Raw genomic sequence first — 57,671 nt, 5'->3', positions numbered from 1 at the left:
TTCTCCTTGTACATTGCGGGTATGTTTTCTAAAGGGCCACGTGAACTGCGGGAGCTCCTGCCCCGCTATGACGCTGATAATCTTTTTGACTCCTCAAAATTTAGGATGCGCTTCCCGGATTTTCGTATCACCGGTTACGGGCAGGGGCTGGAAAGTATATATGCTGAATGGAAAGCCACTTCCACGTTGAAGAAAGATAATTAACCATAATGGCTGATTGTAAATAACAGGCTCAGAGAAACAACAGAAGGTTTAGCATGACTCGGACTATATTACATGTTGTTACCAATATTTCTCATTATGACGACCCGAAACATAAAACCGGACTCTGGCTGTCCGAACTGACTCATGCGTATGATATTTTTGCAGATCACGGCTTCAGACAAAAAATTGTGAGTCCAGCAGGTGGCCAGTCTCCAATAGAACCTCGATCCCTGCGGTGGCCATTTTTAGATACTTCAGCCCGGAACTGGCTGAGTGATCCCTCCAGAATGAGACTTCTTGAGAATACCCTCAGTCCTGAGCAAATCGATTCCGCAGAGTATGACGCCATTTATTTCACTGGTGGTCATGCCGTTATGTGGGATTTTCCTGAAAACATCAAGCTGCAGCAAATAACGCGGGATATCCATGAACAGAGAGGCATTGTGTCCTCGGTCTGCCACGGCTACTGCGGTCTGCTGAATATCCGCTTATCTGATGGTGAATTCCTCGTGAAAGGCCGCAGGGTCACTGGCTTTTCATGGACAGAAGAAATCCTGGCGGGTGTATCCCGCGAGATGCCATACAACGCGCAGCAGGAAATGAAGCAAAGAGGAGCCCGATATGAGAAGTCTTTTCTACCATTTACGCCCAACGTTGTGGTTGACGGGTGCCTGGTTACAGGACAGAACCCATTTTCAGCGAAGCTGACAGCCATGCGAGTGGTGTCGCTTCTTAATCGCTGATACCGGAGCTGAGATGGCCGGACAGGGATTCAGGGTTCTCAATCTCTGGTTAATATGAGCAGTATCAAATCGATTATGAACAATCCTGAGTGCTGTCTGTCGCGGGGTGTTTGTGCCGGGCACAATGTTTCGAAAATATCGGTATGAGCCAGATCCCGGGTTTTTAGACCCGTTTTCGGATGTACTGCTTTTGCAGCGAACTGAATCAAGGTCGTAGAAGTAAAACAGTACCGCTGACAGCTGGAGCAGCTTCTCGCATCAGCGGAGGTCACCACTTTGCTTAGATTCAGCTTGTAATATCAGCCGATAGTGCGACTGTACCAGACCCGAAGGGAAACTGCGGCTGGATAATAGCGTCAAATCGATATCATGGGGCAGTACTCCGAACAGCGGTTTTCCTGAACCGAGCAGCACAGGAACGGTAGAGATAACGATATCGGCGACCAGACCTTCGCGCACGAACGGCTGTATTAACTGCCCACCATCGATATAGACCTGGTGCACGTTCTTCTCCATCAGGTCAGCAAGAGCCTCACCTGGCGTGCGGCATGAAAACTGCACTTTACCCTTCAGCGCCTCGGACACGGGGGTATCGGTTAGCTGCCGGGAAAGCATCAGCACGGGTCGATCGTATGGCCATTCGTCAAAAGTCAGCACCTCTCATAGCTGCCTCGCCCCATAATGATCCAATCTTTGTCCGCGATGAATGCGGCATAGCCATGATCTTCTGTCGGGTCATCGCACTTCAACAGCCAGTCGATATCACCATCCTGTCGGGCGGTATAAGCATCAAGACTGACCGCGATGAAAACATGTGTGGTGACCATCAAGTGCTTCGTATCCCGGTCGCATATATCTCGTTGAGTTTAGCAATGTGAGCGATATTGATATGCGCCGATAAAACCACATCAGATGGTTAGCAACGTCCGTTCCAGGCACGAAGCGAGCAAGTTACCTGAGTTGAAGATCGGCTGTGCGCGAGAAACGGACGTTAGTAAGCCCACAGAGGTCGTTTTAATGATCTTTGATGGGAAAAGAAGCCTTCCACTAAATGTAATATTTTGGCTATGCGGATTGCTCAGGGCCCAGAGTTGCTCTGCGTAGCAACGCCCAATCGATTAAAGCTGTCATAGAGGGGCCGAGCGCTTTTCCAAGTTCAGTCAGCGCATACTCCACCCGGGGAGGGACTTCAGGGTAAAGCGTACGTGAGAGAATTCCGTCAGCTTCAAGCTGCTTAAGCTGCTGTATCAACATTTTCTGGTTGACTCCCTCAACTCTTCGTTCCAGTTCTGAAAAGCGTAGCGGGGCTTTAGCTGCAAAAAGCTGGCATATAATTATTATTTTCCATTTACCTTCAATCGTCCTGAGCGCTTCACTGGTAGCCTGCGCCCAGATTAATCGCTGTTCAGGAACATCACAACGCCAGTCTCTTTCCATACTTACCTCAGGTTAGCAACACACTATTTTGTGTGTTCTTGTTATTTTATCAGGGAGAATATAGTTTACCTCATCCAATAACAGAATGAGGAGGAGATATGAAAATTGGCGTAATCGGTACAGGTAATATTGGGGGCACCTTAGCCCGTAAGCTCCGTGACGCAGGGCATCAGGTAAAAATGGCAAATTCACGAGGAGTGGAGGCCGTACGTACTTTTGCTAAAGAGATACAGGCAGAACCTACAGATATTTATGGTGCAGTCGCTGACGTAGATGCGGTTATTCTGTCAATACCACTTCCGGCACTCAGAAACCTGCCGAAAGAGCTTTTCAAAGACCTTCCATCGAATGTGCCGGTGATTGATACAAGTAATTATTATCCCGATTTGCGCGACCCTCATATCGCTGCTCTGGATCAGGGACAGACAGAGAGCGAATGGGTACAGGAACAAATCGGTCACCCTGTAGTTAAAGCCTTTAACAACATTCTTGCCGGCTCGCTTGCAGAAATGGGTCTGCCACCGGGAAGCCGTGGGCGTCTGGGCGTTGCAGTAGCGGGAGATCATCCTGAAGCAGTAAAGACCGCAATGGCACTGGTGAATGACACGGGTTTTGACCCGGTCTTCTCAGGAACTATTGCTGAATCATGGCGCCAACAGCCTTGCACACCGTCTTATTGTTGTGACTGGGATGCCGCCACCATGCTTCGCGCTCTTAATTTAGCGAAAAGAGGAGACGGCCTCACCCGCCTGCCTTCTCTTTATGCCAGCATTGCAAAACTCGGCGAGAACCCTTCTCATGCAGATGTTATTGAGAATAACCGCTCAATAAACTGGCCTGTTTGAATCTGTTCTTTGTGCTTAACAGCCTGTATTTCTGCTCCTCGTGATACAGTCAGATATTTCACCGGTTTTGATATCAACTTAGATCCGCTTCTGGCACGAAGCGGCAAGCTCACTGAACTGAAGATCGGCGATGAGCGAGGAACAAACAATATAATTCGACATGTTAATACCTGCCTGCGTAAAACTTGGAAATTCAATGTAAATGGTTAAGCTTCTTATAAACATGCTTAAGGGATAGTCATAAAATGATTGTTAACTGTATGGTCTACCGTTCAGACCACCCCGCCGAAGCCGTAGATATTGAAGAAATAAGTGAAGTTATTCAGGACACCGATGCGTTTATATGGCTGGGGCTCTGGCAGCCTGAACCTGCGTTTATGTATAAAGTCCAGGAGGAGTTCGGGCTGCATGATCTGGCAGTAGAGGATGCGCTTAACGCACATCAGCGACCTAAGATAGAGCGTTATGGCAGCTCGGCATTTATCGTTGCGAAGACTGTCAATGGACAGGGCGATAATATTGAGTTTGGCGAAACGCATTTGTTTGTGGGCCGAAACTTCCTTATTACGGTGCGTCATGGTGCTTCAGAGAGCTATGCGCCTATACGCGCCCGTGCTGCAGAGGCCCCTGATATGCTTTCGTATGGTCCGGCTTATCCTCTTTACTGTATTCTGGATTTCATTGTTGACAGTTATGCAGAGCTGACTGCGCGCCTCAATACAAAAATTGGTGATATAGAAGCGACACTCTTTCACAGTGAATTTGACCGTGACGCTATCCAGACCGTGTATTCCCTCCGCCGTAATCTGCTCGGGCTTCGAAACGCCGCTCAGCCAGTAGAAGAAATCTGTACCGAGCTTATCCGCATTCATGAAGAACTTATCCCCAAACCCCTCAGGGCGTATTTCAGGGATATTCAGGATCACGCACGCCATGTAGTAACGGATGTAAATGACATGCGTGAGCTGCTCAGTAGCGCGATGCACGTAAATCTGGCTCTGGTTTCAGTGCAGCAAAACGAAGTCGTCAAGAAACTGGCAGGCTGGGGGGCCATACTCGTGATCCCGACGGTAGTCTTCAGCATGTATGGTATGAACTTCGACAATATGCCGGAACTGAACACGCTCTATGGCTATCCGGCTACAGTCGCTGTTACGCTGGGAGCCTGTGTATTACTGTGGCTGCGACTCAAACGTTCTCGCTGGCTTTGATTGGTAAACGGTAAAAGACAGAATTTTTATCTGCAAGTTTTCAGTGCGGTGGACTACAGAAGTTAGCATGTTCTTCTGTTGCCTTTCCCTGGTATTAACTAGAAGCAAACCTCCACTTGCAGGTTTAGTCATACCGGCAGGCCTGACGGGCTAAGCAAGAGCCAGTATGAACGAGCTGTTCCCCAGTAAAAAATGCTTCAGGGCATTATCGTTACCCTGCTGATCACCTTTGCGACCGGCACGGGGAGGAATGTCTGACCTGCTTTCTTTATGCTGAATGTGAAGAAACAGGAAGTGGAGTAGAAGCAGATTGCGAAAGCCAGACCCCGGGCGAAGGAGCTGCATTGTCTCAAGCTTCAGGAAACCACCTTCCTGCTGCAGAGATTGTAATTCGGGCAGATCGAGGCAACGCCCGTATTGCTGATGGCACTGGTGCCGTGCTGGCGTTCCTGCCTGCGATGTATGCGAACGCTGGTGCCGGATCCGTTTCGTGGAACAACACGTGCAGCGTCCCGTAGAAACCGTGTAAACTACCAAGAGTAGATAATAAATCCGGGGAAAGCATGGTTGTTAAGCGCTTAAGAAAAGAAGATCGTCGCGCGCAGTTGCTGGAGGTGGCACGCGGAATCGTTCGTCAGCAAGGCACGGAGGCGCTGACGCTGGGCTACCTGGCCGAACGCGCCAGTGTGACAAAGCCTATCCCTTACGACCACTTTGGCGACCGTGAAGGGCTGCTGATGGCGCTGTATCAGGACTACAGCGATCGCCAACTGGCGAAATTCCGTGAGACGCTGGCGGTGGACAGCAAAACCCTGGACAGGACAATCCGCTTTTTCAGCGCTGCCTATATCGACTGTGCGATAGCCGCCGGGCCGGAAACCGGGCCAATCGCCGCGGCGCTGTCCGGCTCACGCGCGTTGCAGACGTTTCGCGAGGCGTGCGTGGCCGAATGTGCCGACTGCCTGCGCACCGCACTTTCCCCTTTTATCGTGCTGAAAGGCGTTCAGGGGGAAGCAGCACTGACTGCCATCATTGGCGCAGCGGACGCGCTCAGTACCGCCGCGGGCGACGGCGTCCTCGCACGAAATGTCGCGGAAGATACACTCAGCGGTGCTATGACCGGGGTACTGGAGAGCTACGTGAACAGCACAAAATGATCGTGGTGGGCGGATTGACACTTAAGTTACCAATAGTAATATAGGTATCCATTCTCCCCCATTACGAGGTCGCTATGTCTGCTACACATGCCATAAATAATGTGCTGATCGTGACGGCTCATCCTGTCGACACGTCGTTATCCCATTCGCTGGCTGCCCGCATTGCAGGGAGATTACGCGAGAAAGGTACGCAGGTTGAGATCGCCGATCTTCATGCTGAAGGTTTTAATCCTGCCATGTCTCGCGCCGATCTCGATTTGTATCACGGGGATCCGGGCACGCTGCCCGCGGATATTCTGCGCGAGCAGCAGCGCGTCGAGCGAGCGGATATGCTGGTATTTGTCTTCCCCATCTACTGGTGGTCAGTCCCCGCGCTGTTGAAAGGCTGGTTCGATCGTGTATTAACCCTGAACTGGGCATATAAAGTGGCCGACGACGGTAGGATTGTGGGCAACATGCGTGATATTCCTGTCCGCCTGATTGCCACCGGCGGCAGCGATCACACCGGATTCGATAAACACGGCTATTCGACGGCAATTCAGGCACAGATAATCGAAGGTGTATTTGGTTTCTGCGGGTTGAGAAACGTTAAGTTCGATATCCTTTACCAGGCAGACACGGCTACGCCTGAGCAGGTTGAGAATTTCCTGCAAAGACTCGGCAACTAGCAGTAAAGCATCCGGTGCCGGCGCGCATTTCAGCAGGTGACCATGGGGCGGTATCGTGCGCAGGAACAGGCTGATATTCCCCCGTGATTTACCTCAAAAATGACGCCGCCTTTATCCAGCGACAGCACGGCATGTCAGGTGCTGGCATCCATCTCCAGCACGTTACATTCTTCGTCAGGCACCTCACGCCGGAGCACCTTACCGCTGTTGTCAAAATTCAGCACCAGAAAGCGACCGCTCAGAGCAAAAGCGGGCTAAAGGCGTTCCTGATCCAGGGGAATGATTAATGTCCCAACAGCGCTCAATAACATGATCAAACAGCACCGTAGGAAAAGGTGATTTTTCATACAATCGTTTAGCCTGACAATTCTTAAATACTCATACTGGGATTAACAGGCTATGACAGTTCAAACACCACAGGCAGTAGCAGACACTTTTTTTCATCGTATAGCCACAGCTGAAGATGTGAATGAGATAGCTGCACTGGTAAGTGAAATCGTCAACAGTTTGGTCGCCGGATACCATTTTCCATCTGGGCCGATTAACCCAGGGCGTTCGCTGGCTGCAACCGAACCGCTGACATCCTCCTCAATCATCCTCAGAGGTCTGCGAGCAAAACCGGTCACTGCAGTGTTTCGATGCTGGTTTTTTGTGGTCTGTTCAAGAGAGCAAGACCCGGCAGTAAGCAAAAACTCGCGATAGAGTGCAAATTCCATTCGAACTGGATGCACGAATGATAACGCATAATCGCCATGAGTCCCCTTTCCTGAAACCTATCTACGATTTTTCGTAAAACCGTTTCCCCGGGCATGATGTGCTTGATTCTAGTTGCAATCACCAAATGATATTGGTAATTATTATCATTAGCATTTGCATTGGTGATTTATCTGGCAAGGTATACAAAGGTATCAGGAAACAAACCTCTCGAGGCTTGTTGACAGGCCTCACACTCAGCAAATGCGTCAGAACACCGCAGCGTGGCAGTACGACGCGATGCTGGCTGTTCAACAGGACAACGACGCGCAAGCGTTAATGGAAGTCGGGACACGGAATTCCCGATTCACCAGTGTACGTCACGGAATAGTCTCCGACAGGACCGTCCGTAACGCGGGTGAAATTCAAAATGGCGCAGCGTCTGGCAAAGCAGGCTTAACGAAAATTCACGTCCTGCTGCTGGCATGTTATTGCGTCGACTTCCTGATTGAGATCGTTAAGCGGAGAGGGATTTTCTCATGCGCATTTTGTTTGTAGGCCCGCCTCTCTATGGGCTGCTGTATCCTGTGCTGTCTCTGGCACAGGCGTTTCGCGTTAACGGCCATGAAGTGCTGATCGCCAGCGGAGGAAAATTTGCCCATAAAGCGGCAGAGGCAGGACTGGTGGCGTTTGACGCCGCACCCGGCTTTGATTCCGAAGCCGACTATCGCCGCCGCGAGGCACAGCGAAAAGAAAGTAACATTGGCACCAGAATGGGCAACTTCTCATTCTTCAGCGAAGAAATGGCCGACCACCTGGTGGAGTTTACCGGGAACTGGAATCCCGATCTCATCATCTACCCTCCGCTCGGAGTCATCGGACCGCTGATTGCCGCCAAATACGAGATACCGGTCGTGATGCAAACCGTCGGCTTCGGCCATACGCCCTGGCATATCAAAGGCGTAACGCGTTCGCTCGCGAATGCCTATCGTCGCCACGGGGTCGATGCCGCACCGCGCGATATGGCCTGGATCGACGTAACACCGCCGAGCATGAGCATTCTTGAAAACGACGGCGAACCCATTATTCCTATGCAGTACGTGCCGTACAACGGTGGCGCGGTGTGGGAACCGTGGTGGGAGAGGCAGCCCGAACGTAAACGTCTGCTGGTAAGTCTCGGCACCGTCAAACCGATGGTCGATGGCCTAGATCTGATCTCCTGGGTGATGGATTCCGCCAGTGAAGTCGATGCCGAGATCATCCTGCATCTTTCGGCCAATGCGCGGTCCGATCTGCGCGCGTTGCCGTCAAACGTTCGCCTGGTCGACTGGATACCCATGGGGGTCTTCCTGAACGGCGCAGATGGCTTCATTCATCATGGCGGTGCCGGCAATACCCTGACGGCGCTACACGCCGGTATTCCACAGATCGTCTTCGGCCAGGGTGCCGATCGCCCGGTCAATGCCCGCGTTGTTGTCGAACGTGGCTGCGGGATCATCCCCGGCGACGGCGGCCTGTCGAGCAACATGATCAATGCTTTCCTCGACAATCGCGCGCTTCGAGACGCCTCTGCAGAGGTAGCGGCGGAAATGGCGGCACAACCCTGCCCGGGCGAAGTGGCGAAAAGCCTGATCGCGATGGTACAGAAAGGGTAGCCACCACGCCGCTATGACAATCATACGCCAGCCCACATCCTGGAGTCATACGCACATAACAATGCGTGACGGGATCGCGCTGGCGCTTTTTTTTGCAGATCGATCCGGTTTGGATCGTATTTTTTACAGACTGAGGAGGCTTAATGCCTGCGACTCACTCTCCCACACCTGCGCGGTCCTGGATAGTGCGCCTGGCGCGCGTGTGCTGGGAACGTAAGAAACTTAGTATCATCGTGGTGGTAGCGTCGGTTTCGACCATTCTGCTGGCCGCGCTGACGCCGCTGCTGACAAGGCAAGCAGTGAACGACGCGCTGGTGGGCAATCCGGCCCGCCTGCCGTGGCTGGCCTGTGGGCTGCTCCTGATCGCCTTTTTGGATTTCATCGGTAACTATGTGCGCCGCGGTTATGCCGGCGAGCTCTCGCTCTGGGTACAGCACACCCTGCGAGGTCGGGCATTCGACAGTATTCAAAAACTTGACGGCGCAGGCCAGGACGCGCTGCGCACCGGGCAGGTGATTTCACGGACCAACAGCGATCTGCAGCAGGTGCATACCCTGCTGCAGATGTGTCCGGTACCGCTGGCGGTGTTCACTTATTACATCGCCGGCATTGCCGTGATGTTGTGGATGTCACCCGCCATGACGCTCATCGTCGTGTGCGTCCTGGTGTGCCTGGCGCTCACTGCGCTGCGCGCGCGTCGTCGGGTCTTCGCGCAGACCGGGCTCGCCTCGGACCGACTGGCGAACCTCACCGAACATATGCGCGAAGTGCTGGCCCAGATCTCAGTGGTGAAATCCTGCGTGGCGGAGCGGCGTGAAACGCGCTGGCTGGATCGCCAGTCGCGGCAGATGGTACGTATCCGCATCGGCGCGGCCATCTCGCAGGCAATGCCAGGAGCCACCATGCTGGCGCTACCGGTGCTCGGGCAAATCGTCCTGCTGTGCTACGGCGGCTGGTCGGTCATGCACGGGCGGATAGATCTCGGCACCTTCGTGGCGTTTGCCAGCTTCCTCGCGATGCTGACCGGGCCAACCCGCGTACTGGCATCGTTTCTGGTTATTGCCCAGCGCACCCAGGCGTCCGTGGAGCGTGTGTTTGCTCTGATCGACACCCGTCCACAGATGGAGGACGGGACGGAGGCAGTTAACGGTCAGATTGTCGGGCTGGAACTGGAGAATATGAGCTTCGGCTACCGTGACGGCAGACACATCCTCACCGATGTCTCGTTTTCCCTGCGCCCAGGTGAAACCGTGGCGGTAGTGGGCGCATCGGGTTCCGGGAAATCGACGCTGCTGATGCTGCTGGCGCGTTTTTACGATCCCAGCGCCGGAGAGATATGGCTCAACACCAGCGCAGGCCGACAGAACCTTCGCGATATCAGGCTGGAGGCGCTTCGCCGTCGGGTAGGCGTTGTGTTTGAAGATGCTTTTCTGTTTGCCGGTACGGTGGCGGAAAATATCGCCTACGGGCACCCTCAGGCTACGGCGGACGACATTCGCCGCGCGGCGACAGCAGCAGGAGCCAGCGATTTTATCAATGCCCTGCCGAAAGGCTTTGATACCCGGTTAACCGAACGCGGTACAAATCTTTCCGGTGGACAGAGGCAGCGAATCGCGCTGGCACGGGCGCTCATTACCGCGCCGGAAGTGTTGATCCTCGATGACACCACCTCGGCGGTCGATGCCGGTACTGAAGCGGAGATCAATACCGCACTGGGTCGCTATGCTGACGAAGAGCATATGCTGCTGGTGATTGCCCGACGCCGTTCAACGCTGCAGTTAGCCAGCCGAATTGTGGTGCTGGAGAAGGGCCGGGTGGTGGATACCGGAACCCAGGCGGAACTTGAAGCGCGCTGCCCGGCGTTCCGCGCGCTGATGACCGGCGACAGCGATTTCCTCGCGCCTTCCCACGGTGGGCATAACACATTGTGGCCAGCCGTACCCACGGCACAAGACGATGCGCCGGATACAGGGGATAAAGGCTTTGTCGCCCGTATGACCCGTGTGCCGGAAAATGCGGTACAGCAGGCGCTGGCCGGTAACGGCCGAAAAGTCACATCGCTGCTGAAGCTTGTGGCATGGATGTTCGTCATCGCCGCCCTGTTGATCGCACTCGATTCTGCGGCAGGTGTCGGGGTTCTGATACTGCTGCAGCGCGGCATTGATTCCGGCGTCGCCGCAGGCGATATGTCGACTATCGGCCTCTGTGCCCTTCTCGCCCTGTGCCTGGTGGCCGTGAGCTGGTGCTGTTATTCACTGCAGACAGTCTTCGCCGCCAGAGCGGCGGAATCAGTCCAGCATACAGTGCGCTTGCGCAGCTTCGGCCATATGCTGCGTCTTGGCCTCCCCTGGCATGAAAAGCATGTCGATTCACGTCTGACCCGCATGACCGTTGATGTGGACTCCCTCGCCCGCTTTCTGCAAAACGGCCTTGCCGGTGCGGCCACCAGCCTGGTGACGATGCTCGCCATCGCTGCCGCCATGTTCTGGCTCGACCCGCTCCTGGCGCTGACGGCATTAAGCGCGGTGCCAGTGGTCGCACTGGCGACCTGGATTTATCGCCGCCTCAGCTCCCCGGCATATGCGCAGGCGCGGCTGGAAATAGGCAACGTCAACAGCACCCTGCAGGAGAAAGTTTCCGGCTTGCGCGTCGTGCAAACGCACGGCCAGCAGGAACAGGAGGCTGCCCGGCTACGCGCGTTATCAGATCGCTTTCGCGCGACCCGCGTTCGTGCGCAAAAATACCTTGCCGTCTATTTCCCGTTCCTGACCTTCTGCACCGAGGCCTCCTATGCCGCCGTTCTGCTGGCAGGCGCATCGCGGGTCGCCGAAGGCGAAATGACCGCCGGGGTGCTGGCGGCTTTCTTCCTGCTGCTGGGGCAATTCTATGGGCCCGTGCAGCAGTTATCAGGGATTGTCGACGCCTGGCAACAGGCGACGGCCAGCGGCAAACATATCGACGAACTACTGGCGACCGAAGGCACAGAGGATGTCGTTCCCTCTTCCGCACCGTCCGCCATCGGCGCATTGCATCTTGATGAGGTCACATTCAGTTATCCCGACAGTCCCGAACCGGCGCTGAACAAACTTACCCTGACGATCCCGGAGGGTACGGTCGTCGCGGTCGTCGGTCGCAGCGGTGCGGGTAAGTCAACGCTGATTAAGCTGATTGCCGGGTTATATTCCCCCACCCGCGGCAGGATCAGCATCGGCGATCGGATGATGGATGATGCCTCGCTTGCCGATTACCGTCGCCAGATTGGTCTGGTCGATCAGGATGTGGCGCTGTTTAGTGGAGATATTGCAGAAAACATTCGTTATTCACGGCCATCCGGCACCGATGCCGACGTTGAGATTGCCTCACAGCGGGCAGGACTGTATGAGACGGTGCGCAATCTGCCGCAGGGATTCCGGACACCGGTGAATAACGGCGGTGCCAATTTGTCCGCAGGTCAGCGGCAGCTGATTGCGCTGGCTCGCGCGCAACTGGCGCATGCCCACATCCTGCTGCTCGACGAAGCCACGTCCCGTCTGGATCGCACATCCGAAGAGAGATTGATGTCATCGTTAACAGATGTCGCGCACACCGGTAAGCACTTGGCGCTGATTGTCGCGCACCGTCTGACCACCGCGCAGCGCTGCGATCTGATTGCCGTTATCGAAAAGGGGCAACTGGCGGAATACGGCACTCATGAAGAGCTGTTAGCTGCGGGCGGGCTCTATACCCGTTTATGGCATGACAGCGTCGGCAGTGCTGAGCCCCGTCGCCAGTGCACTATCACGGAGGAAATCGTGGGAGAGTGATTGCACATGTAAGACATTAAAAAACACGCTCTGACGCGGCTGTTCCGGGAATAGCCGCTTTTACTATCCATACTGGCACCCTTAATTTTTAAAGAGAGTGAATGCTGAACATGCACCAACATCCTTCTGCTATCGCCAGACTGCGCAACCAGCTGGCAGCAGGCCACATTGCAAACCTTTCTGACTTCTGGCGCGACGCTGAGTTACTGAATGTACCGCTGGTGACGGCGGTCGACGGGGCGGAGGACGAACGTGACGTGACCTTTTTATGGCGCGCCCGGCACCCTCTGCAGGGCGTTTATCTGCGTCTGAACCGGGTGACGGATAAAGAGCACGTGGCAGAAGGGATGATGACCGCCCTTCCCGCGACGGATATCTGGACGCTGACGCTACGTTTACCCGCAGGCTACTGCGGCTCCTATTCGCTGGTGGAAATCCCGCCCGGCACCCCGGCCGAGATAATTTCACAGTCCGGAGGCCGCTTTACCCCCCTCGTCGGGCAGGCCGATCCGCTAAACAACACGCCGCGGATCAACGTCCGGGGAAACGCACAGGAATCTGTGCTGGCACTCGATAATGCCCCCGCCCAGTCCGAATGGCGCGGCGGCACTCCCGCCGGGCAATTGCTTACCTCCGCCCGCATTATCGCCGGGCAATCGCGACGGGTTCGGCTCTATCTGCCGGACGTTGATATTTCGCAGCCCCTCGGCCTGGTGGTACTGCCCGATGGTGAAACCTGGTTCGATCACCTTGGCGTATGCGCAGCAATTGACGCCGCTATCAATAGCGGACGCATCGTGCCCGTGGCTGTCCTGGGCATCGACAACGTCAATGAACACGAGCGCACTGCCATACTCGGCGGGCGCAGCGAGCTGATAACGGATATCGCCGGGCATCTGCTGCCGGCGATTCGTGCCGAACAGCCGCAGCGCCAGTGGGCAGATCGTTCACGCACCGTGCTGGCCGGGCAGAGCCTCGGCGGGGTCAGCGCGCTGATGGCCGCTCGTCACGCACCGGAAACGTTCGGCCTGGCGCTCAGCCACTCCCCGTCAATGTGGTGGACACCAGAAGGTGCCAGCCGGCCAGATGTGTTCAGCGAAACCGACACGTCATGGGTGAGCGAACATCTGCTTTCTGCCCCGCCGCAGGCCGTGCGCATCCGCCTGTGCGTGGGATCGCTGGAAGGTTCGACGGTGTCGCACGTTCAGCAGCTTCATCAGCGGCTGCTTACCGCTGGCGTCGACAGCCATTGCGCAATTTATACCGGTGGCCACGATTACGCATGGTGGCGCGGCGCACTGATTGACGGGCTTGGTTTACTGCAGGGTTGAGTTGACCCGCGAACACGTTCAGGCAACCGGACAGGCTTCCTGAAACAATACAATGTCACCAGCGGAAAAGGAATAATCATCAGATGTATGACCGCGAGTATTGCCCGACACGCCCGCGCAAGGCGCTTTGCTTTCTTCTTTCTGGTCTCACCCTAATCTGTAGCGCGCACGTTTTTGCGAAGCCTGATATGCAGCTGCTGGGGCCAAATATCGCCGATAAAGGCTCCGCATTTTACCATTTCAGCGTCAACCTGTTCGACTCCGCCGATGGTACCCGTCATTACCGGGTATGGACGGCGGTGCCAAATAAAGCCGCGCCGGCGTCGGGCTACCCGATTGTCTATATGCTCGACGGCAACGCAGTGATGGACCGCCTGAATGACAAACTGCTCAAACAGCTGGCAGAAAACTCACCGCCGGTGATCGTGGCTGTCGGGTATCAGACCCCCCTCCCCTTCGATCTTAACGGCAGGGCCTACGACTACACGCCTGCCGCAGAAAGCGAAAAAACTGATGCCGGCAACGGGCGTTTTAGCCGTAAGAATGGTGGCAGCAGCGACTTCCGACAGTTACTGGAAACGCGTATAGCGCCAAAAGTGGAACAGGGATTGAATATCGATCGGCAGCGCCGCGGCCTGTGGGGGCACTCCTACGGCGGCCTGTTCGTGCTGGATACCTGGCTGTCCTCCTCTTACTTCCACACGCACTACAGCGCCAGCCCGTCGTTGGGCAGAGGTCATGACGCTCTGCTACGCCGCATCATGGCAGTCGAGCCGTCGCAATACTGCGCTAAGCGCCTGGCGATAATGGAAGGTTCGGCGACGCCGGGCGATAACCGGGAAACGCATACCGCCGGGGTGCTGACGAAAATTCATGCCACCCTTACCACGCTGAAAGATAAAGGCGTCAATGCCGCCTTTTGGGATTTCCCGAACCTGGGACACGGGCCGATGTTCAACGCCTCATTCCGCGGAGCGCTCGTCGATATCAGCGGTGAAAACGCAGGTAATACCGCAGGCTGTCATTAATTAAACCGCAAAATACTGCCCGCCTTTACGCGGGCAGTTCGCCTGTCACACGCCAATCAGAATGACGCGGTAATACCGGCATAATAAGCACGGCCAGGCTCGTTATAGGTATTCGCCCCTTCGGAAGAGCGGTAGATCTGTTTATCAAAGAGATTGCTGACACCGACGTTTAGCCGCAGGTTTTTATTAATATCGTAATTAAAGTTCGTCCCCACCAGCGAATAAGCTCCCAGCTCTTTCCCTGACAGACGGCCAGTATCTTCGCTGCGAGTTTCCGCATGGGTACGCGGTTTTTGTCGGCCGTATAACGTCCAGTTGACGCTGGCCGAGAACGCCTGGGTGATGGTCCAGTCAAGCGAGTTATTGATGGTATATTTCGGAATGACCGACAGCGGGTTACCGGTGTCTTTTTGCTCCGAGGTGATCATCCAGGTGGCATTGGTATTCCAGTTCAGCCGATCTTTCACCAGCGGGAACGCCATGCTGGCTTCGATACCGTCCACCAGCGCTTTTCCGCCATTCTGCCACTGGAGGATATATGCACCTGAAGCGGTTTGCCCGATAACATTGTCCCCGGCCACGATCTTATTCTGGTAGTCATTGCGGAAGTAGGTCACGCTGGCGTGGTAGTCTTCCCAGGCGAACTCCAGCCCAATTTCTTTATTGATGCTGATTTCCGGATCGAGATCTTTATTACCGATCAGGTAGCAGCCGCCTGAGGTAATATCTTTTGGACAACCGTTACCTTTCGAGTAGAGCAGATAACCTTCGCTGGATTGATACAGGTTGGGTGCTTTGAAGGCTCTGGCAATCCCCGCTTTGACTTTGAAGTAATCGCCCAGTTCCTGCGAGAGGTTCAGGCTGGGGCTGAAGTTACCGCCGGACTCGTTGAGATAATCAAAGCGCAGGCCCGGGATAAGATTCGTACCGGGAACCGGCTCAATATTATCTTCAAGGTACAGCGCACTGATTTGGGAATGGTTTTTACTGCTGCGTTCCGCAGCCGAACCAGAAATCCCGCCGATATTACTGTCATTCACCGTCAGGCTGGTAGAGGAAGGGTCATCGAGCTCATCGCGGCTCCACTCCGCCCCAACGGTCAGCGTTTGATCGACCAGGGCATTCAGCGGAATATTAAGCTCACCGCTGGTTCGCCAGGAGCTCAGGCGATTGGTCGTGAACTTTTGATCCGCCGAAATTCGCCCTTCGCCCCCGCCGGATAATCCTTCGTTCATACGGGTGTTATTGGTTTTCTCGTAATAGACACCAAAACGGCTTTGTCCCCAGTCCCAGATACCATTGTGCGTAATGCCATAATTCTGCCGGTACAGGCGGTTCGTCTCTTCGCCGGATTTCGCCAGGCTTTCAGTAACGGCACTGGAGGCGCTGTTTTGTTTTGGTATCGCCCGCATAGATATTCCCCTGGCGGCTGTATCCGGCTTCGAAATCGAGAATTTGCTGCGGATTTAATTTCCATGAGACGACGCCGTTAATATCTTTGTTGCGCACCCCTTCATGCCCGGCCGCGTTTTTCGTACCGGCTGAGGAGTTAATATCCCAGCTGTCGGCATCGGTTTTATTCAGATTGCCGTACAGACGCATGGTCAGCGCATCGCCAGCCAGCGGCCCACTAAGGCTGAAGTTGGTACGACGCGTCGCGCCTTCATCGCTGCTTTCCGGCTGGTTGGTGAATAACGACAGCGAACCGTGCCAGTCGTTCGAGGGGCGTTTGGTAATGATGTTCACCACCCCGCCCGCTGCGCCCGAACCGTAGCGCGCCGCCGCAGGGCCGCGGATCACTTCAATACGCTCAACCTGTTCCGCTGGCACCCAGTTGGTGTCGCCGCGGGTATCACGCTCTCCACGCCAGCTATACCGCACAGAGTTGCGCGACGTCACCGGTACACCATCAATTAAAATTAAGGTGTTTTCCGGCCCCATGCCGCGAATGTCGATCTGGCGGTTATTACCACGTGTGCCCGAGGCGCTGTTGCCGGTCAGATTCACACCGGGCATTTTGCGAATAATATCGGAGAGGTCGTTGACCGGAGGATTCTTTTTAATATCATCACTGGTAATAATCGACACACCCGGCTGCTGTTTGAGTACCTGCTCAGCGGTGGCTTCCACCACCAGGGTCTCGTCGTTATCGTCGGAAGATTTGGCCACTGATACCTGACTATTCAACCCAACCAGCAGCGCAGTTAGCGGCCATAAGATCTTGTTAATTCTCATACCTATTCCCTAATAAATGCCTAACGTAAAAGTGATTGATCGTTAAGCTCACATCCTTGCCAGATATTTTTTACTGTCATTATTGCTTTATGATAAGAATGATAATTAATATCATTTAGAGGGAGGTAAGGCAATCCTTAACAACATGGGCGTGCGGCACTGAGGGAATAGATTCACGTGATGCCATTCAATTCGTTACGCGTAAGGCTTACTGATAGTGTGTAGCTTTCCCTTCAGGCGTGACTCATCCGTCCGTCATCAATACCACCACGCCAAAGGCCGACAGCAGGCTCATCATCGTGCATGATCTGAAGTCTGATGTTTGCGAGGAGCGAACTTTTGCCTCAGTGTAGAGAGAGGGAGACCTCTAAAAGTGAAGTGAATAGTCTGTTTTGGCGGGATGCTTATACACCCACCATCGGACATGTATTCACTGACCATCAATTAGCGGAAAAATTGTTTCGATGTTTATCTGCAGAGTGCCGGTTGACGAATCGAGAATGACCCTGAATGTGCAGTTTGAGCTGGGCGTTAATCCACGCTCATCATCGTGGCTGAAGGGGGACACTGGCGTACGGCTTGACTCTGTCAGGTAAAAGAAGGTGAATAATATGGAGGCGTCTACAGCTTTCAGAAGCTCACTCTCACCCAGTTCTCGCAAAAGGGTTAAGGCAGGAGATAAAAAGGCCTCCTATTTTGTCGAATAAGAGGTTTAAAGTGAATCAGGATAAAATGCTGAGACGTCTCCAGCTCATTGTTCGACCCGCAGGCAATGAAAAGAGATTTCATTGTCTACAGGGTGCATCTGTTCAAACACAGAATACGCTCATTAAAGACAATTTCGGCATCAGGCGACTGTTCCCGGACAAGAAGAAATGAACGTCAATAGTCCCGGCGTTAAAGATTTAAAGCCGCGTTCACAGCCTGGGTTATTGACTTAACAGTGTATTTCACCGACTTCTCAGCGAATTTGTAAAGCGGCCAGTCGCAGTATCGAACGGAGAAAGTTTAACCGCATTGTACTTGCATACTTCAACTAAGGTCGCGCGGTGCCGGGTGCCTCCCGGTGAGGTGCCGTTAACCGACATCCCGTGGCATGAAGGCTGATTAATACAACACACCACCCCGCCGCTCAGGGGGATTCATCGCGCACAGAAAACATGAAAAACGGGGTACGCAGTGCCGGGTTTTACCCGAAGAGCCTTTGGCCAGCTGCCGTGACTCGCGTCTTTGCGTCGTCATGTCAATTGCTGTTTCGCCCCACGTATTCGCGGGTTTCACTGCGTATATAACTGGATAATATCAAAAAAAGTAGTTTGCCATTATTCTTCCGTCAGTGCGTGCACTCCTTAACAGCATAGTAATTTGTATAAATTAATGCTGGCTTGCTGTTCGCCCATGAACTTAAAATGTGTATTTTAATCCGACGCTCATAACTAAATTTTCATTAGATATGCCAGCAGCATCACCACTTGTGTGCTCGAACTCGTCAGTCTCACGATCTAAATCTGAAGACCACCCTTTGCCTTCAGAATATTTTGTATAATCGAGTTCGGTGTAGACCTGAGTATTATTAGTAATATAATATGCAGAATTCAATGTTAGTCCATACATACTGGACGGCCCTGTCTTCTCCCAGAAAGAAAGATGTCTGGCATAGTGTTCGTCACGATCATGGGCATGTACCCAGTGGCTGTATTTTAACAAGGCAGAAATTTTAAAATTGCCATTTGTATATTCAGATGACAGACCAATATAAGGCGCAGTAAATTTCTGACTATAACCAATCCCATTGACATTCAGGGGGAAGTTACCTTTATATGCACCATTGTTATAATCATAGTACCCCCCATGGCTAGTCCAACTGTAACGACTTTCTTCATAACCTGCCATGAAACCCAGACGAAATAACGCGTTAGTGAAAAACCACCCTGTCGCATTAACATCATATTTATTCGCGTAATTGACTCTCGTCAACTCTGATGAATGATCGGTCCAGTGTGATTGTGCCGGATCCTGCCAGTCATAATCATCCATGTGGCCTGAACCCTGTGCAATGGATGTCCACCCATTAACATTCATTGACATCCTGGGTATCGGCTCCCAGGTCACCCCGGCTTTCAGAATGGCAACATTATTTAATTTCCATTTCAGTTGACTCTGTTTATTACCACTTCCGGCATCGTAAACAAACTCATTTGCTTTGCCCTGCAAAACGCCTACGGACATATCAACTGAAAACGCATCTGCTGAAAAGGGATTTTTACTCTGATGCGCAAAACTATTTCCCGCATAAAGCAAGAGAAACGATGTGCCCATGACGTGTAGTCGAGCACTCAGTATTAAATGGCACATAATAAATTTATCCAGTTTCATTATGCATGTTGATGGTATCAACTTCTTTAAAAAAATAAGTAATGACTCAGATAAATATGTGATATTTAAAAATCATTATCCGACTTTTTTTAAAGAAATTTCAGGCCAGTAAAAACCCTGTCCATAATCCAGACCAACTCGAGTGGCCATGTGCAAATCGGCCTTAGTCTCAATGCCTTCTACCAGGACCTTTTCAGTACAGAGTTTGAGAGCCCCAACAAATGACGCTAGCATAGAATAATTTTTATCCCGATATTTCCACAGAACAGATTTATCGATCTTGACGCCGAAGAATTGTATTCGAGAAACCAGGGTTAACATATCTTCCTTAACATCATCCAGCCAAACACTGGCACCATTGTGTTTTAGCAAGGACATATTCTTTGATAGTGTATAAAAGGCCTCCTCATCAATATTCAGAAGATTATCAGGGTCCTGCAATTCAAGATTGACATTTTTTCCAGCCAGAAGCTTACTAATATGATTACACAACTGTGTATCCAACAGAATTTTTGTGGGTATATTCATAAAAAGTGATAACTGATTATCTACACGCAGTGACAATTGTGCGCGTATCACTTTAAATAAAAAGTCCTTGCTGGCACCGGAAAAAAACTCCTCTACAGAAAAGTTTGATGGCAACGCTGACAATACCTCAAAACCAATCGTTCTTCCTGATGAGATATTGACAATCGGCTGAAGTCGGAAATGAACTTCCTCCATTATCTTTTTCATAAAACTACCTAAGTTGCTGTTATTCTCTTTACTGCATGATAAATTAAACGGTCAAAATGACAGTTATCCTGCAAAAATACCAACTTCACGAAAAAGAATATAAAAACCATTGATAACAATTGAAAGATGATATTCACATTCATCGACACTCATAGTGGGCTTTAACGTCCCAGTGGTTATGATGGCTTTGCAGCCCTTAAAAAAGTCAATATAATTTGAAAAACATATGATGCACGTGAAAATCAAGCCATCACGACGCAAAATTATCCTGAAAAATATCTCATCACTCTTCGCATGATCGCGCCAGCGACAGAGAAGACAAGTAGCGTTCCGAAGCCATGCAGGTAAAACTGAGCTTAAAAGCAGATCAGATGTGAATGTCTTACCTCCCAAACTAACATATTAATTATTGATTAATATGGATCATTGAGATTTAATGCAGGGAACCAAATACTCAGTAATATAGAGTAAGCCTTCGTTTCTTTTTTCCAGTCTCAGGCAATCAGGCCCCTTTCTGCGCGTCACAGAATACAAAGGCAGAACGCCCTGGTAGACGAGCCTTTGTAACTCATATAGATTTTTAAATTCATACCTCATTTTTATTGAAAGCCACTGTTCAGCAGAGGAATCTTCTTCTACTTCCTGACCACACAGAATATACGAAAATGGAATTTCAATCGTACTTACATCGCCATGATATCCATCTCTGTATGGTGACGCTCCCTTGAGTACCTTAAGCAAAACCAGGCTCTCCTGCTCTCTTTCCACAGCCAATTCAACAAACTCTGGATTTGGAGTACCCATTACAGGTTTTCCTGTTTTGAGCTGTTTATATGACCATTCAAATTCATTTATCTTTGAGAGATAGTCAATGCGTGGAACAAGATGTTTGAAACTCCAGTTTTCGGCTTCTCGAAATTGTTTCGGCGACACCCCAAAATGGCTTTTAAAGGCTTTTGTAAAGCTTGGGTGAGAGTTAAACCCTGAGCTATGTGCAATATCAATAACACTTAAATCCGTAGCCCTTAATAAAATCGCGGCAGTCGTTAATCTTCTGAGCCGGTTGTAAGAAGCAACAGAAAAACTCGTCTGCTCTTTGAAGAATCGCTGTATGTACCATTTTGAAAATCCCGATCTCTCAGCGATGCGTTCTATGGGTACTGTTTCAGATTTGTTTTTCTCAAGCCACTCGATCAATGTCATAACTATTTCATGCTGACGTACATTTTTCATTTAATCTTCGCCAAAAAATATAATGCATTTAGTGTAGTCGCAATCGTAACTGCCACAAGCAGGATTACATTGCATCTCATGTTTTCCGGCTAAAATTTTCCGCTCCTGCCTGGCACTCGCCTCAGGCAGCGGTTTTATTCTTTAACAACAGGTGAAGATGCCTTCTTCAGAACTCAGAAAGTTGTCTGTCAGAGATTTAGATTCCAGGTTGCCTGTTCCTCCTTTTTTTAATAGCCATGAACGCCTGCTCACGTCTGCCTCCCCTTCCACTTGTTTACGGTTGTAATGTCCTTCCCCATGCTGACGGTGATCAATGCAATATTTTACCCTCTTACTCAGGATTAATGTCCTGGCGTAACTGACCTGATCATAACGGTGTTTTGTAATTTACGCTGATTATATTAAAACTGATATAAATCAATTTGCAACTTTATTAATTTTATTTACTAAACAATGGCATTTTTGAATAAACTCATTAATTGAATTGCAAGTAATAATAATTCGCACATATAGATAAAGATGTTTATTATCAACAAGATAGAAGTGTGACATTTCTGCACCACCCTATTTAAAATGTTAAATTTATGTATACTGAACACGAAAATTACTCATCTGAAATGTTTTGAATCCATTATTAGTGGCTATGTTTTTGCCGGATACTCAGATCAAGGAAAATAAATTTAACATATTGAGCACATATTTATCTCATCACAAAAAGATCACTGGTGAAATATTATTCACCTTTCCGCCAATTCAATTTAGATACATGAAGAAAATTATAGCAAACTAATAAATTCATTCTCTATAAATAGAATATTTAGAATCGTTAACACACTGTCAATTCATCATACTTATCAGTACCTTAGGATATAAAATATATCACAGATATCGCTTGCGTAATTATTCAAAGGGGAGTAGCAATTGCATATAATGCTTCTGACTATTTCGAATGAAAAACAGACCCAAGTATGATCAGATTCCAGCGTGAACATACTTATTTATATGAAATGCATATAATTTATCTTTGCTGCTCATGCTCAGCACCTCTTTATGTTAATTTAATGTTAACGCACAGGGGTTTGAAATAAGGTTAGTGATGCACATCTCGTTGATACCAGGCAATCCCTGCCCCCGGAAGTTCGGACGAGATCTGGAGAAAGACAAGAGGCAGCAAGGCGAAGCAGGTATTTGTGCTGATATGTCCACATGACACTCTGGCCAAACAGGTTGACTAATGCGATGTCAATATCTTCAGAGAGTCCCCCCTGAAACAGAACTACGTATCGTCTCCCGGTGTTTCGTCTGTCTCTTAAGCAGGAAAACAGCCCCCGGCCACTCTGGCCGGAGGATGTTTAAGGGCATCCACCCGTTTTTTGGATCCCCGGACGCGGCACGTTAGCGTCAAAAGCTCAAGCCAGCGGCCCCTGAAAGAAGGGATCACAGGGTATGCGCCTCGCTTAATGACAGCAGCCCTCCTTCCGCCGGATCGCAACCGGACAATTTATAACTGTAGTAAGCATGTCCCTGCGACTTTGTTTAACTGAAGAAACATTGCTGGAGCACCCGGTCATCGCTGCCGTGGCTGAAGAAGTAACGGAAATCGTAGTGGCCTTTACCCCCGCCGAAAGATACGGCTGGTGCCTGTGTTCAGTGCGTGATTTTTGTATGCAGGTACGGCTGCGCGCGCATGATCGTCGCCTTTGCCGGCGAAGTCTCTGCCAGCTCGCTAAAAGGATCATCATGTAATGCGCAGGATATCCGGTGCCACTCCATATAAAATGTTTGTGCATAACCGGGCGAATTTATCCGTGCCCCCCACTTCAGTGCCCAACGCATGAAACGATGTTTGTTTTTAACTCATCGATCCCCCGATACACGAACATGCGAGACAGCCAAAACGGAGAGCGATACTGCCGGTCAGCACTGGAAAGCATCGCCACCTGTTTGCTGCAGCCATTTTTTACATGTTAACGCAGGTTCGCAAACGCGAACTCCCGACATCCAGAGCATGGCCCTGCAGTTCAGATAAGTATGTCATCTCAGTCCTCCCATCAGTATGCGTTACTGAGGGTTTATCCCTGTGCCAGATTTCAGCGCAAGGGACCATATCTTCCAGCGGAGTCATAACCTGGCTTGACATCGCAGATCACCGGCAGTGATTCAGGGGTGAGAACCAGCGCAATCAGTGTGAATACGACGAGGCAGAGAGAAGTAAAGTACGGGAAAAAATCGATTAACTTCACGATCCGAAAATTGCCCCATACGGTCGGCCAGGCGTAAAGATTCTTTTATGAGCACTGAAAGCCAGCCTCTTGACCAGACAGCGGTGAAGGACATCCCGGAAAAGGACCAGAAAGGAGAAGTTGTTTAGCACCCTGTAACAGGCCACAGTAAAAAAATTGGCGCACAATCTTACATGATGAAAATGATGATTCATCTGGAAATGGCGCTCTTAGGAAGGAAGAATAACGATGGATAACCCACATCCCCCACTCTACGTCTATCGGCTAACGTGACGCATTTTATCGCACACCGGACTGAACTGAAATCAGACGGTCACAATGCCTGGAGGGATCAGGCCTCAAATAAGCAAGCCAGCAGTTCCGCTCCCGAATCACATCAAAAGGCCCGTACAGGCCTTCAGAAATGGTAAAAGATTGACACTCACCAGGATGACGCTGACTCAGTACAGGGTTCAGGCTTCTTTTCTGTAACCATGCAAGATTGCCAGCATAGCAAGCAGATAGATAGCGATAGAAAATATACTGGATTCAAAACCAAATCCACCACCACTTACCAGCTCATTATGGGTATGGAGTGTAATAATAAAGACATTGTGCTCATCTGGCTGACTTCCGTCGCTGAAATGGATGATATTATTCAAAGATAAAATATCCCATACAACATGAAAAATGATGCCAGGCCATATACTGCCCGTTCTTTCATAGATCGCGCAAAAGAGATAATTAACAGACAATCCACTAACCAACAAAAATATCATGTCATTAGTCGTGCTGACCTGATTAAAATGCAGGAGAGCAAAGACAATCCCTACCACAGTTGCAGACAAAATATTATTGTATTGACGCCGTAACACACCATAAAACAACCACCTGAAACAGACTTCCTCAGCAACCCCAGGAAATAAAGCCATGATAAAGGAATAATAAAAAGCGCCCACTAAAGATGCGTGTGTAATGGATAGTTCACCACCACCAAAGAGATAACTTAACAAAATTGAAAGCATCACAAGAGCGAAGCCAAAAAAAGACCATAAATAGATGGACTTTATAGTAAGCGCAAAATTCTTCGAATTAAGCTGAGGGAGTGCATTGTGGTAAATATACCTGTTCGTAAATGAAGCCATTGTCACCACGAAGAGTAATGCAAAAAATGTAAAAACGGAAAGGCTGGCTAAATTATCCCCAGCCAAGGAAATAATATACAAACCAGAAAAATTGATACTGATAGACAAATAGCACAATGAGAGCACAGTAAACAATAATGAGAGGAACCACATGCTTTATACCTCAAGCAGTTAAAATACGAATATAAATTAATACTCTTAAAAACAGGCTATCATCCGTATTTAAGGATGTACAAAAAAAAGTATGGTCACTGGCAAAAAAAATGCGATCTTCTTCTCGACCATCCTTTTCATCGTTATGAAAATCAACATCCTTCATGCAGTCAGCGAACGATTTAGTATGTTCTTTATAACCATAGGATTTACATTTTCCTGTATTCAACTGATGTTGTTGCTCATCTGAAATATGAAGTGAGCAAAAACGTCATACCTGAAAAAATAATATCGCAACAATGCGTATCAGCAGAGAATAAATTCGCTCCTTATAAAAGACAGCGTCAGCATGGGGGAACAAGGAAAACATTCAATTACACTGTTATCATTATATAGTACATCCGTTGATGTTTCCTTTGCGTAAAAAACTATACAAACGCAAGATTACAATCACTAAATACTTTTCGATGCGTAATGACATATCCATAAAAAGGCATCAAATCGTGATTAAGAGATTTCAACCACTACAATAGAATGTAATCCTTCTTGGGGTAAGAATATTTAAGGTAATAACTGAAATAAAGCTATCGAAAAGGCTTTTATCATATTCAATACCCCCTACTCCCTGAGGGCAAATGGAATATGCCTTGATATTTTCGCTTTGTCCAAAGCTATCATAAAAATACATAACCTCAATGCTTTTTGTTTTATCCTCTTTGATATTGAAACCTTCCTGGAGCACAAAAACTTTTTTGGCGCAACCAGTAAGGAGAAAAATCAATGATGTTACGCAGATCAATATAAGCCTCATAGTCCTGAATAAGCCTCTCGAAACGATAGTTTTTACCTCCTCTTATACATTCAGTGAAATCAAAATGGGGAGATACACGGATTTCATTATTTATGATTGCCTGTTTAACTTCAATGCAGCAAAAAATAATTCAGTAATAAGCCCAGTTATTTACTACATGGATCTGCGATTTTTATAAATCGATTATCATAAATCAAATAAATCTCACCGGGCTCAGTCAGCACCTTATTTTTAATAAACTCGCCAGGGCGCAGATACCAGGCTTCGCCATCTTCTTCCTTTGTACCGCACCCTGGCTTCACTAACAGTTTAAACCATGTATTTCCCGTATTTTTTAACAGCCCGGATGCTTTTTGATAGTCCCATTTAAAGTTGATGTTTCTTGGACGTACTACCAGTATGGTATCCATAATAACAATGGGCTCAAGGCTTATGGCATCTCCTCGCAAATTTTTGGCAATATGATTAAGCGTAGGGATCTCTTTAAATGAAATTCTGTAATAACGTTCGCTGCTGTCCTCTGGCCCATGATAGTAAAACTTAAAATACTCGCTTTCACCTGCCTGCAAGGTCAGCTGACGGGGTGCAAATAAAAGCTCACCGTCCTCCGGTCGTCTTTTAATCTCACGACCGCCCGGGCGATCAATTTCCGCGACTGACACCTGGTATAACCGAGGTGTTTTGTTATTATTTACTACTTTCTTTGACACATAAGTACTGTCTGCACGCATTGAAAAGGTCAGATTGCCCAGCGATATGGCATTCGCATATCCAGGTAATGTCAAAAAAAAGATTAATGATAAAATAATACCACTGTACTTACTGAATATTACGCCAGGTCGCTTTAACATGAATTTCTCCGGAGGCGCTCACCTCACCATACCAATCGTTACCCTCTACTGTCTTTAACGAGATGGGATTATTCATCGGTATCGAAAATTGCACAGTTGATTTTTCAAGATACCCCACCTCTCCTGTTGAATCATTCCAGGGCGATGTCAACCACAAAGCATCTGTCATATCCCGCCACTGACTGTCACATCCCGCATCGTACGATTTAACATCACCTGTCTGCGTGGTAAATGATAATGTTGCCGGGAAAGGAACCTGAGACGTTCCATCCGATGAACTAAAGATACAATATGCTCTCCCGTCAATGCTTTGAGTCGGTCCCGTGACTTTAATTAATACTTCATCCGCAGCAGTTCTCCCGCTGGTAGTCACAATATAACCAAAGTCCAGTGAAGGTTCACTGTCTCCCACTGTCCCTTCCTTAGACGGAGAGGTTGTGTACTCATCAGAAATAATACTTACGCTGAAATCCCTTGGTTTAATGATTAAGGTATTCGAGGTAGAAAACTCATACCATCCGGACTCTGGCGATGTAGTATTTCTGAACCGAAAGTTGAACAAATCCTTGGTGTTTATATCACTGATACCTAACGAAACCAATTTCTTAAAGAAATCGCTCGAGAAAAAGATATAAACTGAACTTGAGGATTTCAACTCGTTAAAATTGTAATAATAGGCCGTTCCACTGACCGGTCTCCAGGAGTTTGCATCAAGACTGAATTGCATGTCATAAGGAGTTATCGAGCTTTCTAATGACGCGTTATTGATTGCAGGGAAAATCTGTATAGAGACATTACTCAGTCCATCAGTTTCTAAGTTATAATTTACCATTTTGCAGCTTAGGCCGGATTTCGTACCAATAGTCTGTAACTTACAGTCACTATTACCTTCACCTATGGTAGGCTCTCCGTCACTGTTAATAAATATTTCTGCCAGCGCATTAGTATTGATTAACCTGAGGTTAGCTGATTTATGATGGGTGACTTTCCTGACATACCACTGACCGCTTTGCTGATCCTTGCATCTCGCACCGGTACTTGCGTCATAATTATCAGAAGATTGACAACTGTTGATCGTCATACTGAAACTACTTCCCACCGGCATTTGCTGCAGATACTGATAGAACGAGTCAGACATCATCCCGTGCATCCATTTTTGCCCCCCAGAGGTCACCGTCGCGCCATAAAATCCCTCATTATCGGTTGATTGCGGTAAAATCAGACTGGTTGACATGTCACATCCTGAATACCAGTTTATACACCTCAAACCGGTCAACGGATTCGAAAAAGGTGAATTCTCAAGCCACATGTCATATTTCCACCCAGCCGTTAAAGGGGTATTGTAACCATTGTCTATATATCCCAGACTCTGTTGATAAATTGTACCAGATCCATTGTATTTAAGTCCCGTCCATCTATTGGCACCAGTCATACGCGGATCTAATGCCGCACCAGGTGTAACAAAGTAGTTATCATCTGAGTTATTTTCTACAAATACAAAATTCTCAACAGCCGCATCTGGCCAGACCGTTTTCACAACAGCTGCCCTTACGGTGGAAACATAACCCAAAAACATTACTAACCCGGCTAAACAAAGCAGATTAACTTTCATTATTTTCACTGTTGCCTCCCAGGTTGACATATGAGTTCAGCCCCTCGCAAACCACATCCCCTACCCAAACAGCGCCGCGCGCCTTACTCAGTTCAAGATCGACTTCACAGGTTTTAGATTGATCGTATTCAAAACTAATTACAGGATATTTTTTATCAATATCCATAACGAATTCGCCTTGATCATCTGTCTGGGTACGGCCTATGTGGTTGTTTATTTTTGCATTTGTTAATAATGTCCCGTCCTCCGCGTGTATCCTCCCGGAAACCGTAACCATTTGCTTGATCTCAGGTTCAATCACCGCAACGTTACCCGGGTAAAGGGTCAGTTGATTTTTGCGGCCCTTAACAATATCGTAACTATCAATGGAATTTTTATTATTCTGTATTTCGATCTCATACTTATTATATGCCGATAAGGGTAAGTAACTTTTCTTCCCACTGATTGTATAAGATCGACCATTTACTTTCGCATTGAGCTGTCCGCTATCTTTTAATCCTGTATTAAAAATAACGCCCGACGTCCCATCTGTACGCCCGCTTGCTGCTATGTTAGAACCTTGCCATCCCAGACTACCGTTAGCGGTTAAGTTTGTATTTATGTACCCGCTAGCACTGCTATTTATGTTTACTGTCCCGGTTGAATAACGCGTATCGAACATTGCATATGCGCCGCCACTCAGTGTCTTATCACCTTGCGTATCGCCTGAAATAGCTCTCGAAACGTCAGCACCCAGAGTTTTGATCACACCATTATCAAATTGTTTTCGCGCTGAGACGTTAGCAACTGTATAACCATTCTGGTTTGAAACCCCTGTACTGATCCAGTTTCCCAGAGGTAATGAGAAATCCAGAGCGAAGTACTTACCCGTATTCGGATTATCATTGCCGTTACTATAACGCTGCATACCTAAACGCAGCCCTAAACTCCCCCAGGAACCACTGTAGACCGTCTGATAATAATCCGCGTTATAATATGAACTGTTATATTGACGATCATTATTGTAACTTATACTGAAAGTGCCTAATTTGTCCCACAAGGCACTGAAGTTAAGCGAGCCTCCAATAGCCCGGCTGTCTGCGTCCGTGCGTCTTAGTTTTTTTCCAACCTTCGTCTTCTCAGTATTAAGCCATACTGAACTAAATCCTCCAGGCAATGCAGCACTGATACTGCCGATCGTGCTCCAGGAGTCATCACTTGCAGCCATATTTTGTAAGCTGACATTAATCGTATCCGTTAGGGGTACGGTAAACCTGCTTTCAGCAACAGCCATGCTGTCATAGCCGTAACCTGTTGCGGCCCAGGAGACAACATCCCAGGAACCTGACGCTGAAACACCGAGCAGCCAGCTGTCTTTTGATTCAAGCGATTTACCATCACTCTCATACCAGCGATCCATATTAAATCGCCCTCCCCAAATCTGCCATGCAACAGGAGCACCTAATCCTCGCCCCCGGCTGAACAGCTTATTCACGCGTTGTTTACGTTTGTTAATTACACGCCCATTAACCACGATTTCAACATCAACATCATAGATGCCATAAGGTAGTCCACTGGTGTCAACCTCATGGTTCCCCATAGAAAAGTTTTGAACACTTAAAAGCCGGCCATCCCGAATCAGATGTACCTCACCCGCCGCAGGTAAAAAAGCCACTATTGGTGTAGCTGACTGGGAATTATCAAACACAGTGGAGCTGGCCTGATTGCCCCATGAAAATCCATAAATTTTACCCGCAGAGATTGCCGTCATCGGTCCTAACGATTGCAGGTTCCACGTATCTAACATCCCCCCAGCAAAACGGTAACCGGCAAAGTCTTTCTCGTACATTGCCTTATATATTTCACTTTTATGGTCATCACTACCGATACCATAAAATGAACCGTTCAAAACGACATGATGTTCACGCAAAGAGGTGACACTATTATATGAAAGGTAACTCGATGTATTATCAGTGCCATTGCGCATCTGATTATTATAAACACCAAGATTATAGTTGAGTGTGCTACTTACTTTTTTCACACTCGACTGCCCAATATCTGTCCCTCTCTCACGTAGAATAGTGCCAAGAGCTGCGCGATCTACAATCAATTGCAGAACTAATTCCTTCAGGCTTAGCTTGAGTTCAGCCTTGGGTGTTAATTCAATTTCCAGCTTATCACTAAAAGAAGAATCGGCTAATGATACTAAGCGATCTTTTGTTTCATTATTCAGCGCTGCATTATTAGAATCATCTTCTAATTCAACTTTTTTTATTTTTATATTCCCGCCATCGAGCATGATGAAAACACTACCAATTCTTTGATCATCTTTAACGCCCTTGTTACCTTGCAGATGTAGATATAGCGGTAATGACATACCATTTTGTAACGCCATACTGAAAGCCTGAGGTACAATAACCCCGTCAATTTGAAAAGGTTGATTGCCTTCAGCATGACCACAGACAGGTACGAAAAGAACTCCAACCCCGGCAACCATGCAAGTTTTAACGATCAAGGATAATGGTTTTATTTTCATGAGTTATACTGCCCGATATTATGCTATTTTATAGGGATAAATGTTTCGCCCTGCCAGAGAGCCACTCGCCCCTTATCCTGAGCTGTATCAACATGGGTAAACCTTCTACTTTTACCCGGCATCAAATAATAATTTTCCTTACACTCTTTCCCTTCTGACGCTTTCAGGCAAGGTCCATATGCAATAATTCTTAATGTTGCATTACCGGTATTAGTCATTACGCCATTTTCAAACGTTTGACTATAATTTACCTTTCTGGGGGCAACAACCAAGATGGTTCCAATGCGTGCAGATGCAGTTGCTACAGCACTCCGTTTTGAACCATTGTTTTGCGCGTTACTTAATGCCTGATCGAACCAAACAATTCGATAATATCTTTCCTTGTCGTCCTCAGGACCTTTGTAGAAAAAACGTATCACTTCGCTTGATTTAGCAGGCATGAGCATGCTTGAAGGCGTGAGAAGGATCTCATCTTTCTGAGCCATCGGAATAACTTTCCCACCATCTAATGGTGAGTCTAATTTTTCGATACTAATATTAATGAGTCGTCCATTATCAGTTGTATTCCGAATCTCCTTACTCAGTACTGTCGTATCACTGTTTATAAACGAGGTTATATCTCCAACATCAACAGCATAAGATGAAAATGAAATACATACAGCCATAAAAAATGGAAATAATGTTATTTTCATAATAGCAATCGCATTTAAACGCAGGGGAAGAAATCCCCTGCAAAATTAAGGAATTAATTAGCTGGTCCAGGTTGCATCGAACTGAACGCTAACATCACCGCTCCAGATGCCTTCAGGTAGCTGGCTGTAATCTGTTACTGCAGTAGTACCATCAGACGTACCGCCAATAATTGAGAAAGTAAATGCATCCTGGGCACTGGTGCGACCGGACACATTATAACCATTCGCCAGGGCGCTCAGATTTCCCCCCATGATGTTATTAGCCGTATCGATCATTACGGTATCTGCAGAGTTTTCAACAGCCGTGCCATTATAATCAACACCTACTGTCAAAGTGGAACCAGACGTATCCAGCTGAGTCAGCGTATTGGTTAAAAGACGTGATGTCAGTTTAAATGCAGTTGCCGTGGTGTCCCCTTCAATCGAGACATCATAAAGCCCTTTTTGCGAGTTAAAGCCCTTGATGCCTTCAGCATACTGGAATGACAAGCTCCCGAGAGGGGTAACGACGAGTTTGCTTGTGGTGTCTTTTTTTGCTGTAGCCGACCAGGTTGCAACCGCTTGAGCAGTAGTATCGGCTGCTTGCGCTACATTGACCCCTGCAAATGCCGCCACCATTGCCAGTGCAAGTACTTTATTTTTCATTTTCTCCATCCTGAATTTGTTGGGCACTCTATGCCCTATATCATGAAGTATCATATTACTGAGTTTCAGAAGCTTATCGCATACCACATATATGACAGCTTATTAGAAACACCCGATATATTGATTGACATCCCTGTCCAAACTGCCTCCATTTATGAAGAAGCACGGCGACCGTCCCTTATAAACTTCCTTTTTTCGTACTTCTATCCATTTGCAAAATATGATTTAAATCTACTTCGCATTTGAACGCGGCCATTCTAAAACTGACGCAAATCAATTTGCAACACATTGTAATGCATGGTGCAAATTAAGGCTCATTTGGAAAAGAATGGATTTATTATTAATATCTGACTGCAGCAGCGCGGCAAATTATCGGGCAAAAAAAAGCAAAGCAATAACAATATGTTACCGGTAACTTTTACGAATGAAAGCTACTTATCCAAGGTTAAAGAAATGTTTCAATTAAAGGGGGTAATGGCATGTTTTTTCGATCAATTCTGGCAGTCAAACACATACAGAGCACGATTAATATGCAAACTTATAGTTTGAATTGTTAATTAATAACAATAAACTCACATCACTTAAACAATGGATTTTGTGCATTATTATTCATTTTCGATCGAGTGATAATTATCTCATACCTATTGACCTACCCCGTTGATGGACTCAGTGTAGATTGGCACAAAGCGGACCAACATAAGAGGCGCAAAGTCCACTACGAGCGAGAAGCGGGCATCTCTTTCCAGTCTGCGAATTTTCGAGTGTTACTCGCCTCGTTTTTAATAAGGCACTGTGCTACTTTGTGAAGTCACTTGCGGCTGTGGGTGTACAATTTCACATTACGAGAGCTGAATTTTGGGCAGATAAAGATGATGCACATAACACCGCTGATTAATGGCTGAACTGCATAAATAAGGATAGCGAATTAAGTAGAAATATTATTAACGGCGATTACCATGTCTTGTGGACAGAACCCTCGTTACATACATAACCATTGCTTGACTGAGGTGCAGGTGATATTTATACCAAATGGCCAGATACATTCCTGTACAGAAAGATGCCAGGAATTGCACAACACCCCAGTGCAAAAGTAATGGATGATGAGGGTACGATTTACAATGACAAATCATATTGGGCGTACGATCCGTCTGGCCTGCCCCCAGTATTAGATACAACCGCCAGTAAGTAATGTCGGTTTGTTTACCTTCACATTTTCCATTCCGCCACCGTGCTGCAAACTCTGATGGCGTCTGATAATTCAGTGCTGAATGTGGACCACACGCGTTATAATCCTGCCTCCAGTCATTAATCGTTTTCCGGGCATGAACCATATCGCTGAACCCGTTTTCATTCAGACACTCATCGCGATAGCGTCCGTTAAAGCTCTCAATAAATCCGTTCTGCGTTGGCTTGCCCGGCTGGATTAAGCGCAACTCAACACCATGCTCAAAAGCCCATTGATCCAGTGCGCGGCAGGTGAACTCCGGCCCCTGGTCCGTTCTTATCGTCGCCGGATAGCCCCGAAACAGTGCAATACTGTTCAGAATACACGTGACCTGAACGCCTGAAATCCCGAATGCGGTGATAATGGTCAGACACTCCTTCGTGAAGTCGTCCACACAGGTCAGGCACTTGATCCTGCGGTCGGTGGCCAGCGCGTCCATGACGAAATCCATTGATCAGGTTGGGTGCCACCGCGCGGAGCAGCACAGCTTTATCCTATTCTCCTGGCGCATACCCCCGGTGAACTTCTGTTGTTCGTCACGTTCATTCAGAAACAACACCATGTTCCCGGGGCAACGTTGTAGCAGCCTATTGGTGCTGGGTCATAGGCATTATCCCGATCGGCTTCATCTGCAATCAGTGACAGATAATCTTTGTGCGTCATTGCCCGGGAAAACGTCCACACAAACACACCACCTCTAAATAGACTGAAAGTATAGATGTGCCACCAGTGAAAACGCCGTATGTCGTAAGAGAGAAGCCAGTTTGAATATCGGAAGCGATCGGCTTAATGCTAATGTATGCGTACATTAGCATTAACTTAAGTCACGTAATCTTCAGGGGGACGGTGCATGATGCCGTGCCTCATAATTACTCTGAGTGAATATTGCATTGCGCATCTTAGAGGAGAACCCGATGTCCATAACGCTTCAGAAAATATGTGAAAGTCTCAGAACACATTACGGCCACCATGAGTTATGGCTGGGCTGGCGGGACTGGAAAGTCCGGAAACATCGCCAGGACATGGAAAAGCAGCCTTTTGTTGCATCCTGCTCCGGCCGGTGCCTTGCGACCTATGACGGTGAAGGTGATTGCTGGTCCTTCATTCCAGCGAGGGACCAACTCCGCTTTAGTGAACAGACCGATTTTTACATTCTGGCCAGAAATAAAGACTTTTTTCTCAATGACCACACTGTTGCAGTGCTAAAGGATAAATATCGTTTCTGATATTCTGAGTGGATATTTATGAAAAGGGACAGGATTTATCCTGGAGCGGGAACAAAGGGTTTATTAGCACAGGAGCTGACACGGTGGATGAACCGAAATTCGATGAAGACATCAATACGTGGTTGCTGACTCTTCCTGAGACTCGTTCGGGCGGACGATATCAGAGTGCATGCAGGGTTGTGGTAACAAGAACGCTTAAGGAAACTTATTTTCCTGCCAGCGGCAGTCTCGACGTAAAAAAACAACTGACTGGCCGCTCATGCACTCTTGCACTTTACTGGAATGGTGGCGGGTGGCATCAGGAGCCTAAGTATATAGCGGAGTTTAAGGTAAATCCCTGGGATGGTACTACCGAGCTGGATTTAACGAACTCCGACTTTATGCTGGATTATAATTTACGGGGACGTGGACTCGGCTCCTGGATCATGCAGCAGCTGATTGCCTGGGCTAAGACTCTGCCCGCTGATACACCCGTTAAAGCCATAAGGACGTCTCCTGTCGATGAAGATGAAAAGGTAAATATGCTTCGTCGGGATCGTTTCTGGAACGGGATCGGATTCAAGTTCGCGCCAGGGGGAAGGCTGTCACTTCCTTTATGCGTAGGTGAGCTTCAGTATCCTAAAGGCCTCCATTGCTCCCTTATAGCTGTTCCTTTGCATAAAGGGGTGGATGACTTACACAGGCAGTGTGAGCGTCAGAAACTGGAGATTGAAAGGCTGGAATTCAGCCGGTTATATCATACAGAGCAAATCCGGTTACTGACCGAACGTCAGTGGGATGTATTACTGATAAAATTTACGATAGCTGTCCTTTTTTCTCCGTTCATCATTCCCTGCTGGTTATACAGCAAGGTGAGAGGAAACCGTGTTAAACGCATTAAAAGCTGAGTTAAAAGCGTACATGGAACCCTGCCTGATTGTGCACCAATGCCGGACCGATGCGGGAGAAACCAATAAGGATATCTGAATGCACTTTTATGTGGATGCATCAGGTCAGACCAGATGCAATTTTTTTGACAATACCCAGCCGGCCCCCCTCCTACCGAGTGCTGTCCTCAGATGCTAATCTGGATAAGGTTGCTAAGTTGGATCTGAACTAACCACTCACTTAAATTGTTAAAGAGACACTGCAGGAAGAATTTCAAATCAAAAAGGCGTCGGGTACCTGAAGGTCCGCTTAGAGCGAAAAGCGGACATTGTTGAGGCCAGAGAATTGTGCATGATGAGTTAAGAATGATTTATTCTCTGCATTAGAACCTGAAAAGCGTTTTAGCATGATGGGTTGTTAAGATAGCAATATATGAATTGGCTTGCTGACATCGTCATATTATATTATCTGTAACCGGCCGACAGTCATCTTTATTTGTTAACGGATACAGTTAAAAATCTCGACTTGAACCAGGACCAGCCACTAACAATACTTATGCCACTCAGGATTAGCATCGTCCCTAAAATAAAACCTGACCGTAGTTGTTCTCTCAAAATAAATACTGCCGTAATGACCCCAAATACAGGCGTCATGAATGAGAGAACACCGAGCTGCGATACCATGTATTTGCGCATTAAACTGAACCAGGCTAAATAACTTGCAAAGGCAACTATTGCGCTTTGGAAGATTAAACTAATAATCCCGACGGTACCAGGGTCAAAGTGATTCTGACCGGAAGAGTATGAATATGCTGATAAAAGTAAAAAACCTCCTGCAAGTTGACAGAAGAGTGTATGTGAGGCTGGAGACTCACTAAGAGAAGAGCATCTGACAATTATGGTAGTGGCCCCCCATGATAGTCCTGCAAGTAACCCCATTATGTCTCCTGCCAGAACCTGACTGGAGCTACCAACTGGATCCTTACCTGACAGAAACGCGACACAAATGCCTGTAAATGTAATTGCTATCCCTAACCATTGTGGCGCACACAGTCGTTCATCGGGCCTAAAAAACTGTAGTCCCATGGCAGCAAAAATAGGTGCTGTATAAAGGAATACTGACATGTGCGATGCCGATGTATATCGCAGGCCTTCAGCAACAAACAGGAATTGCAAACCAAAAAGTATGCCCACTGCTCCCCCGGGAACTAAGCAATTAGCAAAGTTTCTTAGAGGCGTTTTTTTAAAAATAATCAATAAACCTATAAAGCCCGCAGCAGCTCCACTTCTGATTGCTACCTGTAGAACTGGAGATATTTCATCGGCTACTCCTTTAATTGCGACCTGCTGAATTCCCCAAACTATACACAGTGACGTCATGGCCAGTGTGGCATATGTGTCAATCTGTTTTCGTTGTACTGTCACTTGATTCTCCATCAGACCAATTTATTTAAGGTGCCCAGGCCATTGTGTAATCCGTTTGCAGCGGGTCTTCTGGTTTATGCTTTGAGCATATAGATACATGATTGCACTGTCTGACCGGTAGATATGGTTACCTCTACCGGAACACGTTCATACTCATAACCTTCGAACTCATCGAGTATGTGCCAGTGATTAAGTAAATTCTCTGACGTGAAAAGAAAGCCCTGCACACGATTACCTGAGTCATCCAGCATAATTCCCGGATAACCCATTTCTGCTCCCCAACCTTTGGCGAGAAGAGATCCTCCCACGTGGCCCTCCTGCCATGTTCCCCCAATATTTTCAAGAATATGAGCGTTAGGCCGGCCAGGACCGAGAGTCCCGTAAACAAACAAACTTTCCATTATTCCTCCGGTATTGCTATGAAAATAGTAATGTTCTTTATGTTAATTTTGATTTTCGGACTCTGACCTGACAAATTATTTGTTCTCACAACACGCGTGAATTATTATCACGTGTATGATATTCGATCGCCTTCCCCCATTGCAGACTCTGCGCGCTTTTGAAGCCACAGCCCGCCTCTCAAGCATGACGCTGGCGGCAGCGGAGTTGCACGTTACGCATGGCGCGATAAGCCGGCAAATCCGAAAGCTCGAAGAGCATTTGGGTTTTAAGCTATTTTTCAGGCTGACACGGCAGATAATTCTGACGGAGCAAGGGGGTGAATTTCACCATGTGGTTACCCGTCTTTTGAGTGATTTAATGAAGGAGTCTGAACGTCTGCGTGGAAGAAACCTGATAAAGAGTTTACGTATAAGTACAACGGTGTCATTTGCCAGTAAGTGGTTAGCACCGCGTCTCAGCCGGTTCAGGCAGAGATATCCAGAATTTGATATTCAACTGGATGTTACTGACATTAATGTGGATCTTAATGATGGTCAGGTAGATGCTGCAATTCGTTACGGCCTTGGCAATTATCAAAATGTTTCGTCTGAGCGTATGTTTGATGAAACAGTCACCCCTGTCTGTAGTCCAGGTTTTCTTGAAAAACATAATGGTCTGACCGAGATTAAGGAACTTTTAAACTGCGTTCTTCTTCATGAGTACAGAATGCAGGCGAACTGGCAGGCATGGTTTGAGATGGCCGGAGTAAAAAATTTCAGTTGCCATCAGGGGCCCTTATGGACTCTTGGCAGCATGGCGACTGAGGCTGCTATACGTGGCGAAGGTGTTGCTCTCGGACGCAGTCTTCTGATTGCAGATGATGTAGCTGCTGGAAGGCTTGTTGTTCCGTTTCCACGGTACAAGCTTAAGGCTGAACGGGGGTACGATTTAGTCTACCGTCCAGATAATCAGGATTCTTTTAAAATAAGCATCCTAAGACAATGGCTATCTGAAGAAATGAGCTTGCTAAAAGATTGAATGGCGTTTCAGGAAAGGTCCGCTTCTGGCACGGAACGGACGAACTAACTGTGTTGAATGTCCGCTATGAGCTGTGAGTTCAACGGGTCGATGCAACGCTATCCTTAATCAAGGGGGGACGTTGTCATGAAACGAAGAACTCGGATTAACTACACGCCAGAGCAGAAGGCAATTATCTGGGACAGATATAAGCAAGGTGATTCTCTACATGATATCGCCAGAATGTTCGACAGATATCATTCTTCCATTATGCCCACTATCCACCAGACAGGAGGCTATCGTCCTCCCGTGCGAAAACGGCACCGATTAGCGCTTTCGCTTGATGAAAGAGAGGAGATATCCAGAGGGCTGGTAGCAAAACTCAGTATCAGGGATATCGCCGCCAAATTATCAAGAGCGCCCTCAACGATTAGCCGCGAGGTCAGGAGGCACGGTGGTGCAAAACAATACCGTGCAGCAAAAGCCGATGCTACTGCGTGGGAAAATGCACTGAGACCAAAACCTTGCAAGCTAATTGAAAGCCCCGCATTGTGTAAAATCATTGCAGAGAAGATGCATCAGGACTGGTCGCCGGAACAGATCGCCGGTTGGCTGAAACGCTGTTATCCGGATAATCAGGAAATGCATGTGTCACACGAAACGATTTATAAAACGCTTTTTAAACAAAGCCGGGGAGCATTAAAAAAAGAGCTGCAGCAATGCCTCAGAAGCGGAAGAGCAGTGCGTAGATCCAGAACGTCATCGCTTAAAGGGAAAGGATTAGGGTCAATCCCGAACACGATACCTATCAGCGAAAGGCCACCAGAGGCGGCTGACAGAGCCATCCCAGGTCACTGGGAAGGTGACTTGATTCAGGGCTCGAAAAACTCCTATATCATCACCCTCGTAGAACGTCATTCTCGTTTTGTTATGCTGGCGAAGATCAGAGACAACAAGACCATAACGGTTATATCTGCACTCATCAGACAAGCCCGGGAATTACCTGCTGAGCTTTATAAAACATTAACTTGGGATCGTGGCGCTGAAATGACCAGCCACACACGATTTACTATAGCGACAGACATTCAGATTTATTTTTGTGATCCTCAATCTCCCTGGCAACGTGGCTCAAATGAAAATACGAACAGATTGCTCAGACAATATTTTCCAAAAGGAACTGACTTATCGGTTCACAGCCAGCAAAGACTTAACAGTGTTGCCAGACAGCTCAACGAAAGGCCGAGAAAAACGCTAGACTATGAATCACCCGCAGAACGGTTCAATCAATGTGTTGCATCCATCGGTTGAACTCACAGCGAGGAGCGGACGAAAAATCCACTTTTAGACTAGCTATGGTAACCCTACTGGGAGATTGGGAGGAATATATGATCAAACAACTAGAACAATCATGCCCTGACTATTTTTAATAAGTCAGGGCACGTTTGTAGAGCTCTTAAGTCGAATTACCAGTTCTGTCGGGTAGGGGAGATGATCAGATCGTTTACGGTAACATTATCCGGCTGGTTCAGTGCATAAATCACAGCATTGGCAACATCCTCAGAACTAATGGCAATCTTGTTCAGTTCCTGAGCAGCCTTTCGACCTTCTGGGTCACTTACTTTATCCGCCCAGCCTGTATTAATCACACCAGGGCTAACGGTATTGGCGCGGATACCGTGATTGACACCAAGATCTTTGCGCATAGACTCAGTCATGGCCTGAACAAAAAATTTAGAAGCGCTGTAAACACCTGCAGCTGCATCAACCTGGTGACCGGCTACAGAGGCCATGTTGAGTATGTGGCCTGATTTCTGCCTCATCATCTGCGGCAACACAGCAGCAATACAATTAAGATAGCCTTTGATATTAACATCTACCATCTTATTCCAGTCATCAATAGCCACATCCTCCCAGTAAGAAAACAGCATCAGACCGGCATTATTTACCAGAATATCTGCAGAGCCATACGCTTTCACAGCAAAGTCAGCCACGGCTTTCATGGAATCCAAATCAGCCACACTCGCAGAGTAACCAGAAATGTTGTACCCAGCCTCTTTCAATGGCTCCACGAATGCATTTAGACGTTCTATATTTTGCGCAACAGCGACCACATTTACGTCTTTATCGAGCAAGGCTTTAACCGTGGCAGCCCCAATCCCAGAAGAAGCTCCGGTTACAATAGCGGTTTTGTTCTGAATGTGATTCATCTTGAATTCCTGTATAGGTAAGTAAGCTGACCCACTGGCCAGCTCTTGAAGTTTCGAGTAGTACAGAGGTGTCTCTAAATTTTCAGATATCTGGCGACTGCCAATTCATGTCGTCTTTTACGGGGGGCAGGTAGGACAGACGCTGCATGTTTTGATTCCACAGATTATCCGGTATGCGATAACGGTCTTCTTTATGTGGATCAATGGCCGTGACTACCTGGTCTTCCTGTCCTGTAGTGATAAGATTGAGCAGGTCAGGATTCATCATCACTGTTTTACCCAGTGCAATAAATTCTGCCCATCCAGTCAGATAGGCTTCAAGGATTTGGTCGGCAGTAAACAGGTTGCCAACACCAATGAGCGGCAGCTTTCCGTTAATGCGTTCGTGTAGCAATTGCATACGTGTTAAGGAGGTATCCGCTCCACGGCGCGCATTTTTATAAAAGTCCCACAGCGAAACATGCAGATACTGAAGTGGTTTCTGAACCAGAGCATCGATCAGGGCAAAGGTATCCTTCATTGTCAGACCATGCTCACCGGGTTCTTCAGGAGAGAAACGATAGCCGACGATAAATTTGTCAGAAGCATACTTTTGCTTAACTTCCATGACAGCATCGACTATAGCCAAAGGGAAACGTAGGCGTTGCTCGATTGTCCCGCCCCATTCATCAGTACGACGATTACTCTCACCTGAGACAAATTGCTGTATCAGATAATTATTGGCACCGTGAATTTCAACACCATCAAAACCGGCCAGAACAGCCAGGCGGGCAGCATTAGCAAAGGCTGCAATTAAATCGCGGATTTCATCACCCGTCAGCGCTCTGGAACCTGATTTATCATCTGCCGAAGGAGCCACCATATCTCGTCCGTTAAGCAGTTCAGGAATGCTCAGATGTCCACCGTGATGGATCTGCAAAATTGCTGTTGCCCCCTGATTTTTTGCAATCTGGGCGACTTCACGAAGGCTAGGTAAATCTTTTTCACTGATCGCTTCAGGTTGGCCTACAAAGGCTTTTCCTTCGGGAGACACCAGGGTTGCAGCCGCAATAAACAGGCCAAAACCTTCAAAACGATTGGTCAGAAAATTGCGTTCTTCATCACTGATGCTACCGTCAGCATGAGACGCAAAGTGCGTCATTGGTGCAACAGTGAAACGGTTCTTTATGATGACGCCGTTATTGAGGACATAAGGCTCAAATAATGGTGCATATTTCGGGTTCATTCTTTTTCCTCTGTAATTCATCTACTTAAAATTGTTTCCGAAACGTTAATGAGGGCTGCACGGGCTGTGAACCAACTGGTTCTAACAGAAACCAGGCTAACTGTGCCGGTCCCCCACCTTCATCACGCGGTATGAAATTAAGCGGTAACTGCAAACATTTTGTAGTGATCACTAAATATAACTATATTTATAGCGATCACTAAATAAAAAGGCAAGCCAATTTTTGGTGATTATTTTAAGGTGGGGTACATTTTTGAGGCAGAGATGAAATAATTTAGTTATAAAAATCAGTACCTTGATTTTTAACGTGAAAGGTTTTATCTCTAAGGTGAGGTTTCATCACCTAGTATTGCGTAGCAATCGAACAGCATATTTTGCTGTGGCCTGAAGCAATTGCAGAGACACGCCGTCTTTAGCTTCGACAGACATGCCTGCCAGCAGAGAATTAAGAACCGTAGCAAGAGAGTCCACATCCGTATCCAATGGCAGTTGGCCATCGTCAACCGCCCACCGAATGCGGGTGGCGAAACAGCGTTTTCCTGCCTGGCGAATCTCTCTGACAGCCTCAGAGACTTGCGGAGAGGATGAGGAGACATTAATAGCAGCCAGAACGACCAGGCAACCACAGGGAGCTGATTCGGACAGCAAGATCTCCGCCGCTTCGTCAAAAAAACGGGCTACAGATAAAAAAACATTCGGCTCGTTTTCGAGCCGTGCCCAAACATCATTCCAGTACTTGTGTTCATAGAAGTGAGCAGCTTCGATAAAGAGCTCCGCCTTGCTGCCAAAATCGGCATACAGGCTCGGCGGGCGAATGCCGATGGCTGCACATAAATTAGCAATCGAAGTGGGCTCGTAACCCAAAGTCCAGAAAATATTCAGCGCCTTCATCAGGGCCTTTTCACGATCAAAGCCTCGGGGCCGCCCCTTCAGCGGCAGTCCGACGATGGAGCATGTCTGGTGCATGATAATTTTCCTCAGAGGACAATGTGGATTTTTATGTAGTGAGTGCTATACAATACCAGTATTATGTAGTAATCAATACAATTATCAGTGAGCATTGAAATTATGCGAAGTAGTAGAGAGGAAAACTCATGCCGCATGTGATTTTTGCAGGTCCGATTGAGGCCGATATCTATGAAATCTGGACCACTTTATCTGGCTTTGGTCATATTGCAGACTGGCACCCGGATATCACAGCCAGCAGAATCGATAAAGGTCTGTCTGAAAACACGCCTGGTGCTGTTCGTCATCTGGACATGCAGGATGGCAACGTTATCAAAGAGGAGTTACTTACGTTCGATCCGGTACTGATGACTTTGTCTTACCGTTTTACTCTCTCACCATTGCCGTGGGACAACTATGTCTGTGTCATTAATGTTAGTGAGCAGAAAGATGCAGCAGGTATTTTTATCAGTGAAGTGTGTTGGTCTGCGACTTTTGACGTCAGGAATCCGGGAGAAGAAGCGATAAATGAAACACGTCTTCATCAGATGATGATTACCAGCTATACCGGCCTCCGCGCCTTTTTATTGCAGGGTTCTGCAACTATTCAGGCAAGGTAAGTCGGGACGCAAGGGAACACAATGGCTCCTGAATCTTGTATAGTAGGCTATCAATTTTACTTTTTTCATCAGGCAACTTTATGACCGAGACAACGCACAGTATCTCCTCAAAACGAGGACGCCCCCGTAGTTTCGACCGGGAAAAGGCCCTGGTACGCGCACTGAGCCTTTTCTGGCGCTGTGGGTATGAGCCTGCGTCTGTTGGTGAGCTTTGTCGGATTATGGAGATTAACCCGCCCAGCTTGTATGCCGCTTTTGGTAGTAAAGCCGAACTCTTTCTTGAGGCGGTAAACTATTATGAAAGAACCTACTGGGATGCCAACTGGGAAAAGATGCGCCAGGAAAGCAATGTGTATGATGCTATCCATAATTTTTTTGAAGAATCGGCCATTATTCTAACGAGTCAGGAAGCGCCTTGTGGTTGCCTGGTGGTTCTGGCGGCTATCAACGTCTCACCGGATTCAAAAGATGTTTATAATGCAGTCAGAGCTCTGAGAGAAGAAGGTCGCATTTACTTCAAAGAGCGCCTGCAGGCTGGCAAAGACGCTGGCCAGCTGCCTTCAGATACTGATGTGGAGGGGATTGCTCTGACGCTTAATACATTGCTGGAGGGGATGTCTATTCCCGCTCAGGATGGGATCACACAGGCTGAACTAAAACGCATTGCAAAACAGGCCGTGCGACTTTTACCACAGATATAAAAATTACCCCTGCTACAGATTATGCCAGGCTTTCGCAGGGGGACGATTATTACGGCATTTCCTTCCCGCCGATCCTCATACTTTCGCCAGTGGCATAGAATTGCCCGCCGGCAATGTAGTGCAGACTCCGCCAGGCTGGGTCTGCAGTATCATATTTCCAGCGACCTTCACTGAAGATGCGCGAATCTGCCCAGGCACCAATAATCTCCCCAATAAATAAATCATATGCATCCTGGTTATGAGCTTCAGGAATGACCTGGCAGGCCAGCCAACCGGCGCATCCTTCTATGAAGGGTAAATTTGAACTTGGCATTTCAAATACCCGAACTTCCGAGTGCGCCATTTTGTCCGGATCGGTGTGCAAACTCCGTGTTCCAACGTGATGTGCAAGTGCGATTTGCGCTACAGTCGGGATTTGGATAACAAAGTGACCACTTTTTTCAACAAGCTCGCGTGTGAAGGCCATTTTGTCCAACACCACAGTCAGCTTTGGTGGGGAATAATCCAGTGAACAGACCCACGATGCTGCCATCACGTCATCCACCCCTTCATGCCGTGCTGACACTAGTGTAGTTGGCCCGTGATTAAGCAGGCGAAAGGCACGGGACAAATCGACCGGTTTAATAAATTCGTTCATATCGTTTCCAGCAGTTTCGTTCATGATTTAGTGGTGATTCAGCTGTTGAAGATGCTTTTGCAGGCTTGAGTGTCCAGCGACAATGAGCTCGCGAATGACATTAATCATCTTGCCGTCTGGATCTGGTTCACGTGTATCAAACGTTGCTGACCACTGAATTACAGCCTGCGGAACGTCATTGAGCGGAATGATCCTCAGACCTGCGACATAGTTATCCACCGGCAGTGGCGACGTTGCAAAGCAGTAGGACAGTTGAAGAAGGTTTTCATCCATTGAGAGCAGTGTTTCCCGCAGGATTGAGCCGTCCATCAGGACAAGATGACGTGTACTTCCGGGGAGTCCATCGGGCTGGTTATCCTCCATCCAGCTTTTCGTGATTGCTGGATGCCACTTTGCTATTTGGCCGAAGGCTTTCAGCGTCCGCCAGACCACCTCAGCGTCACCCTCAATCAGGGCGTTGTAATTTACTGATGCCATATAGTTGATTCCATTTTTCACAATTAAGATCAGGTTGGGATTTCATCGAATCTGTTCTGATTGCACTACATATGTTCCTGGAGCCGCCGCCAGCGCGGCATTCAACAGGGTGACTGCGATTTTGTCTGCCACAACAGGATGCCAGCGTGGACTGATAAAAGGAGAGATCAGCCGAAGACCAGCGATGAGAGCGCGCTCACCGACCCGGAACTCAGTTCGCTTTCCGCATATCACTCCGGGCCTCACAAGAGCCAACGAAGGAAAATCGAGCTTATCTAAATCCTGTTCAAGCCTGGCCTTGATACGGTTATAGGCAAAACGGGAGCGTTCGCAGGCTCCTGCCGCCGAATTCAACACCCAGACAGGTGTTTCACTGGCGCGGGCCAATCGTGCTATAGCTAATGGAAGTGTATAATCCGCAAAACAGAACGCCTCGCGTGAGCCTGCTTTTTTCATGGTCGTTCCCAGAGTGCAGATCACAGCATCCGCTTTCCAGAAATCCTTGTCCTCAGGCAAGTTGCTGAAGTCAATCACAGGAGCAGAAAGCTTTGGATGGGAAGGAATTGCCTGGCGAACGGGGGCAAGGACATAACTGACTCGTTCATCATTCAGCGCAGCCTCAAGCAGGCGACCACCCACCAGACCTGTTGCGCCCAGCACTATAAGTTTCATGGTGGATTTCCCTGTCTCAGTTTTTTTCCATGCGCATAATTGCAGTACTGATGGCTTCATTACCTGCCGTCAACTCAATGATGATTCTGTTAACGGTGGGTCGGTTGATTATTTCAGCCAGGGTCCACGCAACATCATCGCGTGAAACATCACCGTAAGGGATCGCCAGCCCGGCGCGAATTCCATTTTGTCCGGGTTCATCCAGCAGCGTGCCCGGTCGGAGGATCACCCAGTCAAGATCACTTTGGGCCAGATAGACATCAGCCTGCTTTTTGACAAACATGTAATTCTCAAAGGATTCAGGCATTCCTTTGGCACGGAATGACTCAGGAAACGCTGACACTAAAATGAATCGTTTTATGCCCGCCAGTTTTGCAGCATCAACGGCAATTTCGAGACCACGGCCATCAATAGCCCGGGTCATATCCTGTCCGCCTTTACCGCCTGCACCTGCGGTGAACACGATGATCTCACTCTCTCCGTAAAGGGCGGCGAGGCGCTCAGCATCAAGCTCAAGTAAGCTCCCCCTAATGGGGATGGCCCCCAGTGCTCGCAGAGAATCTTCCTGTTCAGGAGCGCGATATAGCGAGCGGGGGGTATGTCCCTGCTCAGACAGCTTTTGTGCCAGTCTGCGCCCCACTTTCCCGGCCCCACCGATAATGAATACGTTTTTCATACCTGCTCCTGCTGTGGCTGATATTTGCCAGCTCAGGCATAAGCCTGAGCTGCAATTGCTAACAAATATTCAAGTATTGATGCCTGCCCTTCCCATATAGAAGCAGGAATAACAGGCATCAGTTGATCGGATTACGAGCGTCAATTAATCAGGGAGCAACGTGGGTATGATAGATTTTGCTAACAACCGTCCATTTGCCATCCACCTTGAGCAGATTGAAGAAGTCGGTAAAGCAGAAACCTGAGATATCGTTGGTATCAATACGCGCACTGGCGGCAGTGCCAACGATATCAATATTAACAATAACTCCGCGTGCTTCTGGAGAGGGACGGAAGGCGGAATCAATGATGTCAAACAACCCCTGGATCGGACCGCCGATCAGCTTGCCGTCGCCGTCGACCCCGAAAATGGTCGCTTCTTTGCTGAACGCTGGCTTCATAATGCTGCTGTTAGCCTGTTTGCCACCTTCATTGTACTTATTCAGAACTTCAACGATGTCATTGTATTCCTGCACATAAACTGGTTTGGTCATACTAAATTCCTTACATTCACATGATGTTTAACGAGCTATTGCCTGATTGAGAACTCTTCGTGCACGCCGGGTAATTAATGCCAGTGTTATAGCCACCACAATCCCACCTGCGACAGTCAGTATTCCGGTAAAAGGAGAGAGGATTTTTCCACCCTCGGATAGCTGGCTCACCTCTGATACAAGTGAGCCAACAAAAACATATAAAAACGTGCCTGGGAGTAGCCCTAACCATGTTGCCAGCACATACGCTCCTGCCTTGATTCGTGCTACTCCCATGAGGTAACTGACAGGAATGAAAGGCAGAATCGATGCCAGACGAAGCAAAAATACCACCCGGAATCCGTCTGAGCTGACGGCCGTATCAATGGCTGCTGCACGAGGAAAGCGAGCTAACCATATCTGCATGCTATTTCTCGCCAGATAGCGGCTAATCAGGAAAGCCAGCACTGCTGAAATTAATCCTGCAAAAGAAGTCGCCAGCGTTCCTGTGAGCGGTCCGTACAAAAATCCAGCGGCAATCGCCAACGGTGATGCTGGAATAAAAAGCAATGTCATCAGAACAAAGGCCGCGACAAAGAGGCCGGGGCCCGGAGTTCCCCATAACTGAAACAAACCAGTCAGTTCTTCAAGAAGTCTCATGTTCCCTCCTGGCTCGCACTTGTGTCGGTTGCCTTTCTCTGCAGCATTTCAGTGAGGATCACAAATTATATGTAGTGATCACTATGTAATTCGTAATTTATAGTGATCACTACGTAATAAGTCAACATTAAATTGAAAACCTGCTGTTTGCAGGTCCTCAGGAAGGCATAGCAAAGTGATTTACTGGAAAGTGGGAAAGTGGGAAAGAGGGTTACCTAAACATCAACGATGTGGTTGTTTCCAGCCATCCGCAAAGGCGCTAATGATTTCGTCAACAAACACTCGTGTTTTCGTCGGAAGGAGTGGACCTGGAGGCATCACGGCAAAAACTTCACCTTCCTCAGAACCACGCCAGTCAGGCAGTACATTGATGAGTTTGCCGCTCTGTAGCGCGGGACTGACGAGCCAGTCGGGAAGCATGGCCATTCCAGTATCATGAATAGCTGCCAGTAAAAGCGTTTCAGAATTATCGGTGATCAGTGGGCCTTCGGGGCGTAACGTTTCAATTTGCTTCCCTTTCTTCAGTGTCCAGTCGGATGAGGTAGCAAAACGGGCAAAAGTCAGGCATTGGTGTTCAATAAGCTCCCTTGGATGCGAGGGTGTTCCATGGCGGGCAATATACCCTGGTGATGCGACCAGCAAGTTCTGGAAGGAACCTATCCTGCGAGCTCTCAGTGAGCTGTCTCTGAGTGCCCCTACACGAATAGCCACATCAAATCCTTCTGCGACAACGTCCACGAAACGGTCGATGTACCGGGCATCAATGCGTATTTCCGGATATTTATTGATGAATGTAGGAATGAAAGGTGCAATCCATAACCGACCAAAAGCGACAGGAAGAGAGACACGAAGCTGTCCCCGGGCGCTGGCAGCAAAATTACTGGCTTCCCGGGTAGCGATATCCAGTTCGTCCAGCAGCATGCGAACACGTCGGTGGTACATAACCCCAACCTCAGTTAGCGTTACGCGTCGGGTAGTGCGCGAGAAGAGCTGCACACCAAGAAAGCTTTCAAGAGCACCGATTCGACGAGACAACACAGTAGCATCCCGCCCTATACGCTCGGCGGCCCCTCTGAAGCTACCTGTTTCAGCTACTGCAACAAAGGCTGTAAGTTCTTCGATGCTCACACGATTCATTAATTCCTGCATATTTTGCATTACTCAAATGTGTCTTAACGCAATTGTTGATCGAATTAGTGTTTTCTACACTGCTTTTCTCATCGCGTAACTACAGAGGAAAACCTGATGAAAACATTTTTGAGCATTGGTACTGGTCCTGGAATGGGCTATGAAACGGCGGCCCGCTTTGCAAAAGAAGGTTTCCGTGTCGTGCTGGCTGCACGCCGTGAAGATAAATTGCGTCAAATGGCTGACGCTCTGAAAACACAGGGGTATACCGCTGAAGTGAGAACGGTGGATGCAAGTGAATCTGACAGCATTCGCAGCCTGGTGTCGCGGACTGAGGCTGAATATGGTTCTGTTGATGTGTTGCACTACAACGCAGCCGTTATGCGCAATGAATCAATCAGTACGCAACCTCATAACTCTTTCGTGAATGACCTGGCAGTCAATATCGGTGGTGCCCTGTCTGCCACCCAGGCTGTTCTGCCAGAAATGGGTAAACGTGGAGCGGGAACCATTCTGTTAACTGGCGGTGGTTTTGCACTTTATCCTCATCCGGATTTCCTGTCGCTTAGCATTGGTAAGGCTGGCATCCGAAACCTGACGCTCGGTCTGTTTGAGACCCTGAAAGAGCAAGGAATTCACATTGCCAGCGTCACTGTTTCCACGGTGGTATCTCCTGACTCTAAAGAAGCGAAGGATGTGGGCGGCCTGTTCTGGGAGCTGCATAACCAACCTGTAGACGAATGGACTGCTGAAGTTTCCTATCCAGGATAATGTGCTCGTTATTTCCTCCCAGGGGCTGATATCAGCCCCTGTTTGTCTCCCTTATGCCCAACAGGATCACACTAAATGAATATCATTAAAGCCTATGCGGCACAGTCGCCAACGACTCCGCTGCTTCCTACGACCGTACCAGCCAGAGCCACAACTGAAAATGATGTGGTCATCGACATTCTTTTCTGCGGAGTTTGCCATTCAGACCTTCATGCAGCCCGTGGGGAATGGCCGGGAATCCGTTATCCTATTGTGCCAGGCCATGAGATCATTGGCCGTGTTACCGCCGTTGGTGCCGCAGTAACACGACACAATCCAGGGGATATCGTCGGCGTTGGTTGTATGGTTGACAGTTGCCAGCACTGCGAAGCCTGTGAAGAGGGGCTTGAACAGTATTGCGAAGGCCCGCATGGCTGGAAACAGACCTATAACGGCTGGCTGGATGGCTCTGGCGAAAATACTTACGGCGGATATGCCGCAAACATTACTGTTAACGAAAAATTTGTACTAAAGATAACACACGATCATTCCGAACTTGCAGCCGTTGCACCTTTACTTTGTGCGGGTGTGACAACATGGTCACCTTTGCGTCACTGGCAGGCTGGCCCCGGCAAAAAAGTAGGCATTGTGGGGATTGGTGGTCTCGGTCATATGGGCATTAAGCTGGCTCATGCGATGGGCGCGACAGTAGTGGCTTTCACCACCTCCGCTTCAAAAATCGAAGAAGCTCGCAGGCTGGGCGCTGATGATGTCGTGGTATCCAGAAATGCAGATGAAATGGCCGCCCATCAGAAATCTTTTGATTTCATTTTAAATACAGTGGCAGCACCGCATGACCTGGATGCTTTCATGACTCTGCTCAAGCGTGACGGTACTATGGCAATGGTGGGTATTCCGGATAGCCCTCACCCCTCACCAAGTGTTGGCAATTTAGTCTTCCAACGTCGTCAACTTGCTGGCTCATTGATTGGTGGTATCGCAGAAACGCAGGAGATGCTCGATTTCTGTGCCCAGAATGGTATTACTTCTGATATCGAGATGATTAAGATGGAAGAGATTGAGCTTGCCTTCAGTCGAATGCAGAAAAGTGATGTGAAATATCGTTTTGTCATCGATATGGCAAGCCTTTAAGAGTTTTAAAGGGTTTTATCTAGGATAAAACCCTTAGTTGTTCTCAAGGGGTACTGCGGATTCGGCAACGAAAAATTGAAACCAGAAGCCGGTCTCATTTTTCTGAAGGATTAACAAACTCCGAATGCTAAAACGTCTGCTTTTGGCACCAAGCAGACGCCAGTTCCCGGGCTGAAACATCAATGGCATATCTCCTTCGCATGCTTTGCCCTTCCATTGCCAATGATCAACAGCTTACACAACAAGATTATGCTGGTGGCATGCACGTCATCCTGCCCTTGGTTTATTGAGCCTAATGCATTTGCCCGGCGAATGGCGTCAAAATTCAGCTATCCTTCACACCGTTTACGATTTGCCATGAAACGTCCACCGGAGGCATTTCGGGCACGAATTAACGCCGCCGCAGAAACGAGTGAAACAGTTTCATCGGTGTCGGGAAGTGACAGCAACTGGCTCTTTGCGTATCGTCAGTATCATTAAAGCCCCTTGCATCAGGATATCTGACAAGGCACTGCGGCAGAACTGGCTAACTGCGGGTGCCTCGCCGTTTAGGGGATTCAAATTGCCCTCCCTTCAAAGTACATTATTTTTCTCAATATATGGTGCTGTAGCCGCTTAAAAAGGTTTTCCAGGCTGTATTCTTCTTTACGCGACTCAAAAGCAGTTTCATTCTCAGTTTCTATAATTTTCCCAGCTCAGCACTGATAGCCCGCGATTCTTCCAGAATTTTGGACATGGCATTACCCATGCAGGACATTGCGCAGTTCATAGACTCTTCCTGGCGGCGGGTGCGCTCTTCTTTAGTCGGTGCACTCCTGATCCGTTAGTTTTCCGCTTGAAACCGGTCTAAGATGGCTTTCTTTTCCTCGCTGAGCAGCGGGAAGCCAACCAAGCCAGACTCCCCGTGACAGGTAAGAGGATAGTGGTCAACAAACATCACTGGCGTTCCATCCATATTCATTAGGGTCTTAAGCTGTCTCTGATGTGCGCCCTTGAACGGACTAAAAGTTAGTTTAGGTAATAACGGAGTGATCCCCGCGTCCTGTTCCAGAAGTTCGGCATCCTCCTGCATGTCGAAATACAAACTCTCGAGCACCACGATCGCTGGCCGCGTTACGCTGCGCAGCTCGTTGACGAGATCTGCATATAAAACGTCCTTCAATTTTCACCTCTTAAGTATTCATCCCATCGAGCGGTCAGTTTGTCTTTGTCCAAGCGGTAATGCAGAGGAGCGATTACACGGCCTTCATATTCCTCAAACTCAATACCAGGTTTGAAATGAACTCTCATCGTCTCAGGGTTAATTCCCATCTTGTTCGCGTCAAACAGGCGGTGCAGGGTTGGTGACAGCAGAATACCGTTACTCACGCTGTAATCGCCTTTGGCCGCGCTTTCAATGTGAGCGGCATCCAGTACACCGCCCAAGTGCTTACCGGATACGGCACAGCGATAGCCGAAGTTGTAGCAAAGCTCTGCCTTAAACTCTGCCTGAATTGCTGCGTCACGTTGACGCACCAGACGTTCGCAGGAGCCGCCTCTCAGCTCGCGGCCATCACGCAGCGGATTGGCCGCAGTGATATCCCGTACCTCAAGTTCGTCCATGTATTCCGGAGTTACGGCGATGTTTTCCAGCCTCTGGCGGAGGTTTGGGAATCGCGCTTCCAGTTTATCCATCAACTGCTCCAGCTGTACACGCTCCTCTTTAAATGGATCGTGAGTCACCTGCATTGGTACGGTCAATTGAACATGAGCCGTTTCGTTGATCATCTCCGGCGCGACAACAGCTGAATCATTTGCCGCTGGCGCAGCAATTGCGGCAGCCAGGTACTGTGCTAGCAGCTGCTCTGCCGTGTAGCCGCTATCACGATGTTTATGAACGAACATCGCAAACTCGCGACGGCTCGAAATGGGAACCATCTTCATGGCCTTTTCAATACCCGTGAGCTTGCCGTTGGTGGTGGACGCTTTCGGCTTAGGCAGAGGCAGATCGTAGGTTTTGATGGTGATCGCTGGTGTATTAACCCCCTTTAATGGCTTCTCGCTTACGCTAAAACTGGCCGCTTCCGGCTTAGCTACTGGATTCTGGTGTAATATTGCTCCGAAGGTCAGTTTCTTTTGAGGTGCTGATGACCTTGACGCGTCTCGCGCAATCGTCCACGCATCCACTTTGCTGCTAGCGGGTTTCTTTTTCAGCAGATGAAGGGTTTTGGCTCTGAGTTTGCCCGATTTAGGGCGGTTCTTCGCAGGAGCCGGTGCGGCTGGAGATGCTACATTCTTTTCCGCGCTGTCTCTGCCTTGCTGTTGATGTTCTTTGGCTCGAAGGCGTTTAACCTCCATCGTACGAGACTGGCCGACCAACGTATCTCGTTCCATATCGTAGGTGATTTCAGCAACGTTTTTTCCGCGTGCCAGCTGGATGGATATATTCTTCCAGATAGACACACCCAGGTAGTGGCCTTTCCCGATCTTGAGGTTGGCCATAACCTCATCGGCTTGCTTATGACGCTGTTCTTCCAGCTTGCGTGCTGCAATTTGCTCAGGTGTTATGTTGTTTTTCGCGTTGCGTTTCTTCGCCATTGCTGCCTCTTGCCCGGTAGCAACCGGAGTGATTAATTAAGGTATGTACTATCATCTTAACTTATAGAAAACACAGGCCTTATTTTGCAGTTGACCTGTTCACCGATCCTAAACACAAACTGATATCAACCACGTCTGCTCCTAGCACAAAGCAGACGCCAATTCTCACGCGCAACCCTTCATAACATACATCACGCGAATGCTCCGCCATTCCCTTGCCAACAACCAAACAGCTTACACAACAAGATTATGCTGGTAGCATGCGAGTTACCCTGCCCTAGTTTATTGAGCCTAACCCGTTACCGGGGGAACGCGGTCTTAATTCCGCTATTCTTTGCACCGTTTATGAATTGTCATGAAATGTTCGACGGAGCCGCTGGAAGCATTCCCGGCAAGATTTGACGCCGCAGCAGAGACGAGTGTGCTGTATCAACGGTGTCGGGAAGCGACAGAAACTGGCTTTTGGGTTATCGTCAGCATCATCAAGATCCTTTGCATAAGGATATCTGACAAGGCATTACCTCAAAGCAGACCATTCGAACATCCTCAAAATTCACGCCATTTTCACCTGGTAGAGTCATGCATGCTTCAGGCGCATAATTTTGCATTCGCTTTAACGATACGCAATTACATGCCAGCACTGGCGCAACACAGGTCATTCATGCACCTGCATTTAAAGCACCTCCGTAAACGTGCAGGCGTAGCAGGATAGCATTGCGCGAAATTAGTCATTTCTAACCCCACTTTTTAGCACATCGCTTTAGCACAGGCGTAAGGAAGAGACTATGTTAATGATTGTTCATTTTTTTGATATCTGATGATTGCATTCATCTTTTCAAAAACTTAAATTGATGACATCTGCTAATCAATGAGAACAAGAAAAAATGAAATACGAAATGCTCGTTAATATATTAGATAAAATCCGCATGGAAGCTCCGGAAAACCTCGAGAAGACCTATAAGCCAGACATGACAGAAATGGAGAAAATTAATGCCGCAAGAGCTCGAGCATTTATTCATTTATTTCTAAAGGTAAGTTTTGGCTTGATGGAGTTTAAAGAAAGAGAAAAAAATATAACTGATTCAAGTTATGATGGTGGGATTGACGGATATTACATTGATAAAGAAGACAGGTTGGTTTATTTGATACAATCCAAATTCAGAACCACAAAAACAAATTTTGAAAGTAAAGATATTTCTTATGATGAGATTCTCTGTATGGATGTTGAAAGAATATTAAAAGGGGAGTCACATGATGAAGCAGGCAATGAATACAATGGAAAAATAAAACAACTTCAGAGAGAGCTAAGTGAGACCGACAATATAAGCAAATTTAATTACAAAATAATAATACTTGCAAATTTAAAAGACATCCAAGCAGCAAGGCTCCGAAAATTAACGGATGGGTATAACGCCGATGTTTTTGATTACACCAGAACTTACAATGAATTAGTATTTCCTGTAATTTCAGGGACGCTTTTTACTGCTCACGACATTTGCATTCCTATCGATTTATCAGCTAAAAATGCCGGAAGTAAAATAAGCTATACAGTAAAAACAAAAGCGAGCACTTGTGAAATAACAGTTTTGTTTGTACCGGTATTAGAAATTGCAAAAATAATGAGTAAATACAAAAATTCAATACTTAAATATAATCCACGCAGCTATTTAGAATTCCAAGGTCAAGCTGTAAATGCTTCAATAAGGAAAACAGTTATAGGTAATAATACAAATGAATTCGCCCTGTACAACAATGGAATAACGATGATATCTGATGATACAAGCATCAACGAAAGGATCGGGCAAAAAAACAAGGCCCAACTAAGTATAAAAAACCCACAAATTATAAACGGCGGTCAAACTTCATACATTTTGAGTAGGATTTATGAAGAGACACCAATAGAAAAACTAGAAGAGACATTTAATGAGAAAGAGGTGCTACTTAAAATAATAACTTTAATTAATAACGATAACGATAAAAATAAACTTGAACTTATTGAAGCAGTATCTGAGGCAACCAATAAACAAACCCCGGTGATTAATGCAGATAAATTTGCTAATGAGCCTATTCATCAACAAATCCAGAGAAGTCTTTTTGACCATTTTGGGATGTTATATGAACGCAAAAGAGGCGAGTTCGCTGATGGTTTAAACTTCGGATATATAACACCTGATCAAGTCATCGAGCGTAATTTATTCCTGAGAATATATTTTGCTGCTAATGGTGATATCAACCTCGGTTCACAAAAGAAATTATTCCAAAAAAACCCAGAAACAAAACTCAAAATAGATGATGGGAAAATTCGTAAGTTTTATATTGGTCACCATTTATTTGATGAACTAACAAAAAAACTAAGGACAAAAAAACAACATCTCAACATAAAGAGAATTGATAAATCTTACTATGGCAAAGTTTATCTTTACAATGTTTTATTCCCTGACTCAACAATTCATGACATTAAAAGTAATATAAACACACTTGAGAATTCTTGGGTTGATTTTATGGGGTTTGCTTTAAAGGAAAATGAAGGGATAAAAAAACTATGGATTGGTGGCGCGAACTTTAACGAAGATAAATACTATAATTCTGAGCGCCTAGAAACAGACCTACACTTTTATATAAAAAATATTTTATAATGCTAAGAGGGGCTTCCCCTCTTTATTAGTTTTTCTTATATATTTTTTCTTCACCATATTCAAAGGAGTGGTAATGTCAGAGCTCCTGTGAAATCCCAGATAATCAGCCTACCATTGAATCATAGAACGTCGAACATCAAAATGCTCTGACGTATGAATATAAGTCGCACGGGCACTATTACGTTCTGAATGACTCAACTGACATTCTATATCGTATCGCTTCATAGACCTATATCCATGTCCTCAAACCTCATTCTTCGTGTCATATCCCATCACAAGTAAGGCGTTGTTGACTGTGTCTTCACTAATAACCTTAGTTGCGCCATGATTATCCGGATAAAGCAGCACTTTATCATCACTAACCTGCTTTAAGTAGTCTAACAAAATCATCGTCTGCCGACTCAGCGTAACGAAATGCTCCTTATTTCAACTTCATACCACGGTATGCGATCCTAACTCCCCCCCTTACGGTCAGATCGTGAAACAGGGCCCTTAACGCAACAGAGAAAGACAAATCGATATACAACGCTCCCAACCTTCGGTTGGGAGTGGCGAACAGGGAACGTTGAAACCTTAACCATTGGGGGAGGGATAACTATAAGTGTGCAATTTTTTAACCCGCGTGTAGGGTTTTTTAGAGAGTTATAATGATTCGTTAAGGTGAACTTTTATTATGCTTCTGAATCCTATTTACATTCTAATGAAAACGCTCTTTTATTCAAAAATAACTCCCACTTTCTTAGAAGCTTTTCTTTATCTAGACTCACAGAATGATCACCAATTTTTTTCCCCTCAAATATTCTTGAATATATGCAGTCGACATTAAAATGAACAGTAAGTGTTAGAGGATTTATGCCAAGCTCTCCACTATCAAACATCCTATGACAATCGGAGGTTAGGAGTATGCCGTTACTCGTGTTCATGTTGTGTGAAAAACTATAGTCCTCCAGATGGCAAGCTTGAAGAAGTGTATGTGCTGACTGCCCTGTAACCGCACATTTACCTTTGAAGTTAAGTTCCACTCTTCTACGGAAACTTTGCTGATCACTAATTTTTCGTATCTGGATAGTACGTTCGACATTACTAGAAATTAACTTGAAATCTATTCTCTCAAGAGATGTCAGTTTTTTAAAATTATTTTCTTTTTCAGGTAAAGCTATTATATTTGCGAGTCGCGTCTGAACACGATAACCAACCGTTATCAAATTATAGAGAAATTCTTCAGATTGCTGCTTATTGCGTGCAACACAGAGAGCCTCAGTTTTGTTTTTCTTCCTCATAACGAGGAGATATGTAAGGGCGTTAAAGTAACAACTCTCTCCGGTAATAATTCTACCATCATAGTACTGCGATGCTAACTCACGGCTTTTAGCTATCTTATAAGCTTGCGAAACAGGAATTGTTCTAATTAAAACACTATACAACTCTTTGTTAAAGTAAAATTCTTTTATTACTCCCTCCTTAGCTGATGGAGATGGAGATGGAGATGGAGATGGAGATGGAGATGGAGATTTAATTTCATGCTTTTCTAAAGAATTACTTTTTTTTGTTGTATCGGCTGAAATTATTTTAGTGTATGTTACACGAGAAATAATAGCCATCATCTCCAGTTCAGCTTTGGCTTCGATAGCAATCAATTCCTTGCGTATTCTATCTCGCTCAATAGACTCATGGTTATATGGTAAAAATTTGTTTGCTGATGAGGGAGTCTCTACTTTATGAGGTGGCTTTGTTCTTTTAAATTGACGGAACTGAACAGTGTCGATATTTCCTTTAGCCAAGGTAACATCGACTTGACTTTCATTAATCACAAAGGGTTTTCTAGATACCTTTCCTTTAATTTTAATTTCATAATTTAAAGACCTTATCATCTCTAAAAGCTCTTGTTTCTTTTCTTTAGAAGTAATAGGATCATTTACTATTTTGAGATATTCATCTTTAACTCGAAGTAACTCAC

The 57,671-nt window shown here is 47.4% G+C and carries 45 protein-coding genes and 7 pseudogenes (1 of these 52 running past the window's edge); 19 read left to right on the top strand and 33 right to left on the bottom strand.

What is annotated here, in order from left to right; translation table 11 throughout:
- A protein-coding gene (locus tag QE396_RS22820) for an NAD-dependent epimerase/dehydratase family protein (RefSeq protein WP_185791813.1) crosses the window boundary here: on the top strand, positions 1–204 show its 3' end. Its footprint begins 750 nt before the window's first position; the window shows 204 of its 954 coding nt (coding positions 751–954); its start codon lies off the left edge, out of view; it ends in the stop codon at positions 202–204.
- Positions 205–257: 53 nt separating this feature from the next.
- Entirely contained in the window at positions 258–947 is a 690-nt protein-coding gene (locus QE396_RS22815; protein ID WP_185791812.1) for a type 1 glutamine amidotransferase domain-containing protein, read from the top strand.
- Between the two features lie 258 nt (positions 948–1,205).
- On the opposite strand, the pseudogene QE396_RS22810 reads toward QE396_RS22815, so the two are convergent.
- Positions 1,206–1,774, bottom strand: a pseudogene (locus tag QE396_RS22810) (dihydrofolate reductase family protein).
- 238 nt (positions 1,775–2,012) lie between these two features.
- Complete coding sequence (locus QE396_RS22805; RefSeq protein WP_185791811.1) at positions 2,013–2,384, bottom strand: helix-turn-helix domain-containing protein; 372 nt, start codon at positions 2,382–2,384, stop codon at positions 2,013–2,015.
- Between the two features lie 98 nt (positions 2,385–2,482).
- Between QE396_RS22805 and QE396_RS22800 the strand changes: the two genes are divergently transcribed.
- The 4 genes from QE396_RS22800 to QE396_RS22785 all read left to right on the top strand — a co-directional run bounded on the left by QE396_RS22800 (position 2,483) and on the right by QE396_RS22785 (position 6,265).
- Positions 2,483–3,229: an NADPH-dependent F420 reductase gene (locus QE396_RS22800; RefSeq protein ID WP_185791810.1), complete on the top strand. Its 747-nt coding sequence runs from the start codon at positions 2,483–2,485 to the stop codon at positions 3,227–3,229.
- 245 nt (positions 3,230–3,474) lie between these two features.
- Complete coding sequence (locus tag QE396_RS22795; RefSeq protein WP_185791809.1) at positions 3,475–4,440, top strand: magnesium and cobalt transport protein CorA; 966 nt, start codon at positions 3,475–3,477, stop codon at positions 4,438–4,440.
- Between the two features lie 563 nt (positions 4,441–5,003).
- Positions 5,004–5,597: a TetR/AcrR family transcriptional regulator gene (locus QE396_RS22790; protein ID WP_185791808.1), complete on the top strand. Its 594-nt coding sequence runs from the start codon at positions 5,004–5,006 to the stop codon at positions 5,595–5,597.
- A gap of 74 nt (positions 5,598–5,671) precedes the next feature.
- Positions 5,672–6,265 carry an NAD(P)H-dependent oxidoreductase gene (locus QE396_RS22785; protein ID WP_185791807.1) on the top strand — a complete coding sequence of 198 codons (594 nt, stop codon included), beginning with the start codon at positions 5,672–5,674 and terminating at the stop codon, positions 6,263–6,265.
- Here the strand turns inward: QE396_RS22785 and QE396_RS22780 are convergent.
- Both QE396_RS22780 and QE396_RS22775 read right to left on the bottom strand, forming a co-directional pair.
- A pseudogene (locus tag QE396_RS22780) lies at positions 6,219–6,507 on the bottom strand (WbuC family cupin fold metalloprotein); the annotation flags it as partial. The gene QE396_RS22785 and the pseudogene QE396_RS22780 overlap by 47 nt on opposite strands.
- A gap of 297 nt (positions 6,508–6,804) precedes the next feature.
- Positions 6,805–6,976: pseudogene (locus QE396_RS22775) on the bottom strand (recombinase family protein); the annotation flags it as partial.
- Between the two features lie 521 nt (positions 6,977–7,497).
- Between QE396_RS22775 and iroB the strand changes: the two are divergent.
- From iroB to QE396_RS22755, 4 genes are all read left to right on the top strand, one after another.
- Entirely contained in the window at positions 7,498–8,613 is a 1,116-nt protein-coding gene (gene iroB / locus QE396_RS22770; RefSeq protein ID WP_185791806.1) for a salmochelin biosynthesis C-glycosyltransferase IroB, read from the top strand.
- A gap of 143 nt (positions 8,614–8,756) precedes the next feature.
- Positions 8,757–12,416 (top strand): salmochelin/enterobactin export ABC transporter IroC, encoded by a 3,660-nt coding sequence (gene iroC / locus QE396_RS22765; protein WP_185791805.1) that lies wholly within the window; start codon positions 8,757–8,759, stop codon positions 12,414–12,416.
- Between the two features lie 101 nt (positions 12,417–12,517).
- A complete protein-coding gene (locus tag QE396_RS22760; protein WP_185791804.1) occupies positions 12,518–13,747 on the top strand; it encodes an esterase family protein in 1,230 nt (409 codons plus the stop codon).
- Positions 13,748–13,830: 83 nt separating this feature from the next.
- Positions 13,831–14,775, top strand: coding sequence for an alpha/beta hydrolase (locus tag QE396_RS22755; protein WP_309952784.1), 945 nt, complete (start codon positions 13,831–13,833; stop codon positions 14,773–14,775).
- Positions 14,776–14,831: 56 nt separating this feature from the next.
- On the opposite strand, the pseudogene iroN reads toward QE396_RS22755, so the two are convergent.
- The 13 genes and pseudogenes from iroN to QE396_RS22695 form a co-directional block, all read right to left on the bottom strand.
- Positions 14,832–17,010: pseudogene (iroN, locus tag QE396_RS22750) on the bottom strand (siderophore salmochelin receptor IroN).
- Between the two features lie 1,404 nt (positions 17,011–18,414).
- Complete coding sequence (locus tag QE396_RS22745; RefSeq protein WP_104440697.1) at positions 18,415–19,329, bottom strand: omptin family outer membrane protease; 915 nt, start codon at positions 19,327–19,329, stop codon at positions 18,415–18,417.
- Between the two features lie 132 nt (positions 19,330–19,461).
- Positions 19,462–20,121 carry an EAL domain-containing protein gene (locus QE396_RS22740; RefSeq protein WP_185791801.1) on the bottom strand — a complete coding sequence of 220 codons (660 nt, stop codon included), beginning with the start codon at positions 20,119–20,121 and terminating at the stop codon, positions 19,462–19,464.
- A gap of 423 nt (positions 20,122–20,544) precedes the next feature.
- Positions 20,545–21,354 carry a helix-turn-helix domain-containing protein gene (locus tag QE396_RS22735; RefSeq protein WP_104440662.1) on the bottom strand — a complete coding sequence of 270 codons (810 nt, stop codon included), beginning with the start codon at positions 21,352–21,354 and terminating at the stop codon, positions 20,545–20,547.
- A gap of 2,695 nt (positions 21,355–24,049) precedes the next feature.
- Complete coding sequence (locus QE396_RS22730) at positions 24,050–24,874, bottom strand: CPBP family intramembrane glutamic endopeptidase (RefSeq protein ID WP_185791800.1); 825 nt, start codon at positions 24,872–24,874, stop codon at positions 24,050–24,052.
- A 517-nt stretch (positions 24,875–25,391) separates the two neighbouring features.
- Positions 25,392–25,562 (bottom strand): Bor/Iss family lipoprotein, encoded by a 171-nt coding sequence (locus tag QE396_RS23535; RefSeq protein WP_404997373.1) that lies wholly within the window; start codon positions 25,560–25,562, stop codon positions 25,392–25,394.
- A gap of 269 nt (positions 25,563–25,831) precedes the next feature.
- The gene (locus QE396_RS22725) at positions 25,832–26,536 is read right to left on the bottom strand and encodes a fimbria/pilus periplasmic chaperone (RefSeq protein ID WP_185791798.1); all 705 of its coding nucleotides are present in this window, start codon (positions 26,534–26,536) and stop codon (positions 25,832–25,834) included.
- Complete coding sequence (locus QE396_RS22720; protein ID WP_104440658.1) at positions 26,505–28,148, bottom strand: hypothetical protein; 1,644 nt, start codon at positions 28,146–28,148, stop codon at positions 26,505–26,507. Before QE396_RS22720 ends, QE396_RS22725 begins: the two co-directional genes overlap by 32 nt.
- The gene (locus QE396_RS22715) at positions 28,138–30,663 is read right to left on the bottom strand and encodes a fimbrial biogenesis outer membrane usher protein (protein WP_185791797.1); all 2,526 of its coding nucleotides are present in this window, start codon (positions 30,661–30,663) and stop codon (positions 28,138–28,140) included. The genes QE396_RS22720 and QE396_RS22715 overlap by 11 nt, the downstream gene beginning before the upstream one ends.
- A gap of 23 nt (positions 30,664–30,686) precedes the next feature.
- A complete protein-coding gene (locus QE396_RS22710; protein WP_104440656.1) occupies positions 30,687–31,355 on the bottom strand; it encodes a hypothetical protein in 669 nt (222 codons plus the stop codon).
- 57 nt (positions 31,356–31,412) lie between these two features.
- Positions 31,413–32,000, bottom strand: coding sequence for a common pilus major fimbrillin subunit EcpA (locus QE396_RS22705; RefSeq protein WP_104440655.1), 588 nt, complete (start codon positions 31,998–32,000; stop codon positions 31,413–31,415).
- A 1,184-nt stretch (positions 32,001–33,184) separates the two neighbouring features.
- Positions 33,185–33,679 (bottom strand): annotated as a pseudogene (locus QE396_RS22700) (integrase core domain-containing protein); the annotation flags it as partial.
- Positions 33,680–33,754: 75 nt separating this feature from the next.
- A pseudogene (locus tag QE396_RS22695) lies at positions 33,755–33,888 on the bottom strand (SOS response-associated peptidase); the annotation flags it as partial.
- 251 nt (positions 33,889–34,139) lie between these two features.
- Between QE396_RS22695 and QE396_RS22690 the strand changes: the two are divergent.
- Complete coding sequence (locus tag QE396_RS22690; protein WP_185791796.1) at positions 34,140–34,451, top strand: hypothetical protein; 312 nt, start codon at positions 34,140–34,142, stop codon at positions 34,449–34,451.
- A gap of 83 nt (positions 34,452–34,534) precedes the next feature.
- Positions 34,535–35,338 carry a hypothetical protein gene (locus QE396_RS22685; protein WP_185791795.1) on the top strand — a complete coding sequence of 268 codons (804 nt, stop codon included), beginning with the start codon at positions 34,535–34,537 and terminating at the stop codon, positions 35,336–35,338.
- A gap of 471 nt (positions 35,339–35,809) precedes the next feature.
- Here the strand turns inward: QE396_RS22685 and QE396_RS22680 are convergent, their stop codons facing one another.
- Both QE396_RS22680 and QE396_RS22675 read right to left on the bottom strand, forming a co-directional pair.
- On the bottom strand, positions 35,810–36,742 hold the full coding sequence (locus tag QE396_RS22680) for a DMT family transporter (protein WP_138613499.1): 933 nt from the start codon (positions 36,740–36,742) through the stop codon (positions 35,810–35,812).
- 74 nt (positions 36,743–36,816) lie between these two features.
- A complete protein-coding gene (locus QE396_RS22675; protein WP_185791794.1) occupies positions 36,817–37,143 on the bottom strand; it encodes a gamma-glutamylcyclotransferase family protein in 327 nt (108 codons plus the stop codon).
- 115 nt (positions 37,144–37,258) lie between these two features.
- Between QE396_RS22675 and gcvA the strand changes: the two genes are divergently transcribed.
- The gene (gene gcvA, locus QE396_RS22670; RefSeq protein ID WP_199802878.1) at positions 37,259–38,161 is read left to right on the top strand and encodes a transcriptional regulator GcvA; all 903 of its coding nucleotides are present in this window, start codon (positions 37,259–37,261) and stop codon (positions 38,159–38,161) included.
- Positions 38,162–38,287: 126 nt separating this feature from the next.
- A complete protein-coding gene (locus QE396_RS22665) occupies positions 38,288–39,448 on the top strand; it encodes an IS30-like element ISCfr4 family transposase (RefSeq protein WP_185791793.1) in 1,161 nt (386 codons plus the stop codon).
- A gap of 155 nt (positions 39,449–39,603) precedes the next feature.
- On the opposite strand, the gene QE396_RS22660 is transcribed toward QE396_RS22665, so the two are convergent.
- The 3 genes from QE396_RS22660 to QE396_RS22650 all read right to left on the bottom strand — a co-directional run bounded on the left by QE396_RS22660 (position 39,604) and on the right by QE396_RS22650 (position 42,538).
- Positions 39,604–40,347, bottom strand: coding sequence for an SDR family oxidoreductase (locus tag QE396_RS22660; protein ID WP_185791792.1), 744 nt, complete (start codon positions 40,345–40,347; stop codon positions 39,604–39,606).
- An 82-nt stretch (positions 40,348–40,429) separates the two neighbouring features.
- Complete coding sequence (locus QE396_RS22655) at positions 40,430–41,572, bottom strand: NADH-dependent flavin oxidoreductase (protein WP_185791791.1); 1,143 nt, start codon at positions 41,570–41,572, stop codon at positions 40,430–40,432.
- 339 nt (positions 41,573–41,911) lie between these two features.
- Positions 41,912–42,538 (bottom strand): TetR/AcrR family transcriptional regulator, encoded by a 627-nt coding sequence (locus QE396_RS22650; protein WP_185791790.1) that lies wholly within the window; start codon positions 42,536–42,538, stop codon positions 41,912–41,914.
- A gap of 128 nt (positions 42,539–42,666) precedes the next feature.
- Between QE396_RS22650 and QE396_RS22645 the strand changes: the two genes are divergently transcribed.
- Positions 42,667–43,137, top strand: a complete 471-nt coding sequence (locus QE396_RS22645) for an SRPBCC family protein (protein ID WP_185791789.1) — start codon at positions 42,667–42,669, stop codon at positions 43,135–43,137.
- Positions 43,138–43,217: 80 nt separating this feature from the next.
- Positions 43,218–43,838 carry a TetR/AcrR family transcriptional regulator gene (locus QE396_RS22640; RefSeq protein WP_185791788.1) on the top strand — a complete coding sequence of 207 codons (621 nt, stop codon included), beginning with the start codon at positions 43,218–43,220 and terminating at the stop codon, positions 43,836–43,838.
- Between the two features lie 49 nt (positions 43,839–43,887).
- Here QE396_RS22640 and QE396_RS22635 read toward each other — a convergent pair whose 3' ends face one another.
- From QE396_RS22635 to QE396_RS22605, 7 genes are all read right to left on the bottom strand, one after another.
- Positions 43,888–44,475 carry a flavin reductase family protein gene (locus tag QE396_RS22635; protein WP_185791787.1) on the bottom strand — a complete coding sequence of 196 codons (588 nt, stop codon included), beginning with the start codon at positions 44,473–44,475 and terminating at the stop codon, positions 43,888–43,890.
- A 27-nt stretch (positions 44,476–44,502) separates the two neighbouring features.
- Positions 44,503–44,952: an SRPBCC family protein gene (locus QE396_RS22630; protein WP_185791786.1), complete on the bottom strand. Its 450-nt coding sequence runs from the start codon at positions 44,950–44,952 to the stop codon at positions 44,503–44,505.
- 42 nt (positions 44,953–44,994) lie between these two features.
- Positions 44,995–45,684, bottom strand: a complete 690-nt coding sequence (locus QE396_RS22625) for an NAD-dependent dehydratase (RefSeq protein WP_199802877.1) — start codon at positions 45,682–45,684, stop codon at positions 44,995–44,997.
- The gene (locus QE396_RS22620) at positions 45,641–46,300 is read right to left on the bottom strand and encodes an NAD(P)H-binding protein (RefSeq protein ID WP_185791785.1); all 660 of its coding nucleotides are present in this window, start codon (positions 46,298–46,300) and stop codon (positions 45,641–45,643) included. Before QE396_RS22620 ends, QE396_RS22625 begins: the two co-directional genes overlap by 44 nt.
- Positions 46,301–46,448: 148 nt before the next feature.
- Positions 46,449–46,832 (bottom strand): nuclear transport factor 2 family protein, encoded by a 384-nt coding sequence (locus QE396_RS22615; protein WP_185791784.1) that lies wholly within the window; start codon positions 46,830–46,832, stop codon positions 46,449–46,451.
- 27 nt (positions 46,833–46,859) lie between these two features.
- Positions 46,860–47,471, bottom strand: a complete 612-nt coding sequence (locus tag QE396_RS22610; protein WP_185791783.1) for a TVP38/TMEM64 family protein — start codon at positions 47,469–47,471, stop codon at positions 46,860–46,862.
- Positions 47,472–47,693: 222 nt separating this feature from the next.
- Complete coding sequence (locus QE396_RS22605; protein WP_185791782.1) at positions 47,694–48,629, bottom strand: LysR family transcriptional regulator; 936 nt, start codon at positions 48,627–48,629, stop codon at positions 47,694–47,696.
- Between the two features lie 87 nt (positions 48,630–48,716).
- On the opposite strand from QE396_RS22605, the gene QE396_RS22600 reads away from it, so the two are divergent.
- Both QE396_RS22600 and QE396_RS22595 read left to right on the top strand, forming a co-directional pair.
- Entirely contained in the window at positions 48,717–49,370 is a 654-nt protein-coding gene (locus QE396_RS22600; protein ID WP_185791781.1) for an SDR family oxidoreductase, read from the top strand.
- A 75-nt stretch (positions 49,371–49,445) separates the two neighbouring features.
- A complete protein-coding gene (locus QE396_RS22595; protein WP_309952754.1) occupies positions 49,446–50,501 on the top strand; it encodes an NAD(P)-dependent alcohol dehydrogenase in 1,056 nt (351 codons plus the stop codon).
- An 823-nt stretch (positions 50,502–51,324) separates the two neighbouring features.
- Here QE396_RS22595 and QE396_RS22590 read toward each other — a convergent pair.
- Both QE396_RS22590 and QE396_RS22585 read right to left on the bottom strand, forming a co-directional pair.
- Positions 51,325–51,663 carry a hypothetical protein gene (locus QE396_RS22590; RefSeq protein WP_185791779.1) on the bottom strand — a complete coding sequence of 113 codons (339 nt, stop codon included), beginning with the start codon at positions 51,661–51,663 and terminating at the stop codon, positions 51,325–51,327.
- Entirely contained in the window at positions 51,660–53,078 is a 1,419-nt protein-coding gene (locus QE396_RS22585; protein ID WP_234047630.1) for an HNH endonuclease signature motif containing protein, read from the bottom strand. Before QE396_RS22585 ends, QE396_RS22590 begins: the two co-directional genes overlap by 4 nt.
- A gap of 884 nt (positions 53,079–53,962) precedes the next feature.
- Here QE396_RS22585 and QE396_RS22580 point away from each other — a divergent pair.
- The gene (locus QE396_RS22580) at positions 53,963–55,714 is read left to right on the top strand and encodes an AIPR family protein (protein ID WP_185791778.1); all 1,752 of its coding nucleotides are present in this window, start codon (positions 53,963–53,965) and stop codon (positions 55,712–55,714) included.
- On the opposite strand, the pseudogene QE396_RS22575 reads toward QE396_RS22580, so the two are convergent.
- Positions 55,709–56,174 (bottom strand): annotated as a pseudogene (locus tag QE396_RS22575) (tyrosine-type recombinase/integrase); the annotation flags it as partial. The gene QE396_RS22580 and the pseudogene QE396_RS22575 sit on opposite strands and share 6 nt — an antisense overlap.
- A 226-nt stretch (positions 56,175–56,400) precedes the next feature.
- A partial coding sequence (locus tag QE396_RS22570) for an HNH endonuclease signature motif containing protein (RefSeq protein WP_309952749.1) occupies positions 56,401–57,671 on the bottom strand: 1,271 nt, incomplete at its 5' end.

This window comes from Enterobacter sp. SORGH_AS_0287 (genome assembly GCF_031453695.1).
Lineage (GTDB): Bacteria > Pseudomonadota > Gammaproteobacteria > Enterobacterales > Enterobacteriaceae > Enterobacter > Enterobacter ludwigii.
Note: the sequence above shows the minus strand (reverse complement) of the source record. Positions and strands in the feature narration are given on the sequence as shown.

What these genes read in the sequence shown, in the direction of transcription:
- QE396_RS22785 (WP_185791807.1), top strand. Translation starts at nt 5,672, where the DNA reads ATGTCTGCTACACATGCCATAAATAATGTGCTGATCGTGACGGCTCAT.
- QE396_RS22630 (WP_185791786.1), bottom strand. Translation starts at nt 44,952, where the DNA reads ATGGCATCAGTAAATTACAACGCCCTGATTGAGGGTGACGCTGAGGTG.
- QE396_RS22610 (WP_185791783.1), bottom strand. Translation starts at nt 47,471, where the DNA reads ATGAGACTTCTTGAAGAACTGACTGGTTTGTTTCAGTTATGGGGAACT.
- QE396_RS22725 (WP_185791798.1), bottom strand. Translation starts at nt 26,536, where the DNA reads ATGTTAAAGCGACCTGGCGTAATATTCAGTAAGTACAGTGGTATTATT.
- QE396_RS22740 (WP_185791801.1), bottom strand. Translation starts at nt 20,121, where the DNA reads ATGAAAAAGATAATGGAGGAAGTTCATTTCCGACTTCAGCCGATTGTC.
- QE396_RS22760 (WP_185791804.1), top strand. Translation starts at nt 12,518, where the DNA reads ATGCTGAACATGCACCAACATCCTTCTGCTATCGCCAGACTGCGCAAC.
- QE396_RS22625 (WP_199802877.1), bottom strand. Translation starts at nt 45,684, where the DNA reads ATGAAGCCATCAGTACTGCAATTATGCGCATGGAAAAAAACTGAGACA.
- QE396_RS22595 (WP_309952754.1), top strand. Translation starts at nt 49,446, where the DNA reads ATGAATATCATTAAAGCCTATGCGGCACAGTCGCCAACGACTCCGCTG.
- QE396_RS22635 (WP_185791787.1), bottom strand. Translation starts at nt 44,475, where the DNA reads ATGAACGAATTTATTAAACCGGTCGATTTGTCCCGTGCCTTTCGCCTG.
- QE396_RS22710 (WP_104440656.1), bottom strand. Translation starts at nt 31,355, where the DNA reads ATGAAAATAACATTATTTCCATTTTTTATGGCTGTATGTATTTCATTT.
- QE396_RS22800 (WP_185791810.1), top strand. Translation starts at nt 2,483, where the DNA reads ATGAAAATTGGCGTAATCGGTACAGGTAATATTGGGGGCACCTTAGCC.
- QE396_RS22675 (WP_185791794.1), bottom strand. Translation starts at nt 37,143, where the DNA reads ATGGAAAGTTTGTTTGTTTACGGGACTCTCGGTCCTGGCCGGCCTAAC.
- QE396_RS22755 (WP_309952784.1), top strand. Translation starts at nt 13,831, where the DNA reads ATGTATGACCGCGAGTATTGCCCGACACGCCCGCGCAAGGCGCTTTGC.
- QE396_RS22640 (WP_185791788.1), top strand. Translation starts at nt 43,218, where the DNA reads ATGACCGAGACAACGCACAGTATCTCCTCAAAACGAGGACGCCCCCGT.
- QE396_RS22665 (WP_185791793.1), top strand. Translation starts at nt 38,288, where the DNA reads ATGAAACGAAGAACTCGGATTAACTACACGCCAGAGCAGAAGGCAATT.
- QE396_RS22705 (WP_104440655.1), bottom strand. Translation starts at nt 32,000, where the DNA reads ATGAAAAATAAAGTACTTGCACTGGCAATGGTGGCGGCATTTGCAGGG.
- QE396_RS22645 (WP_185791789.1), top strand. Translation starts at nt 42,667, where the DNA reads ATGCCGCATGTGATTTTTGCAGGTCCGATTGAGGCCGATATCTATGAA.
- QE396_RS22655 (WP_185791791.1), bottom strand. Translation starts at nt 41,572, where the DNA reads ATGAACCCGAAATATGCACCATTATTTGAGCCTTATGTCCTCAATAAC.
- iroB (WP_185791806.1), top strand. Translation starts at nt 7,498, where the DNA reads ATGCGCATTTTGTTTGTAGGCCCGCCTCTCTATGGGCTGCTGTATCCT.
- QE396_RS22730 (WP_185791800.1), bottom strand. Translation starts at nt 24,874, where the DNA reads ATGTGGTTCCTCTCATTATTGTTTACTGTGCTCTCATTGTGCTATTTG.
- QE396_RS22605 (WP_185791782.1), bottom strand. Translation starts at nt 48,629, where the DNA reads ATGCAAAATATGCAGGAATTAATGAATCGTGTGAGCATCGAAGAACTT.
- QE396_RS22690 (WP_185791796.1), top strand. Translation starts at nt 34,140, where the DNA reads ATGTCCATAACGCTTCAGAAAATATGTGAAAGTCTCAGAACACATTAC.
- gcvA (WP_199802878.1), top strand. Translation starts at nt 37,259, where the DNA reads ATGATATTCGATCGCCTTCCCCCATTGCAGACTCTGCGCGCTTTTGAA.
- QE396_RS22585 (WP_234047630.1), bottom strand. Translation starts at nt 53,078, where the DNA reads ATGGCGAAGAAACGCAACGCGAAAAACAACATAACACCTGAGCAAATT.
- QE396_RS22815 (WP_185791812.1), top strand. Translation starts at nt 258, where the DNA reads ATGACTCGGACTATATTACATGTTGTTACCAATATTTCTCATTATGAC.
- QE396_RS22615 (WP_185791784.1), bottom strand. Translation starts at nt 46,832, where the DNA reads ATGACCAAACCAGTTTATGTGCAGGAATACAATGACATCGTTGAAGTT.
- QE396_RS22650 (WP_185791790.1), bottom strand. Translation starts at nt 42,538, where the DNA reads ATGCACCAGACATGCTCCATCGTCGGACTGCCGCTGAAGGGGCGGCCC.
- QE396_RS22715 (WP_185791797.1), bottom strand. Translation starts at nt 30,663, where the DNA reads ATGAAAATAAAACCATTATCCTTGATCGTTAAAACTTGCATGGTTGCC.
- QE396_RS22735 (WP_104440662.1), bottom strand. Translation starts at nt 21,354, where the DNA reads ATGAAAAATGTACGTCAGCATGAAATAGTTATGACATTGATCGAGTGG.
- QE396_RS22600 (WP_185791781.1), top strand. Translation starts at nt 48,717, where the DNA reads ATGAAAACATTTTTGAGCATTGGTACTGGTCCTGGAATGGGCTATGAA.
- QE396_RS23535 (WP_404997373.1), bottom strand. Translation starts at nt 25,562, where the DNA reads ATGTATTTTTATGATAGCTTTGGACAAAGCGAAAATATCAAGGCATAT.
- QE396_RS22620 (WP_185791785.1), bottom strand. Translation starts at nt 46,300, where the DNA reads ATGAAAAACGTATTCATTATCGGTGGGGCCGGGAAAGTGGGGCGCAGA.
- QE396_RS22795 (WP_185791809.1), top strand. Translation starts at nt 3,475, where the DNA reads ATGATTGTTAACTGTATGGTCTACCGTTCAGACCACCCCGCCGAAGCC.
- QE396_RS22790 (WP_185791808.1), top strand. Translation starts at nt 5,004, where the DNA reads ATGGTTGTTAAGCGCTTAAGAAAAGAAGATCGTCGCGCGCAGTTGCTG.
- QE396_RS22660 (WP_185791792.1), bottom strand. Translation starts at nt 40,347, where the DNA reads ATGAATCACATTCAGAACAAAACCGCTATTGTAACCGGAGCTTCTTCT.
- QE396_RS22580 (WP_185791778.1), top strand. Translation starts at nt 53,963, where the DNA reads ATGAAATACGAAATGCTCGTTAATATATTAGATAAAATCCGCATGGAA.
- iroC (WP_185791805.1), top strand. Translation starts at nt 8,757, where the DNA reads ATGCCTGCGACTCACTCTCCCACACCTGCGCGGTCCTGGATAGTGCGC.
- QE396_RS22720 (WP_104440658.1), bottom strand. Translation starts at nt 28,148, where the DNA reads ATGAAAGTTAATCTGCTTTGTTTAGCCGGGTTAGTAATGTTTTTGGGT.
- QE396_RS22745 (WP_104440697.1), bottom strand. Translation starts at nt 19,329, where the DNA reads ATGGGCACATCGTTTCTCTTGCTTTATGCGGGAAATAGTTTTGCGCAT.
- QE396_RS22805 (WP_185791811.1), bottom strand. Translation starts at nt 2,384, where the DNA reads ATGGAAAGAGACTGGCGTTGTGATGTTCCTGAACAGCGATTAATCTGG.